At 72.9% G+C, this 57,671-nt stretch carries 46 protein-coding genes (1 of these 46 only partly in view); 25 read left to right on the forward strand and 21 right to left on the reverse strand.

Annotation, left to right across the window (positions count from 1 at the left end; all coding sequences use genetic code 11):
* Positions 1-46: 46 nt before the first annotated feature.
* The 8 genes from WME98_RS09480 to WME98_RS09515 form a co-directional block, all read right to left on the reverse strand.
* The gene (locus WME98_RS09480) at positions 47-1,108 is read right to left on the reverse strand and encodes a hypothetical protein (RefSeq protein ID WP_437950986.1); all 1,062 of its coding nucleotides are present in this window, start codon (positions 1,106-1,108) and stop codon (positions 47-49) included.
* A 29-nt stretch (positions 1,109-1,137) separates the two neighbouring features.
* On the reverse strand, positions 1,138-2,088 hold the full coding sequence (locus tag WME98_RS09485; RefSeq protein WP_437950987.1) for a hypothetical protein: 951 nt from the start codon (positions 2,086-2,088) through the stop codon (positions 1,138-1,140).
* 98 nt (positions 2,089-2,186) lie between these two features.
* On the reverse strand, positions 2,187-4,382 hold the full coding sequence (locus WME98_RS09490) for a hypothetical protein (RefSeq protein ID WP_437950988.1): 2,196 nt from the start codon (positions 4,380-4,382) through the stop codon (positions 2,187-2,189).
* Positions 4,379-5,797 carry a hypothetical protein gene (locus tag WME98_RS09495; protein ID WP_437950989.1) on the reverse strand — a complete coding sequence of 473 codons (1,419 nt, stop codon included), beginning with the start codon at positions 5,795-5,797 and terminating at the stop codon, positions 4,379-4,381. The genes WME98_RS09490 and WME98_RS09495 overlap by 4 nt, the downstream gene beginning before the upstream one ends.
* Before the next feature lie 552 nt (positions 5,798-6,349).
* Positions 6,350-6,745, reverse strand: coding sequence for a hypothetical protein (locus tag WME98_RS09500; RefSeq protein WP_437950990.1), 396 nt, complete (start codon positions 6,743-6,745; stop codon positions 6,350-6,352).
* A 238-nt stretch (positions 6,746-6,983) separates the two neighbouring features.
* Positions 6,984-7,712, reverse strand: a complete 729-nt coding sequence (locus WME98_RS09505; RefSeq protein WP_437950991.1) for a competence/damage-inducible protein A — start codon at positions 7,710-7,712, stop codon at positions 6,984-6,986.
* Positions 7,713-7,728: 16 nt separating this feature from the next.
* Complete coding sequence (xseB, locus tag WME98_RS09510) at positions 7,729-8,121, reverse strand: exodeoxyribonuclease VII small subunit (protein WP_437950993.1); 393 nt, start codon at positions 8,119-8,121, stop codon at positions 7,729-7,731.
* Positions 8,118-10,325 carry a HEAT repeat domain-containing protein gene (locus tag WME98_RS09515; protein ID WP_437950994.1) on the reverse strand — a complete coding sequence of 736 codons (2,208 nt, stop codon included), beginning with the start codon at positions 10,323-10,325 and terminating at the stop codon, positions 8,118-8,120. Before WME98_RS09515 ends, xseB begins: the two co-directional genes overlap by 4 nt.
* 228 nt (positions 10,326-10,553) lie before the next feature.
* Here WME98_RS09515 and WME98_RS09520 point away from each other — a divergent pair, with 228 nt between their 5' ends.
* The 3 genes from WME98_RS09520 (at position 10,554) to WME98_RS09530 (ending at position 15,405) form a co-directional block, all read left to right on the forward strand.
* On the forward strand, positions 10,554-12,380 hold the full coding sequence (locus WME98_RS09520) for a radical SAM protein (protein ID WP_437950995.1): 1,827 nt from the start codon (positions 10,554-10,556) through the stop codon (positions 12,378-12,380).
* Positions 12,381-12,675: 295 nt separating this feature from the next.
* Positions 12,676-14,535, forward strand: a complete 1,860-nt coding sequence (locus WME98_RS09525; RefSeq protein WP_437950996.1) for a protein kinase domain-containing protein — start codon at positions 12,676-12,678, stop codon at positions 14,533-14,535.
* A 549-nt stretch (positions 14,536-15,084) separates the two neighbouring features.
* Entirely contained in the window at positions 15,085-15,405 is a 321-nt protein-coding gene (locus WME98_RS09530; RefSeq protein WP_061627058.1) for a hypothetical protein, read from the forward strand.
* Here the strand turns inward: WME98_RS09530 and WME98_RS09535 are convergent.
* Positions 15,372-15,842 carry a GNAT family N-acetyltransferase gene (locus WME98_RS09535; RefSeq protein WP_061627057.1) on the reverse strand — a complete coding sequence of 157 codons (471 nt, stop codon included), beginning with the start codon at positions 15,840-15,842 and terminating at the stop codon, positions 15,372-15,374. The genes WME98_RS09530 and WME98_RS09535 overlap by 34 nt on opposite strands.
* 378 nt (positions 15,843-16,220) lie before the next feature.
* Between WME98_RS09535 and WME98_RS09540 the strand changes: the two genes are divergently transcribed.
* The 3 genes from WME98_RS09540 to WME98_RS09550 are packed head-to-tail and all read left to right on the forward strand — an operon-like array spanning position 16,221 to position 19,617.
* Positions 16,221-17,078: a lysophospholipid acyltransferase family protein gene (locus tag WME98_RS09540; protein ID WP_437333075.1), complete on the forward strand. Its 858-nt coding sequence runs from the start codon at positions 16,221-16,223 to the stop codon at positions 17,076-17,078.
* Entirely contained in the window at positions 17,075-18,004 is a 930-nt protein-coding gene (locus WME98_RS09545; RefSeq protein WP_437950997.1) for an SDR family oxidoreductase, read from the forward strand. The genes WME98_RS09540 and WME98_RS09545 overlap by 4 nt, the downstream gene beginning before the upstream one ends.
* A gap of 47 nt (positions 18,005-18,051) precedes the next feature.
* Positions 18,052-19,617 (forward strand): dipeptidyl-peptidase 3 family protein, encoded by a 1,566-nt coding sequence (locus tag WME98_RS09550; RefSeq protein ID WP_437950998.1) that lies wholly within the window; start codon positions 18,052-18,054, stop codon positions 19,615-19,617.
* Between the two features lie 18 nt (positions 19,618-19,635).
* On the opposite strand, the gene WME98_RS09555 is transcribed toward WME98_RS09550, so the two are convergent.
* A complete protein-coding gene (locus WME98_RS09555; RefSeq protein WP_437950999.1) occupies positions 19,636-21,363 on the reverse strand; it encodes a hypothetical protein in 1,728 nt (575 codons plus the stop codon).
* Positions 21,360-22,517 carry a hypothetical protein gene (locus tag WME98_RS09560; protein WP_437951000.1) on the reverse strand — a complete coding sequence of 386 codons (1,158 nt, stop codon included), beginning with the start codon at positions 22,515-22,517 and terminating at the stop codon, positions 21,360-21,362. Before WME98_RS09560 ends, WME98_RS09555 begins: the two co-directional genes overlap by 4 nt.
* Positions 22,518-22,764: 247 nt before the next feature.
* Here WME98_RS09560 and WME98_RS09565 point away from each other — a divergent pair, with 247 nt between their 5' ends.
* From WME98_RS09565 to WME98_RS09610, 10 genes are all read left to right on the forward strand, one after another.
* Positions 22,765-24,117, forward strand: coding sequence for a serine/threonine-protein kinase (locus tag WME98_RS09565; RefSeq protein ID WP_437951002.1), 1,353 nt, complete (start codon positions 22,765-22,767; stop codon positions 24,115-24,117).
* Positions 24,118-24,224: 107 nt separating this feature from the next.
* Positions 24,225-25,211: an AAA family ATPase gene (locus tag WME98_RS09570; protein ID WP_020739576.1), complete on the forward strand. Its 987-nt coding sequence runs from the start codon at positions 24,225-24,227 to the stop codon at positions 25,209-25,211.
* Positions 25,208-26,116: a DUF58 domain-containing protein gene (locus WME98_RS09575; protein ID WP_437951003.1), complete on the forward strand. Its 909-nt coding sequence runs from the start codon at positions 25,208-25,210 to the stop codon at positions 26,114-26,116. The genes WME98_RS09570 and WME98_RS09575 overlap by 4 nt, the downstream gene beginning before the upstream one ends.
* Positions 26,113-27,375, forward strand: a complete 1,263-nt coding sequence (locus WME98_RS09580) for a hypothetical protein (protein ID WP_437951005.1) — start codon at positions 26,113-26,115, stop codon at positions 27,373-27,375. The genes WME98_RS09575 and WME98_RS09580 overlap by 4 nt, the downstream gene beginning before the upstream one ends.
* Positions 27,372-28,517: a vWA domain-containing protein gene (locus tag WME98_RS09585; protein ID WP_437333083.1), complete on the forward strand. Its 1,146-nt coding sequence runs from the start codon at positions 27,372-27,374 to the stop codon at positions 28,515-28,517. Before WME98_RS09580 ends, WME98_RS09585 begins: the two co-directional genes overlap by 4 nt.
* Positions 28,514-29,662: a vWA domain-containing protein gene (locus WME98_RS09590; protein WP_437951007.1), complete on the forward strand. Its 1,149-nt coding sequence runs from the start codon at positions 28,514-28,516 to the stop codon at positions 29,660-29,662. Before WME98_RS09585 ends, WME98_RS09590 begins: the two co-directional genes overlap by 4 nt.
* Positions 29,649-30,764 (forward strand): tetratricopeptide repeat protein, encoded by a 1,116-nt coding sequence (locus WME98_RS09595; RefSeq protein ID WP_437951009.1) that lies wholly within the window; start codon positions 29,649-29,651, stop codon positions 30,762-30,764. The genes WME98_RS09590 and WME98_RS09595 overlap by 14 nt, the downstream gene beginning before the upstream one ends.
* Positions 30,761-32,755 (forward strand): BatD family protein, encoded by a 1,995-nt coding sequence (locus WME98_RS09600; protein ID WP_437951010.1) that lies wholly within the window; start codon positions 30,761-30,763, stop codon positions 32,753-32,755. The genes WME98_RS09595 and WME98_RS09600 overlap by 4 nt, the downstream gene beginning before the upstream one ends.
* The gene (locus WME98_RS09605; protein WP_437951012.1) at positions 32,752-33,588 is read left to right on the forward strand and encodes a hypothetical protein; all 837 of its coding nucleotides are present in this window, start codon (positions 32,752-32,754) and stop codon (positions 33,586-33,588) included. Before WME98_RS09600 ends, WME98_RS09605 begins: the two co-directional genes overlap by 4 nt.
* A gap of 77 nt (positions 33,589-33,665) precedes the next feature.
* Positions 33,666-34,199, forward strand: a complete 534-nt coding sequence (locus WME98_RS09610; RefSeq protein ID WP_020739589.1) for a hypothetical protein — start codon at positions 33,666-33,668, stop codon at positions 34,197-34,199.
* Here the strand turns inward: WME98_RS09610 and WME98_RS09615 are convergent.
* Together WME98_RS09615 and WME98_RS09620 are read right to left on the reverse strand one after the other, a co-directional pair.
* Positions 34,189-34,347 (reverse strand): hypothetical protein, encoded by a 159-nt coding sequence (locus WME98_RS09615; RefSeq protein ID WP_437951014.1) that lies wholly within the window; start codon positions 34,345-34,347, stop codon positions 34,189-34,191. The genes WME98_RS09610 and WME98_RS09615 overlap by 11 nt on opposite strands.
* A 99-nt stretch (positions 34,348-34,446) precedes the next feature.
* On the reverse strand, positions 34,447-35,010 hold the full coding sequence (locus WME98_RS09620; RefSeq protein ID WP_437951016.1) for an ExbD/TolR family protein: 564 nt from the start codon (positions 35,008-35,010) through the stop codon (positions 34,447-34,449).
* Positions 35,011-35,582: 572 nt separating this feature from the next.
* Between WME98_RS09620 and WME98_RS09625 the strand changes: the two genes are divergently transcribed.
* Positions 35,583-35,741 carry a hypothetical protein gene (locus WME98_RS09625; RefSeq protein WP_165374388.1) on the forward strand — a complete coding sequence of 53 codons (159 nt, stop codon included), beginning with the start codon at positions 35,583-35,585 and terminating at the stop codon, positions 35,739-35,741.
* A complete protein-coding gene (locus WME98_RS09630; protein WP_437951017.1) occupies positions 35,738-36,595 on the forward strand; it encodes a helix-turn-helix domain-containing protein in 858 nt (285 codons plus the stop codon). Before WME98_RS09625 ends, WME98_RS09630 begins: the two co-directional genes overlap by 4 nt.
* Positions 36,596-36,726: 131 nt before the next feature.
* Here the strand turns inward: WME98_RS09630 and WME98_RS09635 are convergent, their stop codons facing one another.
* The 5 genes from WME98_RS09635 to WME98_RS09655 form a co-directional block, all read right to left on the reverse strand.
* Positions 36,727-37,245: a hypothetical protein gene (locus tag WME98_RS09635; protein ID WP_437951019.1), complete on the reverse strand. Its 519-nt coding sequence runs from the start codon at positions 37,243-37,245 to the stop codon at positions 36,727-36,729.
* A gap of 421 nt (positions 37,246-37,666) precedes the next feature.
* On the reverse strand, positions 37,667-39,901 hold the full coding sequence (locus WME98_RS09640; RefSeq protein WP_437951020.1) for a family 1 glycosylhydrolase: 2,235 nt from the start codon (positions 39,899-39,901) through the stop codon (positions 37,667-37,669).
* A complete protein-coding gene (gene glf / locus WME98_RS09645; protein WP_437951022.1) occupies positions 39,898-41,019 on the reverse strand; it encodes a UDP-galactopyranose mutase in 1,122 nt (373 codons plus the stop codon). Before glf ends, WME98_RS09640 begins: the two co-directional genes overlap by 4 nt.
* Positions 41,020-41,022: 3 nt before the next feature.
* Positions 41,023-42,162 (reverse strand): glycosyltransferase, encoded by a 1,140-nt coding sequence (locus tag WME98_RS09650; RefSeq protein WP_437951023.1) that lies wholly within the window; start codon positions 42,160-42,162, stop codon positions 41,023-41,025.
* A gap of 239 nt (positions 42,163-42,401) precedes the next feature.
* Positions 42,402-44,315: a glycoside hydrolase family 2 protein gene (locus WME98_RS09655; RefSeq protein WP_437951025.1), complete on the reverse strand. Its 1,914-nt coding sequence runs from the start codon at positions 44,313-44,315 to the stop codon at positions 42,402-42,404.
* 469 nt (positions 44,316-44,784) lie between these two features.
* Between WME98_RS09655 and clsB the strand changes: the two genes are divergently transcribed.
* From clsB to WME98_RS09670, 3 genes are all read left to right on the forward strand, one after another.
* The gene (gene clsB / locus WME98_RS09660; RefSeq protein WP_437951026.1) at positions 44,785-45,933 is read left to right on the forward strand and encodes a cardiolipin synthase ClsB; all 1,149 of its coding nucleotides are present in this window, start codon (positions 44,785-44,787) and stop codon (positions 45,931-45,933) included.
* A 106-nt stretch (positions 45,934-46,039) separates the two neighbouring features.
* Positions 46,040-46,879, forward strand: coding sequence for an AAA family ATPase (locus tag WME98_RS09665; RefSeq protein WP_020739599.1), 840 nt, complete (start codon positions 46,040-46,042; stop codon positions 46,877-46,879).
* Positions 46,880-46,881: 2 nt separating this feature from the next.
* Positions 46,882-48,075, forward strand: a complete 1,194-nt coding sequence (locus WME98_RS09670; RefSeq protein WP_437333096.1) for a vWA domain-containing protein — start codon at positions 46,882-46,884, stop codon at positions 48,073-48,075.
* 30 nt (positions 48,076-48,105) lie between these two features.
* On the opposite strand, the gene WME98_RS09675 is transcribed toward WME98_RS09670, so the two are convergent.
* The 3 genes from WME98_RS09675 to WME98_RS09685 all read right to left on the reverse strand — a co-directional run bounded on the left by WME98_RS09675 (position 48,106) and on the right by WME98_RS09685 (position 52,972).
* Positions 48,106-48,900 carry a Uma2 family endonuclease gene (locus WME98_RS09675; protein ID WP_437951028.1) on the reverse strand — a complete coding sequence of 265 codons (795 nt, stop codon included), beginning with the start codon at positions 48,898-48,900 and terminating at the stop codon, positions 48,106-48,108.
* Positions 48,901-49,153: 253 nt separating this feature from the next.
* A complete protein-coding gene (locus WME98_RS09680) occupies positions 49,154-49,843 on the reverse strand; it encodes a sensor histidine kinase (protein ID WP_020739602.1) in 690 nt (229 codons plus the stop codon).
* 108 nt (positions 49,844-49,951) lie between these two features.
* The gene (locus WME98_RS09685) at positions 49,952-52,972 is read right to left on the reverse strand and encodes a TIGR03960 family B12-binding radical SAM protein (protein ID WP_437951029.1); all 3,021 of its coding nucleotides are present in this window, start codon (positions 52,970-52,972) and stop codon (positions 49,952-49,954) included.
* Positions 52,973-53,120: 148 nt separating this feature from the next.
* Here WME98_RS09685 and WME98_RS09690 point away from each other — a divergent pair, with 148 nt between their 5' ends.
* The 4 genes from WME98_RS09690 to WME98_RS09705 form a co-directional block, all read left to right on the forward strand.
* The gene (locus WME98_RS09690) at positions 53,121-53,462 is read left to right on the forward strand and encodes a hypothetical protein (RefSeq protein WP_437951031.1); all 342 of its coding nucleotides are present in this window, start codon (positions 53,121-53,123) and stop codon (positions 53,460-53,462) included.
* Between the two features lie 243 nt (positions 53,463-53,705).
* A complete protein-coding gene (locus WME98_RS09695) occupies positions 53,706-54,764 on the forward strand; it encodes a YihY/virulence factor BrkB family protein (RefSeq protein WP_437951032.1) in 1,059 nt (352 codons plus the stop codon).
* Between the two features lie 193 nt (positions 54,765-54,957).
* Complete coding sequence (locus tag WME98_RS09700) at positions 54,958-56,976, forward strand: ATP-binding protein (RefSeq protein WP_437951033.1); 2,019 nt, start codon at positions 54,958-54,960, stop codon at positions 56,974-56,976.
* Positions 56,973-57,671: the 5' portion of an ATP-binding protein gene (locus WME98_RS09705; protein ID WP_437951034.1), read on the forward strand. The gene runs 1,533 nt beyond the window's last position; 699 of the gene's 2,232 nt are visible here — the first part of the coding sequence; its start codon is at positions 56,973-56,975; its stop codon lies beyond the right edge, outside the window. Before WME98_RS09700 ends, WME98_RS09705 begins: the two co-directional genes overlap by 4 nt.

The following is a 57,671-nucleotide window of genomic DNA, read 5'->3' on the forward strand; positions in this document are numbered from 1 at the left end:
TTTCCAGGTGCGGAACCTGCCAGGGAGAGTAGGCGGGCGCCCTGCGTCATGACGTGATGCCCAGCAAGAAGAGGGCGTCGGCCCAGAGCGGCCACACCGTGCGGTACGGGTGGGTCGCCAGCACCACGCCGCCGCTCGGCAGGCGGCGCACGTGGAACGGGGCGTGGTCGACGAGGAAGTAGACGTGCTCGCCCGTCAATTTCACCCAGGTGAGGGGCCCGCCGCCGCGGGTGAACGACTCGCCGCGCGCCCCGGCCTGCGCCGTCAGGTTGTGGATCTCCTCGGCGCGCGGCGCCGCGGCGCGCCACGCCTCGTCGGGCACGTCCGCCGCGGCGATGAGCGCCTCGATCAGGGCGGAGCCCGGCAGGCCCAGCGCCTTGAGGACGGTCTCGCGGGAGAGCGGGATCGAGCGCCCGCTCTTGTCCGTCGGAACCACGCGCGCCCCGGCCGGCGCGGCTTCCACCCGCGCGCGGAGCGCCTCCAGCGACATGCCCGCGATCAGCGAGACCTTTTCCTTGTCGTGGAGGCTGACCCACGACAGGGCCAGATCGCGCGCGATGTCGCCGGCGTTCGCGTGGTACGTCGCGCACATCGAGACCGGCGCGAGCCAGGTCCACGCGCTGGTGCAGCCGCCGGTCGAGACGCGCCTGCTCGCGTCGGGCGCGCAGAGGCGGAGCAGCAGGTCCTCGAGGTCGTCCAGAACGCTGTGCCACGTGAGCTCGGCTTCCGCCTCGACGGAGCGCGGTCCGCTGCCCAGGGCGAGGTACAAATCGAGCGGGAGAATGTCCGCCGCGCTGGCAGGGACCATGTGGATGGGGCCCCGTGGCTTGAGACGTTCGCTCTTGTCGGTGAAGCAGCGATAGTGGCCACAGAGTATGCGTCGGTCGTCGAGCTCCATGTCGAAGTAGGTTTCGGCATCGGTGCGTCCGAAGCGGGCGCGCATCATCGCGACCGCCTCGTCCACGAAGTTCACCGTGCGATCCACGTCGGAGCCCATCCTCACGCTGATAGAACTCCCGCGCGCGACGAGAGCCGGCAGCGCCCCCGCGAACGCGTCGACCCGCTCTGCCTCGTCGCACCAGGCGAAGAAGTACGGCCCTGGTTTCATCCTTGGTTCACCCTCATGAGGTTGCTGGGTCAGGGCATCAGGCCGAGCGAGAAGAGCGCGTCGACCCAGAGCGGCCAGAGCGAGCGGAACGGGTGGGTCGCCAGGATCACGCCGCCGCCCGCGAGGCGGCGCACGTGAAAAGGCGCGTGCTTTCGGAGGAAGCGGACGTGGGCGCGCGTGTCCGTGTGCACCGCCCACGTGGGCGGGCCTTCGCCGGTCTCCGCGATCTGGCTCGTCAGCGCCAGGATCTCTCGCGCGCGCGGCTCTGCGGCGCGCCACGCCTCGTCGGGCGCCGCCGCGGCCTCGAGCGCCTCCAGCAACGCGGAGGGCGGCGTCGCCAGCGCCTTGAGGACGGTCTCGCGGGAGAGCGCGTGCGCGCGCTCGCTGCCACCCTTGAGCGGAACGCGCGCCCCGGCCGGCGCGGCTTCCACCCGCGCGCGGAGCGCTTCCAGCGACAGGCCCGCGTTGCGCGATACCATCTCCTTGTCGTGGCGCTGTAGCCACGAGAGGGCGAGGTCGCGCGCGATCTCCCGCGAGTCCGCGTTGTACGTCGCGCACATGCGGACGGGTGCGATCCAGTCTCCCCCGTTCGTGCACGCGCCGGTGCGGACGCGCCCGCTCGCGTCCGGCGCGCAGAGGCGGAGCAGAAGGTCCTCGAGATCGTCCCGGAGCAGGTGCCACGCGACCGCTGCCTCGGCCTCGATCGAGCGCGGGCCCCTGCCCCAGGCGAGTTCGAGATAAGAGCAGAGAAACCTACGCTGGTCGCACGTGGACATGAAGATGGGGCCGGCCGAGATGTCACCGGCGGCCTCTTCGGTGTAGCAGTCACTGCTGCAACCGAAGAGGCGCTTGGTGCCGCTCAGCATGACGTCGAAGAGTGCTCCACCGGAAGGACCTTCGGCGAACTCGGCGCGGATCATCGCGACCGCCTCGTCCATGGACGTCGTGTCGGTGAGGTTACCGTCATTCATTACGGTCATCTGAGTTCCTGGGTGCACCAGCGCCGACAACGTTGCGAGATACACGTCGAGTGTCTGTGCGCCATCACACCAGGCGAAGAACCACGGTCCTGAGTCGCTCATAGCTGGATCACCCGGATGGGTCTGTTGAACCCGTTCAGGGGCTCCCTCTTGCCCCTCTTCACATTGAAGAGGTACCCATCCTTGACGGTATAGGTATTTTCCGGGCTGAACTTGCCACCCCGCGCCATGATGAGCTCGACCTGCTCGACATCTCCGACGACCCCTTTCTGTCGCAGCCCCTCCATCCCGCTTGACAACTGCTTGACCACTTCCTTGACCTTGATTTCATTTCCCCCCTTCACCTCGCTCACGATCAGCTTCTGCCCCCGGGACACCGTCACGAAGTCTGGAGCCTTCACGCTCGCTGGCATCTTAAGCATCTCGCGCACGCCTTCGTCGCCGACGCCGAGGAGCGCCCGCCCTTCGCGGGTCATGTGACTGATCGCCGCCTTCTCGAAGGGGTTGAACCCGGCTTCCGCGACGTGCCCTTTCAGCGTCTTGAACCCGCGGAGCCTCCATACCTCGAACCCCTTGACAACGACCTTATCGACCGCCGCGATCTCCCCGGCGATCCGGATCCCACGCGGCGGTAGCGCGCCGGCGGCGGCGATGCCGTGCCAGACGTGCCCGACCGCCCCGAGCCCGAAGCCCAGCCCCGAGAAGATCCGCTCCTCGTCGCTGAGCTCTCGCCCGGCCGGCAGGCACCACTCCTTGCCCGTCACCGCCTCGCACAGGTCGAGCGTCGGCCCCACCACCGGCACGAACCCCACCCCGATGCGCGTCGTCGCGTGCACCAGCGTCTGCATCACCTCCGCGTACGCCTCGACCCCCTCGCCGACCGTCGACATCGCGCCCGCGAACGCGCTGATCGTCTGGTAGAGCTGCGTCTGCTCCAGGTCGAGCCCGTCTCCGGTCCACTGGTTCAGGCTGTCCTTCATCTGGTCCGCCAGCGCATCGAACCGCGGCTTGAGCACCGTGTCCACCTGCGCCCGCAGGTCCGCCGGCACCGGCGTGTCCACGAACCAGTCCGACGCATCCATGAACCGCCGCACGACCGCCGTGATCCGGTTCTGCGCCTTCAGGAACGCGTTCGTCTCCGAAAGCGACACGCCCATCCGGTCGCGCAGCGCGATCTCCAGCGCCGCGCTGTTCTCTCGCCACGCCCGCACGTTCGCCACGAAGTCCGCCCGCGCGACCACGACCCCGCCGCTCACGTCGGCCTCCAGCGCCGCGATCACCGCGTCCGCGTACCCCGCATAAGGATCCCTCCCCTCCTCGAACGCCCCGTCCACGTCCGCGATGTCCGGCACCTCGACCCACGGCACCTCGCTCTCCCCGAGCGCGTAGTTCCACGGGTCGTCCGGGTCCCACCCCTCGGCATGCGCGTCCTGCGTCGCGAGGTCCGCGACCTCATCGGCCTGCGCGCCGAACTCGTCGAGCAGCCGCGCGAGCTCGCTCTCCAGGTCGCTGACGCTCTTCTTCAGGTCGTCGACGAGCTGCTCCATCGCCGCCCGCGTCTCCGCGTCGACAACGTCCTTGTACCGGTCGAGGATCGCGTCGAGGTCGGTCCGCGAGATCTCGTCCAGCGGCCGGCTCGCCAGGTCGTGCAGCTCCGTGTCGAGCTGCCGCAAGAGGTCCATCCGCGCCCGGAGGTCCGCGACCCTCGCGGCGTTGCGGAGGAGCTCCGTCATCAGCCGGGCGATCCTGACCTCCAGCTCCGCGATGTCGCGCGCGAGCGCCGGGTTGATCTCCGAAAGGCTCAGGTCGACCTCGGTACTTCCCTCGAACCCGATCCCATCGCGGCGGATGTCGAAGAGCGGTTTGTTCAGCCCGAGCGGCTCCGAGACGAGGTGCACCACCTCGCGCGCGTGGGTACACCAGTCGTTGCCGTTGACGGTGTGGACCCCGAAGTGGAACTCGTTTCTGCCCGTGCGCAGCAGCACCGAGTCGAACTCCGCCTCGAGCGTGTTGCTCCGCGAGCCGTCGGCTTCGATCTGCAGCGCGCCCGGCACCCCGTAGGTGGGCAGCGGCGTCCGGTTCGCCTCGAAGATGGCATCGCCCTCGGTCTCGAGCTCGGTAGAACCGCACGAATCGGCATCACCGTAGCTCCTCCAGTGCACGGTGTACGGCGTGCGGGTGCGCGCCCACGTCGACGACGGCGCCAGCACCGAAAGCGCCGTCATCAGCGCGATGAGCTTCTGGAACACCGCGGCGCAGAAGCCGCGCCGCGCGACGTCCTTCGAGCCTCTCATGTCCCCTCCGCCCCGCGCACCGCCGCGTCATACGCGATCGCGGCGCCCTTCACGTCGCCCGCGTCGAGCCTCGCCTGCACCGCATCGAGCGCCGCCGCGGCCATCCCCTTCTCCCGCAGCGCCGCGAGGCCCGCTGCGATCTTCCGCGGCAGGCCCGTCCTGAGCTCCGCCTCCGCGGCGTCGAACCGCCCGCGGAGCACCGCGCACCCGGCCTCGCGCCACGACGCCCCCGCCGCCTCGCAGAGCGGCCGCATCTGCATCAGCGCCACGAGCGCCCCGCACCGTTCGGCCAGCAGCGGCAGCCCCAGTTTCTCGCTGACCGGCGGCGCCGCCGACAGCGCCTCCACCCGCGCGCGCGCCCCCTCACCGAACACCTCCGACGCCCTCTCCATCCGCGACCGCGCGATCGCCTCGCGCGCCCCCTCGTCCGCCTGCAGCACGTGGAGCGCCTGCCGCCGCAGCGCGATGCCGCCGATCAGCGCCGTCGCCGTCGCATCGCTCCGGGCGACCCGCCGCTGCGCGTAGCCCAGCATCGCGCTCAGTGAGCGCAGCGCCCCCGAGGTCATGTCCGGCACGACCGCGCCGTGCGTCGCGAGCACCTCCTTGTGCGGCGCGATCGCCTCCTCGAACGAGACCGCGAGCGCCCGGAGCTCCGCCGACAGCGTCATGATCTCCGTAGCGAGCTCGTTCGGCGCCCGGCTCGCCTCGCGCGCCGCCGCGAGCACCGCCTGCTCCGCGCCGTCGAGGCCGTCGATGTCCGACCGCGATGCCTGCTTCGACAGCGCCGCGTACGCCGCCGTCTCCACCGCCTCGGTCGCGCGGTACGCGGCGAACCGCGCCGCGACACCCGCGTACCTGGATTGCAGCGGCGCGGCGTCGCTCCGGGCCTGCTCGAAGATAGCCTGCACGACCGCCATCGCCTGCTTGTCGGCCGCGAGCGCGGCGACGAGCGGTTCCTCCTCGGCGCTCGCCTTGTCGGTCATCGCCTGCTGGAAGTTGTCGGCCGCGCGGACCGGCTCCTCCTTCAAGATCGCCTCCTGGCGCTGCCTGGACTGCAAGAGCAGCCCGAGGAGCCTGCCGTGCAGGGTCGCCCGGAGCGACTCGGCGTTCTTCTCCTCGTCGCGTACGTAGGCCACCGCCCGATCGATGTTGTCGAACCAGGCCCGGAGCTCCGCCTCGTTCGCGGCGAAATCGTCGAGCATCGCGCCGCTCGGCTCGACCGCCCACATCTGGATCGGCAGCTCGCCGTCCGCCTCGGCCTCGCTCCACGCGCTGCCCGGGCCCTCGCTCGCGTCCACGCAGTGCTCGTTCACGCTGGTGTTCGCTTGCGCGCAGAACCGGCCGGGCGCGTGCTCCTCGCTCCCCCACAAACACCCTGCCGCCATCACGCCCAGCGCCAGCGCGGTGACAGCCACAGCGAGAATCGTCCTCCGCCGTCTCGCTTTGGATCGCTCCCTCATACTCATTGCCTCCACCCCGCGATTTTTCTCGCCGGCGTACGCTCGCCCGCCCGTTCTCCAGGTACAAGCGTCCTCACAAAATCGGTAGGACATTGCTCGGCCGAGGAGCGTGTCCCCGATCTCCCTTCCTCCGCCCTCGGCATCTCGGCCGTGGCCGTGTGCCTCGGCCGCACAGCAGGTCCTCACCTCCGATTTACAGCGCGCTGCGCAGTCAACCGGAAGAGCTCGTGACGTCCCGCACGCGAAGCCGATACGCCTCGCGCCGGTGGCGTCCCCCACGCGCGCTGGTTGCCGAATCAGCGGTAGAAAACCACTTATGCTGGGCAGGTGTTCGCCCACTGCAGGTGGCCACGCAGATCCACGGGAATGGGAAATGGATGCGAGATGGCCGCCGGCGAGGGTCCGCCCGAAAGTCGCCGGCAAGGGCGTGACAGAACAAAGGAAGAGGGCCCAGGTTGCAGCCTGAGCCCTCGGTCGACGCTCGGATCCGCGTAGAGCGCTCTTGGCTCAGACCGGCGCGTCGTCGCCTTCGAGCGGATCCTCCTCGTCCGGCGGCGCGCCGCCGGCGCTGCCGCTTCCAGCGCTGCCGCTGCCAGCCGCGCCAGCCGCGCCGCCAGGCGTCTCGCTCGCCTTCTTCCTGGTGCTCCGGCTGAAGAGCCGCCGCGTCGCGATGGGCACGAGCCGCGGGATGGTCGGATCCTGCTCGTTGGCGCGCTCGAACACCCGCACGATCTGCTCGAGCAGGATCAGGTTGATGCCGTCGGCCCGGTCGAGATCGCCGCTCGTGACCTTCTGGCCCGCGGGGCGCGCGGCCGCGGTCTTCGCGGCCTGGGTCAGCTCCTTGGCGGCCTCTTCGAGGCGCTCGACGTAGTCCTGGTCGAGCCGCATCAGCTTGGCGCGCACGGCGAGGGGGCCCTTCTTCTGCGCGAGGTAGCGCTTGCCGAGCGCGGCGAGCCGGGTGAGCCCGCGCGCGAGCGCGCCAGGATCTTCCGCGGTGCCGGCCGCCTGCGCGAGCTCTTCGCGCGCCTCCTTGCCCGAGCCGGCGACGCCGCGCAGGACCTCGTAGGCCTGGTCGCGCAGGAGCAGCGCGCGCGAGAGCCCCTCGCGCAGCGCCGCGTCCGAGGAGCGAGGGCGGCGCGCGTCACTCGACGCGGACGACCGTCCCCGCGGGCAGGCTCTCGGCGAAGGCGTCGCGCGCCGCGCGCACCTTCGCCTCGACGAGGCCGTCGAACGTGAGCTTCGTGCGGTACTCGACGCCGGACCACCGGGGGTAGGAGCCGATGTCGACGTCGCGGTGCGCCTCGACCACGCGGTCGAGCATCGGCTTGAGCTGCCCCTCGTCGAGCGTCGTGAACACCGCGAGCGAGACGAACGGCGTGCCGCCCGAGAGCTCGGCCTGGATGAGCGCCTGCTTGGCCCGGAAGATCTGCGGCACGCCGGGCAGCATCCACACGTTGCGCATCACGACGGCCGGCCACGCGGCGCTGCCGCCGGTCACGAGCCGCGCGCCCTCCGGGATGCGCGCCATCAGCAGGTGCCCCTCGGTGAGCCGCTCGCCGTAGTACTCGCGCAGCATGCTCTCCATGTCGGGCGCGCCGACCACCGGCACGCCGAAGGCGCGCGCGACGCCCGCGATCGTCAGATCGTCGTGCGTCGGGCCCACGCCGCCGCTCGTGAAGAGCCAGTCGTGCGACGCCGAGAGCGCCCGCACCTCCGCGGCGATCACCTCGAGGTCGTCGAGCACCATCACCGCGCGCTCCAGCTTGACGCCGAGCGCGCGCAGGGTGCCGGCGAGCACGAACAGGTTCTCGTCAGCGATCTTCCCGCTGAGCAGCTCGTTGCCGATGATCAGCGCCGCGGCCGTCCTCATCTCACCCTTGCTCCGCTCAGCCCTCGAACTCGCGCGTCACCGGGCGCCCGTCGGCGTCCATCCCGAGCAGCTCCTCGACGCGCTTCTCCGCGCGGTCGAGCCGCTCCTGCGCCGACCGCGACAGCCGGATGCCCTCCTCGAAGAGCGACAGCGCGCGCTCGAGCGGCAGATCGCCGCCCTCGAGCTCCGCCACGATCTTCGCGAGGCGGCGCGTCGACTCCTCGAACGACATCGCGCCCGCGGCCTTGTCGCCGCTCGCGGGAGCGCGGTCGCCCTCGGCCAGAGACGCCGCGGCGCGGGGCTCCGCGCGCGATCCCACGCCGGAGTCCACGCCGGCTTCCACGCCGGGTCCCTCGCCCGGCCCCTCGCCCGTGCGGCTCTCGTCCGTCGCGTTGCTCATCGTCGTCATGAGCCAGCGTCCCCCGGGGGTGCGGCCGGCGCAAGCAGGACGGAGCTCACCCCGGGCGGCACCGCCGGCACGAGGAGCACGCCGTCGGGATCGGCCACGACCGGGACCGCCAGCCCATCCGGGCGGACGAGCCGCGCCGGACGCGACGACGCGCCCGCGGCCGCGCCCTGGTCGTTCGGGACGATCGCGATCCACACCACCCCCGTGGCCAGCGCGGCGCGCGGCGGATCGAGCGCCGGCGCGCCGGCGCCGGAGAGCGCGGCCCGCGCGAGCGCGCGCACCCCCTCGTCGGGATCGAGATCCCGCGCCGCGAGCAGGACGCGCCGGCGCTGCACCTCGGTGCGCCGAGACAGCCCGCGGACGATCGCGCGGCGCACCGCGGGGTCGTCCTCGAAGCGGTAGGCGCGCGCGAGGAGCGACACGCTGTCGGGCAACGGGTCGCTCCCGAGGCCGAGCGCGACGTGCGCGCGCACGACCGGATCGCTCCCCTCGAGCAGCCGCTTGAGCCTGCCGCGGACCACCTCGTCGTCGCGGGCCGCGAGCGCGCGCGCCGCGAGCGGCGACAGCGGGCCGCCCGCCTCCGCGAGCGCGGCGAGCCGCGAGGTCGCGACCGCGCCGCCCCGAGGCTCCGCGAGCAGCGCGACGCCGGCGGAGATCGCCGCCGCGTCGGGCGCGGCGTCGTCGCCGCCAGGCGCGGCGCCGCCGCCCGGCGCGGCGCCGCCGCCGCCCGGCGCGGCGAGCTCCGCGAACAGCGGCGCCAGCGCGGCGAGGGCGCGCTCGCCCCGCGCGAGCGCGCCGCGCGCCGCCGCGTGGACCGCCGCGCGATCGCACGAGGCCGGAGAGCACCCGCCGACGGCCTCGAGCGGGTCGCGGAGGCCGAGCGCCACGGCCCCGAACACCCCGACGGCGCGATCGCTCGACCCCTTCGGCGCCGCGAGCGCGGCGAGGAGCCGCCCCTCGAGCGACCCGGGCGCGTCGCGCAGCGCGAGCCCGCGCACCACGCCCGCGCGCAGGCCGAGCCTGCGGAGCTCCGCGTCCTTCGCGGCGCGCGGCCCGTCGACGAGCTCCGCGACGGCGGCCCGCGCCTCGGCCCCGGGCATCGTCGCGAGCGCGAACGCCGCGGCCGTCGCGAGCTCGGGGCGCTCGAGCGTCAGCCGGCGCAGCTGCCGCGCCGCCTCCGCGCCGCCCGCGCGGCCGATCGCCGCGACGGCGCGCGGCCGCGCGTCCTCCGGGAGCAGCGGGAGCGCGCGCGCGAGCGCCGGCACGAGCCGCTCCGCCGGCGCGAGCTCGGCCAGCCTGAGCCCCTCGAGCCGGCCCAGCTCGGACCCGAGCAGCGAGGCCACCGCGTCCGGCGCCTCCGGCGCGCCGAGGTGGACGAGGATCTCGACGGTCGCCTCGAAGAGCCCCGGCTCCGGCTTGCTCAGCCACGCGCGCGCCTTGGCCAGCGCCGCCTCGTCGCCGAGCCGCGCGAGGGCGCGCGCCGCGGCCACCTGCGCCGCCCGGTCGCCGCCCTCGAGCATCGGCCGCAGCGCCGCGATCGCCCGGAGATCGCCGAGCTCGCCGAGGAAGCTCACGAGCGCGGGCTCGAGCCGCTTGCGGCTCCCGAGCAGGAGCTGGAGCGACTCGGGCGGGTACGCCTTGAGGGCGAGCGCGGCGGCCTCCCCCGCGGCCCCGCCCTGCACGATCGCGTTCACGAGCGCGCCGAGCGCGCGCCGCTCCCCGGCGCGCGCGAGCGCGAGGGCGGCGGTGCCGCGCAGCACCTCGCCGAGCGGGGAGGCGGCGCCGCGCGCGGGGCCGCCGCCCTCCGAGAGCTCGCGCGAGAGGAGCTGGCGCACGCTGTCGCGCTGCGCGTGCGGGGCGAGCGCCCGCGCCGCCGCGAGGCGCGCCCTGGGATCCCGCGCCGCCGGGCCCCCCTGATCGACCGCGGCGAGCAGCGCGGTCACCGCCTCCTCGGTGCCGATCGCGCCGAGCCGCTCGATGCCGCGCAGCCGCGCCTCCGGGTCGCTCGACGCGAGCAGCCGCTCGGCGACGGGCACGCCGAGGCTGCCGCGCAGCGGCGCCGCGCCGGCCTCGGCCCTGCCGCTGTCCTCCGCGGGCCGGGGCGCCCGCGCGACCGGCTGCGCCACGGCCGCGCCCGCCGCCGCCGCGACCGCGAGCGCCGCGGCGAGGCCCAGGGCGCGGTGGGTTCCAGGGAGGAATCGCATACGCGCCCCGTACTATCCCGCGATCGACGGCCCGCTGTCACTCCCCGGGCTGAGCCGCGGAGGGCGCGCCAACGCGGCGTGACGAGCCTGGAATTTGATGGAAGCACGCGCTAGGTCGACCTACGGTGCGGCCGCGAAATGCGCCTGTGAGCGAGGTGACGCTTGATCGACCTGGTACGGACACTGGAAAAGGCCATCACGGTATCGGCCAACAAGGCGTGGCCACTCTTGCAGCATCTGAGCCGGCTCGGCGGCGAGCCCAAGCCGTTCCACCCGAAGTGGAGCGACAAGCCGATCCCGCGGGGCGGCGAGCGCTCGAAGCCCCCGCTCGGCTGGCCTCGCGAGACGGACAGCCTGTGCCCGCGCTGCGTCAAGGAGGCGCGCGCCGAGATCCTGAGTGGCAGGGCGGACTGGACCAAGCTCATCCATGACAAGCCCGGGGAGATCCGCGCCCGGATCGTCGCGCGCGACGGCCGCGTCGTCATGGAGAAGACGTGCCCGAAGCACGGCTCCTTCTCGGACACGATCTCGATCGACCCGGATTTCCTCGCCCGGATCGAGCGCCTGTTCGGCGGCCGCGACGTCGAGATGACGCCGGACAGGATCCACAACCACGGCTCGAGCACCATCCGGTACGGCCGCGGCTCGGTGCTCACGGTCGATCTGACGAACCGCTGCAACATGATGTGCGACCCGTGCTTCATGGATGCCAATCAGGTCGGCTACGTGCACGAGCTCTCGTGGGAGGAGATCACGCGCATCCTGGACGACGCGGCGGAGGTGCGCCCGCGCCGCCAGATGTCGATCCAGTTCTCCGGCGGCGAGCCGACGCTGAGCCCGCATTTCCTCGACGCGATCCGGTACGCGCGCAAGAAGGGGTACTTCGCGGTGCAGTGCGCGACGAACGGGCTCCGCTTCGCGGAGGAGCCGGGCTTCGCCAGGAAGGCCAAGGAGGCGGGCCTCCGGATGGCGTACCTGCAGTTCGACGGGGTGACGAACGCCGCGAACGGCCACCGGAAGATCGCGAACCTCTATGACGTGAAGCTGCGGGCGATCGAGGAGCTCTCGGCCGCCGGGATCGACGTCATCCTGGTCGTGACGATCGTCAACGGCGTGAACAACGACCAGGTGGGCCCGATCATCGACTTCGCGGTCCAGAACGCCGACAAGATCACGGTCGTCAGCTTCCAGCCGGTCAGCTTCACCGGCCGCGACGAGGACATCTCCGACGAGCTGCGCGAGAAGCAGCGCTACACGCTGAGCCACCTCGCGCACGACGTCGCCCGGCAGACCGGCGTGACCGACCCGCTCCGCGACTGGTTCCCCCTGTCGGCGCTCAGCCCCTTCGGCAACGTGACCGATCTGCTCGACGGCCCCGACAAGGACTGGGGCCAGCTCAACTGCGGGTGCCACCCGAACTGCGGGATCGGGACCGCGCTGTTCGTCCACAAGAAGACGAAGCAGGTGGTCCCGCTGCTCGATTTCATCGACGTCGAGGGGCTGCTCGCCGACCTGCGCGCCATCTTCGACGCCGGGCGCGGCCGCGCGCTCACGAAGGCGCAGGTCGTCGCCGCGCTCTTGCGCCGCTACCGGCCCGAGAAGGCGCCGCCGAACTTCCACCTCGCGACCCTGGTGAAGCAGTTCATGAGCCAGACGGGCGCCGCGCACGCCGGGGAGGGCGACGCCCGCGACTACGAGTGGCGGGTCCTGTTCGTGGCGGGCATGTGGTTCCAGGACCTGTTCAACTACGATTTCCGCCGCACCGAGATGTGCATCATTCCGTACGGAACGCAGCTCGGCGAGATCAGCTTCTGCGCGTACAACACCGGCGCCGGGTGGCGGAACATCCTCGAGAAGATGAAGGCCAATGCCACGGTAGCCGAATGGTACAAGAAGCACGGCCGGCACCCCGTGTACGCAAAGAATAAGGATCTCCCTCTACCGACCTACGAAAATCCCCTAACGATCATCGAGCACGATCTCGCATTGCGCGAGCGCGAGCAGGGCGGCCCGCGCGCGCGACCGGCGGCCAGGCGGCTGCCGATCGTGAGCTGATCGCGCGGCCTCCTCCGCGCCCGCGCGCGAGCCTGCCACGCGCCCCCGCGCCCCGCGCGCATGCGCCATCGCCGCCGATCGCCGACCGAAGGATCACGTGAGCCTAGGCTGTCGGCGATCGGTCGCAGCGCGCCTCACATCGGGAGGAAATCGGGTTTTCGTCGTGGCCGTGTGCGTGCTCGCGCGCGCACGCGCAGGCACACTCACGTGGAGATGCGGCGCATGACTCGTGGAGAACGCACCACGCATGGTGTAGCCTGGTCGTGTGACCTTGCACGCTGGCCGCTATGAGAGCTTGCGCGCCATTGCGTCGGGCGGCATGGCCACCGTGTACCTCGGGCGCGCGATCGGCGCCGGCGGGTTCGAGCGCCTCGTCGCCCTGAAGATGATGCACCCGCACATCGCGTCGGAGCCCGAGTTCGTCGCGATGTTCCTCGACGAGGCGCGCCTCGCGGCGCGGGTCCGCCACCCCAACGTCGTCGCCACGTTCGATCTCGTCGAGGACCCGCTGTTCCTCGTCATGGAGTACATCGAGGGCCCGTCGCTGCACCTCTTGCTCCGCACGTGCGCGCGGGCGAAGCGGCGGGTCCCCATCGGGATCGTGCTCCGCATCTTCCTCGACATGCTCGCGGGCCTGCACGCGGCGCACGAGCTCGCCGGCTCCGAGGGCGAGCCGCTCAACCTCGTGCACCGCGACGTCTCGCCGCAGAACGTGATCGTCGGCATCGACGGCGTCTCGCGCATCACCGACTTCGGCGTGGCGCGCGCCGAGACGCGGCTCATGTCGACGCAGGGGAACGCGCTCAAGGGCAAGCTCTCGTACATGGCGCCCGAGCAGATCCAGGGCGAGCAGGTCGACCGCCGCAGCGACGTGTACTCGGCCGGCGTGGTGCTCTGGGAGATGCTCACGGAGGAGCGCCTGTTCAAGGCCGACAACGACGGCGCGCTGATCGCGCAGATCTTGAAGGGCCCGCCCGCTGGTCCGCGCGCGGTGGTGCCGTCGGTCCCCGCCGCGCTCGACACGATCTGCATGCGCGCGCTGCGCGCCGACCCGGACGACCGGTTCCCGACCGCGGCGGCGTTCGCCGAGACGCTGGAAGAGGCGGCCGCGCAGACGCCGGGCCTCGCCGTGTCGTCGCCCCGGGCGGTGGAGGCGCTCATCAAGGAGGTCGGCCTGCGCGACCTCACCGCGCCCATCAGCGTGCGGAGCGGCCCCGCGTCGGGCCCGAGGTCCGGGCCGATGTCGGCGCGCTCGCCGCTCAGCCAGCGCTCCCCTCGGAGCGAGCCCTTGCCCCTGAGCCAGCGCTCTCCGCGGAGCGAGCCGCTCAGCCAGCGCTCTCCCCTGGGCGAGCCGCTCAGCCAGCGCGCTCCCCTGGGCGAGCCGCTGACCCAGCGCGCTCCCCTGGGCGACCCGCTGAGCCAGAGCGCTCCCTTGAGCGACCGCTCTCCGCTCGGCCTGCAGATCCTCGGGCCGACGCCGGACCTCTCGAGCGCCGAGGGCAGCGCGCCGGGGCTCGGCGCCGTCGTCTCGGAGCCCGTGTTCCGCCGGCAGCACCTCGTGCGCCGCAGCGTGATCGCCAGCGTCTGCGCGGTCGCGCTCGCGGCCGGCGTGGGCGCCTTCTTCGCCTTCGGCGCGCGCGAGCCCGCCGCTCGAGAAGCGGCGGAGAGCGCCCCGGTCCTCCCGAGCTCGCCGCACCTGCCCGCGACCGTGGCCGACGGCGCGACGGTCCACGCCGCCGCGCCAGGGCAGCCCGCCGGGGCCGTCGAGGCTCTCGCCCCCGGCGGCGCCGGTCAGGTCCCCGCCCCCGGCCGAGCCGCGCACAGCCCTTCCCCCGTCGGTTCCGCCCATGCCCCCGCTCCCGGCCGCGCCGTCCAGGGCTCCGCGCTGGGCAGATCCGCGCATGGCCCTGCTCCCACCGCCAACCGCGCGACGAACGCCGTCTCGCGGCCGGCGCCCAGAGCGACCCCGCCCGTGGCCGTCAAGCCCAGGACGGGTCGGCCGGACACGCGCACAGCGGGCGGATCCACCGCCTCGACGGCGAAGCCTGCCCCCCGCTCGCCGGCCGTCCGCACCGCGGCGCCGAAGGCGACGGAGCCGAAGCGGAGCGCTCCGCGGGCGACCTCCCGGACCCCCTTCAAACCCTCGGGGCTGTGACACGCCCACGAGCGGGCGGTGACGCGCCGACCAGCGGGGCGGTGACGCGCCCGCCAGCGGGGCGGTGATGCGTCAAACAGCGCATGCGCCGGCCAGCGAGGTGATCACGCGCCGGCCAGCGACGAGGTAACGCGCGATGTCACGAGGCGTCGCGAGACGCCATCGGCGCACCTGCGTCCCCGGACGTCAACGCTGGACAGACGCGGCGCGCTGCGCCTGCGCGCCGGCGCAGCGATCCTCACGCGCGCGGCCCGCCCGGCGATGATCCTTTTTGCCGACCCGTCCAACACTCCGGCCATGGAGGCCCGTCCAATGCTCCGGCGGCCGCCATCGCCCTCCGCCTCGCGCAGGCCGCGCGAGCCGAGGTCGCGCTGTCAGCCATGGAACGCGTCGCTGTCGCACCTACATCGCCGCGAAAACCAGCAGAACGTCAGTCGCCGTCTCACGAGCGCGACATAGGAGGTAGGCTATTCTTGTCGTGGGGCGGTATGTGCTCGCCCAAGTGAAAGACGCGCCGCGCGTCAGACGTTACCCCGGGGGAACCAGCTCATGCGCTCGCTTTTCGAGCAGGTGGTCGAGTGCTGCGGCCTCGCGCCCGCGTTCGCCAGGAAGATCATCCAGGAGGCCTGCGAGCGGAGCGGCGTGTCGCCGCCCGACGCGATGACGCCTGCCGATCTCATCCGGTCCCTCCCCCAGATCCGCCAGGCCCTCGGCGTCTTCCTCGACCCCTCGGAGGTCGCGCTGAAGACGGCCGCGATGCGCGCCCTCGTCAAGGGCTCCTGGCCGTCGATGCCCGCGGTCGTACCCCCCGCCCAGAACCAGGACGGCCGGACACCTCAGGACGAGCCGAAGTCCAAATCGAGCTCGTAGAGCTCGTAGTGCGACCGCTTCATTCCGAGCGCGACATAGGTCGACTGCGCACGCGCGTTCGCGGTCTCCACGTAGAGGCGGATGCCGCATACGTCCCCCGCGTCCGCCGCCATCTCGTGGACTCGCCGGTACAGCGCCCGGAAGACCCCGCTGCGCCGCGCCGCGGGCGACACGTAGACGGACTGGATCCACCAGAAAGTGCCGTTTCTCCAGTCACTCCATTCGTAGGTCACCATCAGCTGCCCAGCCACCTCGGAGGCGCGCTCGGCGACCAGATAGAACCCTTTGGTCTCATCCGCGATCAGCGCGGCGGCGCCGCGGAGGGTGGTGGCGGTGTCCAGCACCTTGCCCTCCGTCTCGAGCGCCATGGCCCGGTTGTTCGCCGCGATGATCTCCACGTCGGCGGGCGCCGCCCGGCGGATCACGAGCGCTGTCACAGGGCGACCCCCCGGGGTTCGCGGCGGCGCCCTCCCGGCGCGGGGGCGGAGGGCGGCCTGCCCGGGAGCTCGGGTGCGCGGCGTCGGCTCGACATGGCCGACCCCATACCGCGGACCGCGCGGCTGCTCAACCGCCTCGCCCCGATCCCGCGGCGAGCGCTCAGAAACGCCGCGGCCACGGCGCCGCCGCGGCGCGTTATGTTTCGAAATGGGATCCTCCACGTGAACGGCGAGCGCTCGGGCGCACAGCGCGTGATCCATGGGCGCCTCGCGCCGGCGCGGCGCAGCCCGGCCGCCTCCTGCGCCGGCCGGCGGAGGTTGTGCTTCCCGCCCGATCGCGCGTACCCTCCGGGCGCCGCAGCCTCCGGAGGGTGCCCCTTGACACTGCTCGTCAGCGACTCGATTGCCCAGCGCGTCCAGCGGCTGGAGATCCCTTTCAACAGCTTCGGGGTCGATCCTTACGGCATCTCCCGGAAGCACCTGGGCCTCTTCTTCTCTCTCCTCGACTTCTTCTATCATCATTATTTCTCGGTGGGCGTGACAGGCATCGAGAACGTCCCCGCGCGCGGGCGCGCGATGCTCGTCGGCAACCACTCGGGCGGCGTCGCCATCGACGGGGCGATGGTGGTCGCGTCGATGTTCTTCGCGATGGATCCGCCGCGGCTGGCCGAGGGGATGGCGGAGAAATTCATCAATCGCCTCCCGTTCACCTCGCTCTGGTCGAGCCGCACAGGGCACTTCACCGGGCTCCCCGAGCACGCGAGCCGCCTGCTCGAGGACGAGCGGCTGCTCATGGTGTTCCCCGAGGGGGCGCGCGGCACCGCCAAGCTCTACAGCGAGCGCAACTCGCTCGTGCACTTCGGGTCGGGCTTCGTCCGGCTCGCGATGAAGACGGGCACGCCCATCATCCCGTTCGGCTTCGTCGGCGGCGGCGAGGCGGTGCCCACCGTCGCCAACTCGTACACGATCGGCCGGCTGTTCGGGGTGCCGTATATCCCGATCACGCCGTACCTCGTGCCGGCCCCGCTGCCGGTCCAGCTGGAGATCACCTATGGCGAGCCGATGACGTTCGCCGGCACCGGCGCGGAGGAAGACGAGGTGATCGCCGGCCACGTGGAGCAGGTGAAGGCGCGGATCGCCGAGCTCATCGAGGCGGGTCGGCGGCGCCGCCGCAGCAAGCTCGCGCTGGATCAGCGCGGCGCCGCGCTGCCCGCGTCGTCGAAGGAGGGCGCATGAGGGTCCTCATCCCTGGAATCACCGGCCAGCTCGGCCGCATGGTCGCGGCGCGCCTCCTCGAGGAGGGGCACGAGGTGATCGGCATCGACCGCCGGCCCTGGCCGGACGCCCCGGCCGGCGTCGAGATGCACAACGTGGATCTGCAGAAGCGCGCCGCCGAGGACGTGTTCCGCAAGAGCCGGCCCCAGGCCGTGATCCACATGGCGACCGTGACGCACCTCGTGGAGCAGACCGAGGAACGGTATCGGATCAACCTCGGCGGCACGCGCGTCGTCTTCGACAACAGCCGCGCCTGCGGCGTCGAGCACGTGATCTTCGTCGGACGACACACGTATTACGGCGCTGGCCCCGAGTCGCCGCTCTACCACAAGGAAGAGGATCCGCCGATGGCGGTGTCCACCTTTCCCGAGCTCGCCGACCTCGTGGCCGCCGATCTGTACGCCTGCACGGCGCTCTGGCGCGCTCCCGAGCTCTGCACGACCGTGCTCCGCATGTGCTACACGCTCGGCCCGACCGGCCACGGCACGCTGGCGAGCTTCCTCCGCGGGCCCCACGTCCCGTACGTCCTCGGGTTCGACCCGCTGTTCCAGTTCATGCACGAGCAGGACGTCGTGACCGCCATCTGCCTGTCCCTCGAGAAGCGCATCCGCGGCGTCTACAACGTCTCGGGTCCGCAGCCCGTGCCCCTGTCGCTCATCATCCGGGCGGCGGGACGGGTGGCGGTCCCCCTGCCCGAGTTCGTGCTGCGCAACGCGCTCGGCCGCTTCGGCCTGCCGAAGCTCCCGCGCGCGGCGCTGACCCACATCAAGTACCCCGTCGTCGTGGACAGCGCCGCCTTCCGCGCCGCCACCGGGTTCAAGCACGCCGTCGACGAGGCCCAGGCCGTCCGCGAGTACCGCGACGCGCACCCGGTCCCGGGGGGCTGACCCTGAACCGTCCGGAGATCGCCGGAGTTCGCCCCTAGGAGGTCCCGATGTCGTCCGACAAGGTCAAGCAGTTCGCGCCGGCCACGCTCACCGCGGACGTCAGCGCGCTCCCCGAGCCCGAGCGGAGGGCGCTCGACAAGCTCATCGAGGCCTCGCGACGGCTCGATCCCGTGTTCGATCGCCAGGCCTACGCCGGGAACCCCGAGCTCCGCGAGCGGCTCGCCTCGGACGCCACCCCGGAAGGCCGGGACAGGCTCGCCTATTTCGACATCATGCGGGGCCCGTGGGACAGGCAGGATCATCACCGCCCCTTCGCCATCGACAGGCCTCGTCCGCCCGGCGCCGGCTTCTACCCGGAAGATCTCTCGGCCGACGAGCTCCGCGCGTGGATCGACCGGCACCCGGGCGACAAGGAGGCCTTCGAGGGCCTGTTCACGCTCATCCGCCGCGCCCAGGGCGGGCTCGTCGCGGTGCCGTACAGCCAGGCCTACGCGGCGTGGCTCGGCCCCGCCGGCGCGCTCCTCGAGGAGGCCGCGGCGCTCACGGCCAACGAGAGCCTGCGCAGGTTCCTGAGGTCCCGGGCCGCGGCGTTCCGGTCGGACGACTACTACGCCTCCGACAAGGACTGGATGGACCTCGACAGCCCGGTCGAGGTGACCATCGGCCCCTACGAGACCTACGAGGACGAGCTCCTCGGCCTCAAGGCGTCGTTCGAGGCGTTCGTCACGGTGAGCGACCCGGAGGCCTCCCGGAGGCTCTCCAAGTACAAGGAGCTCCTCCCGGAGATGGAGCGCAACCTGCCCATCCCCGACGAGGTGAAGACCCAGCGCGGCGGAGAGAGCCCCATCCAGGTGGTGGACCTGGTCTTCAGCGCCGGCGACGCCCGCAAATCGGTCCAGACGATCGCGTTCAACCTGCCGAACGACGAGCGCGTCCGCGCCGAGAAGGGCGCCAAGAAGGTCCTGCTCCGCAACGTCATCGAGACGAAGTTCGAGCTGATCATGCGGCCCATCGCCGAGCGCATCCTCGACCCGGCGCAGCTCGCGCACCTGTCCGCCGACGCGTTCTTCAACGAGACGCTCTTCCACGAGCTCTCGCACAGCCTGGGCCCGGCGTTCACGCGGGCCTCCGGAGAGCGGGTCGAGGTGCGGCTCGCGCTCGGCGCGGCCTACTCGGCCATCGAGGAGGCCAAGGCCGACGTGATGGGCGCCTACAACGTCCTCTTCATGATCCAGCGAGGCCACTTCGCCGGAGACTTCCGGGAGAAGCTCCTCGTCTCCTACTTCGCGGGGCTCTTCCGGAGCACCCGCTTCGGCGTGGCCGAGGCGCACGGCAAGGGCGCCGCGCTCCAGATCAACCGCTTCCTCGAGGAGGGCGCCGCCCGCTTCGACCCGGCGACCCGGCGCTTCACGGTCGACGCCGGGGAGCTCGAGGCCGCCATCGCCCGCCTCGTCCGCGATCTCTGCCTCGTGCAGCACCGCGGCGACAAGCAGGCCGCCGGCGAGCTCCTCGCGCGGTACGGCGAGGTCTCGGAGCCCATGCGGCAGGCGCTCGGCGGCCTCGAGGGGATCCCGATCGACATCCGGCCGATCTACCCGCTCGCCGGCGAGTGAGCCGCCGGCGCGCGGCGCTCACGGCCCGAGCTGGACCAGGAACGCGTCGGCGCCGCCGCCGCTCGCGATCGCGCCGATCCCGAGATCGAGGACGCCGTCGAAGCGGCCGGTCACCCAGCTGTGGCCGAGGCGATCGACGGCGACGGAGGCGCCCTGCTGCTCGCTCGAGTCGCCGAACGAGCGCAGCCACATCGGGTCGCTGGCCGGGGCGAGCTTCATCACGAACGCGTCGGAGGCGCCCGTGGCCGAGCGCACCCTGTCGCCGAGCTCGATGGTCCCCCTGAACCAGCCGGTCACGACGATGTTGCCGGCCAGATCGGTCGCGACCGAGGCGCCCTCCTGGTCGGCGTCGTCGCCGAAGTCCTCGCACCACTGGAGGACGCCGTTCTCGTCGAGCCGGATGACGAGGATGTCCTTGTCGCCCGCGCTCGTGCGCACCGACTCGCCGACGGTGACCGACGAGCGGAACGAGCCGGTCACGACGACGTTGCCCGCGCCGTCGACCGCGACGCCGAGCGCCTCGGCGGCGTTGGTCGCGTTGGCCGACTTGCTCCAGACGTGGTCGCCCGACGGGTCGAGCTTCGCGATGAACAGGTCGTTCTTGGCGTCGGTGGAGAGCCCGTTCCCGTAGCCCCCGAAGTCGACGCTCCCGGCGAAGCGGCCGACGAGGACGATGTTGCCATGGCCATCGACGGCGACGCCGGTGCCGGCCTGCTCCGCGGCGTCGCCGAACTGCCTGGCCCAGCAGACGTTGCCGGCGGCGTCGAGCTTGGCGAGGAACACGTCGCTCTTGCCCTGGCTCTTCAGGAGAAAGCGCTCGCCGTGGCTGTTCTCGCCGAAGTCGAGCGTGCTCCGGAACTCGCCGGTGACGTACGCGTTCCCCGCCTCGTCCACGGCGACGGCCGTCGCGCGCTGGGTGTCGTTGTCGCCGAAGCGCCGGCTGAACTGGTGCGCCCCGGAGGCGTCGAACCGCGCCACGACGACGTCGGGGCGGCGGCCGTGGCCCTCGCGCAGGCCGCCGCCGAAATTGACGTCGCCCGACGCGCTGCCCGCGAGCACCACGTCGCCGCCCGGGGCGAGCGCGACCCCTTGCGCGACGGTGTCCGCGAAGCGGCGGCCGAACCGGAAGCGCCCTTCGCGCGTGGAGACGTCGCGGGAGAACGTGACGAGGAAGGCGTCCGGCTCGGCGAGCGAGCCGAGCTCGTCCGACGGGCCCGCGCCGAGATCGGTGCCGCCGGAGGCCGACCCGACCACCACGACGGCGTCCTCGCCGACGGCGACGCCGAGGCCTTGCTGCGCGCCGGTGCCGCCCAGCGCGACGCTCTGCACGGGATCGCCGGTGCACGCCCGCCCGTCGCAGTTCTCGTCCGCGCCCGTGCAGCTCTCGAACGCGGGCAGCACCTGGCCGACGCAGGCGCCGGCGTCCGTCCCGTCGTCGTTGCACGTGGCGACGCCGGCCGCGCAGGGGCCGACGCCCTCGGTGCCCCGCGGCCCCGCGTAGCAGGCCGTCGCGACGCCGGGGGTGCAGACCTCCGCGCTCGAGCCGCCCCCGCCGGCCCCGCCGGGGCCGGACCCGCCGGGGCCGGACCCGCCGACGCCGAACCCGCCGGCGCCGCCTCCCCCCTCGCCGACCGGGTCCACCGCGACTTCGGGGAACGGCGCGATGAAGGCGCACGCGCCCACCCCGGTGCAGGCCAGGGCGAGCGCCGCGACGGCGCCCCTTCCGAGGCGGCGCGCGCGGCTCACAGCGCTCCCTGCACGGCGACGCCGGCGCCGTCCGCGCCGACCCACGGCGAGAGGGCCGTCAGGCCGGGGGCGCGCGGCGCGGGCGAAGGCCGCGGACCTGCGGCGCGCTCGGGCGCCGCGCGCGGCGACGGGGAGGGCCAGAAGAGGTACGCGGCGAAGCCGCCCGCGACGAGGGCCGCCCCGGTGAGCGCCGTGCTCGTGACGGCGAGCGCCTGCCCGCGGTCGCGCAGCGCCTGCCGCTCGGCCATCGAGCCCGGGGCGGGGTTCGCGTTCTTCTTCAGGAAGGTGTGCCGCACGTCGTAGGCCATCACGCCCGTGACCACGGCGGCGGCGCCGAGCGCGGCCGCCCCCCCCAGGACGGCCACCGGCGGGACGCCCGCGTCCGGCGCAGGCGCGCGGGTCGGCGCAGGGCGAGCCGGCGCGATCGGCCGCAAGGCCGCGAGCGCTCGCTTGCGGCCGAGCTCGGCCTGCAGCTCGACGACGGCGCCCGTCTCGGCCTGCACCGTGGCCTCGAAGCGCGCTGCGTAATTTTCGGCGCTCACCGCGATCCGCCGCGCCCCGGGGCTCACGAGGATGGCCGCGCCGACGAGCGCCGGATGGATCGGCTCGCCGTCGATCTCGACGCGCACGCCGGTCGCGTCCTCGGGCAGCCGGAGGACGATCTGCGACGTCTTCGCGCGGAGCTTCTCGATGCGTGACCGCGACTCCCTGGCGAGCGCGAGCTCCTTCCGCGCGGTCGCGCCGGACGTGGCGAGCTCAAACGCGTTGAGCGCCTCGACGACGTGGCCGAGCGCCTCGTGACAGACGCCGAGGTGGTACCAGAGCGGCGGTGACACGACGATCTTGCTGATGCGCTCGTAGATCTCGAGCGCTTCCGCCCATCGTCCCTGGTCCTCCGCGGCGAGGCCGAGCGAGAAGAGGTGCCGCGCGGACGCGAGCTCCGCGGCGCTCGGCTGCCGCGGCGCGGCGGAAGCCGAGGTGTCTCCCGCGACCGCGCCCGGCTGCCGCGGCGCGGCGGAAACCGCCGTGTCTCCCGCGACCGCGCCGGGCGCAACGCGCTCGGCCCCCTCGGGGGAAGGATCGGCGAACGCAGCCGGACCGACGCCGACCACGGCGAAGAATACCACTCCGCCGATGGTGATCCGATGCTCCACCCACGCCTCCTTCCTCAACGAAGCGATAGAGGCAATCTAACCGTACTCATGCTGGCCGATTCTCGACAACTGGAAAATTGTTTGAGATTGGTTCCCGATCCTGGAACGCTCTGCATCGCCCGAGGCATCGCCCAAGGCATCGCCCGGAGGCATCGCCCGAGGCATCGCCCGTGAGAGCTTCAGCGTGGTCGGATTCACGACGACACAGGAGTCGCAGGTACGAGCTGTGATAGCGCCCGTCGATCTTGTGCCAGGCCAACTCCTCGGCCGCTATGAGCTGCTGATCGCCATCGCGCAGGGCGGAATGGGCACCGTGTGGGCGGCCCGGGAGCGCGACGGGGCGGCGGGCGACAAGATCGTGGCAGTCAAGACGATGCTGCCGGCGCTCTCCAGCGATCCGCGCTGCAAGCGCATGTTCCTCACGGAATCGCGCATCGCGGCCCGGATCAAGCACCCGAATGTGTGCGCGATCCTGGATCAAGGTGAGCAGAGCGGGGTGCTCTACTTCGTGATGGAGTGGATCGACGGCGACGCCCTCGTGGCGCTGCAGGGCGGCAGCACCCGCAAGCAGGGCCGGCCGCTCCCCCTGCCCGTCGCGGTGCGGATCGCGATCGAGGCGGCGCGCGGGCTGCACGCGGCCCACGAGCTCCGGGACGAGGACGGCGCGCTGGTCGGGCTCGTGCACCGGGACGTCTCTCCGCACAACATCCTGATCACGCGGGACGGCTCGGTCAAAATCGCCGATTTCGGCGTGGCGAAGGCCGTGGCGCAGGCGGACAACCCGACGACCAACACCGGGCACATGAAGGGCAAGATCCTCTTCATGGCCCCCGAGCAGGTCTACAGCGAGCAGCTGGACCGGCGGTCCGACATCTTCGCGCTCGGGATCGTGCTCTATCAGCTGACGACGGGCACGCACCCCTTCGCCGCGAGCCACGACCTCGCGACGATGGCGCGCATCGCGCGGCCCGAGCCGGTCGATCCGCCGAGCTCGCTCGACCCCGGCTACCCGCCCGCGCTCGAGGCCGCGGTGATGCGCGCGCTCGCCAAGGATCCCGCCGAGCGGTTCGCCACGATGGCCGAGCTCGCGGACGCGCTGGAGGCGGTGAACGCGACGCTCGGCGGCCGCCCCGAGGAGGTGACGGGGTACATCCGCGACGCGCTCGCCGCGCGCACGTCCCGGCGCGCGGCGGTGATCAAGGACGCGCTGCGCGCCGCGGACGGCAGGTCGCGGGGGCGGCCGTCCTCCCGGCTCGATCCGCGCCGCCGCGCCCGCACGATCGCCACCGCGGCGGCGCTCGTCGCGTCGGGCGCGCTGCTCGGGGCGGCGACGCTCCTGTGGATCGGCCTCGGGGAGGGCCCCGCCGCGCAGCAGATCGTGGAGGTGCCCGCGGCGCCGCCCCTCGCGGAGGAGCCGGGCCCGCGGGCCGCGACCGCCGAGCCGCGCGCGCCGGAGCCGCCGCCCGCGCCGGCGCCCTCGACCGCGCCCGCGACGCCGCCGTCCTCCGCCCCCGCGGCGACCGCGAGCCCGGGCCCTCCGCGCCTGCCGCGCGCGCCCGCCGAGGCCGGGCGCGCCAGGTTCCGCGAGCCCGGCTTCTAGCGCCGCGCGCCGCGCGCCGCGCCGCGATGCCCGGCGCCCGCCGAGGAATATTCGGGCGGCGCCGGTTGTCCTCGGGCGGCCGGGCTTGCTATGAGCTCCCACCCGTTATGCACGACGTACGCGCCCTGAACGAGCTGGTCGCCAAAGAGAGCGCCTTCATCGACACCCTGCTGAACGAGGTTGGCAAGGTCATCGTCGGCCAGACGTACATGATCGAGCGCATCCTCATCGGGCTGCTCACCGGAGGGCACGTGCTCCTCGAGGGCGTCCCGGGCCTCGCCAAGACGCTCACCGTGCGGACGCTCTGCGACGCGATCGACGCGAAGTTCTCCCGGATCCAGTTCACGCCGGATCTCCTGCCCGCCGACCTCATCGGCACCGTCATCTACAACCACCAGAAGGGCGACTTCACCTCGAAGCTCGGCCCGATCTTCGCGAACCTCGTGCTCGCCGACGAGATCAACCGCGCCCCGGCCAAGGTGCAGAGCGCGCTGCTCGAGGCGATGCAGGAGCGGCAGGTCACCATCGGGGACACGACCTACCCGCTGCCGAGCCCGTTCGTGGTCATGGCGACGCAGAACCCGATCGAGCAGGAGGGGACCTACCGGCTCCCGGAGGCGCAGGTCGACCGGTTCATGCTCATGGTCAAGGTCGGGTACCCCGCGCGCGCCGAGGAGCGGCAGATCATCGACCGCACGACCGCGGTGATCGAGGGCAAGGCCGCGAAGGTGACGACGCCCGACGAGCTGGTCTCCGCGCGCAAGGTCGTGCGCGACGTGTACATGGACGATCGCGTGAAGGACTACATCGTCGACGTGGTCTTCGCGACCCGCGAGCCCGGGCAGAAGGGGATGCGGGAGCTGAGCAGCCTCATCGAGTACGGGGCGAGCCCGCGCGCCTCGATCGCGCTGGCGCTCGCGGCGCGCGCGCACGCGTTCCTGCGCCACCGCGGCTACGTGACGCCGGAGGACGTGAAGGCGATCGGCCCGGACGTGCTCCGGCACCGGGTCGTCCTGACCTACGAGGCGGAGGCCGAGGAGGTGACGTCCGAGCAGATCGTCCGGCGCGTGTTCGAGGTGGTCGAGGTGCCGTGATCAAGGCCTCCGGCTCGAAGAACCCGCTGCCGCCGGAGCTCCTCAAGCAGCTCCGGCGCATCGAGATCCGGACGCAACGGCTCGCCAACGAGCAGCTCTCCGGCACGTACTCGTCCGTCTTCAAGGGGCAGGGCCTCTCGTTCCGCGAGGTCCGCGCCTACATGCCCGGCGACGACGTGCGCTGGATCGACTGGAACGTCTCGGCCCGCATGAGCGAGCCGTTCGTGAAGGTGTTCGTCGAGGAGCGCGAGATGACCGTCATGCTGGTCGTCGACGCCTCGCAGAGCGAGCAGTTCGGCACGCGGCGCGCGTCGAAGGCGCGCGTCGCCGCCGAGATCGCGGCGCTCTGCTCGTTCAGCGCCATCAAGAACAACGATCGCGTGGGCCTCGTGCTCGCGACCGAGGCCGTCGAGAAGCTCGTGCCGCCCAAGAAGGGGGACAAGCACGTGATGCGCGTCATCCGGGAGATCCTCGGGCACGAGCCGAAGTACACGGGGACGAACCTGAAGCTCGCGCTCGAGACGCTGGTGAAGGTGGCGAAGCGGCGGAGCGTCGCCTTCGTGATCAGCGATTTCTTCGCCACCGGCTTCGAGCGCTCGCTCTCGCTCGCGAGCGCGAAGCACGACGTGATCCCGGTGATGCTGGTCGATCCGCGCGACGAGGAGCTGCCCGACGTGGGGCTGGCGACGTTCGAGGACCTGGAGACCGGCGAGGAGGTCGTGGTGGACACCGGCGACCGGGCGGTGCGCGACCACTACCGCACCGCCATGCGCAAGCTCCGGAGCGACCGGGACAAGCTCTTCAAGAAGCTCGCGCTCGACGCCGTGGTCGTGAAGACGGGGGAGAGCTTCGTGACGCCGCTGCGCGACCTGTTCGCCAAGCGGGCGCGGAGGATCAGGCGATGAGGCCGCGGCCCCCCTCGGCCCTCGGCGCGGGCGCCGCCCGCCTGCCCGCGTGGTCCGCGCTGGCGGCGGCCCTCGCGTGCGCGGCGCCGGCGCTCGCGCAGCCGGACGCGGGCGCCGCCGGCGGGCCCGCCGCGCGGGACGACGACGCGCCGCCCGCGCCGCCGCCGCTGCCCGCGCCGGCGCCCGCGGCGACGGAGCGCGGCGGGAGCGTGTGGGCCTCGTGCGCGGAGCACGTGCCGCCCGGCGCGACGCGGCCGACGCTGAAGGAGACGTTCCCCAGGAACGGGTTCAGCGGGTACGCGGCGCACCTCGAGATCACGATCGCGCACGGCAAGGGCGAGACGGTGCTGCCGGAGGGCTTCAAGGTCCAGGGCGACAGCGACGCCGCGCGCGCGCTGGAAAAGGCGGGGTTCATCCTGCCCGAGGCCGACGCGGGCGCGGGGCCGACCAGCGAGACCACGGCGACCGAGGCCGGCGCGACGACCAGGCTGGTCATCCCGTTCGTCCCGCTGCCCAAGGAGCCCGGGAGGAGCGCGCTGCAGCTGCCGCCGGTGCCGATCGCCGTGTCCCGCGCGAGCGGGGAGCTCGTCACCGTCTGCACCCGGCCGCACGAGATCGTGGTCGAGGACCCGATCGCCAACGAGCGGGATCCCAAGGTCAAGCCGAACCCGCCGCCGCGGCCGCAGCGGGAGGAGTGGGTGCTCGCGAAGCAGCTCGCGGCGGGCATCCTCATCGGCGCGGCGCTCGGGCTCATCGTGGCCTGGCTGGTCCGGCGCTGGATGCGCCGGCCCCGCGTGGTAGCCGCCCCGCCGCCCAAGCTGCCGTGGGTCGCCGCGCTCGAGGAGCTCGAGGCGCTCCGGCGATCGAGCCTGCTCAGCGAGGGCCGGACCGACGAGTACTTCGACCGCGTGAGCGACTGCGTGCGCAAGTACCTCGGCGCGCGCTACGGCTTCGACGGCCTCGAGACGACCAGCGACGAGATGCGCGCGCTGCTCGCGCGGGTGCGCCCGCCGGTGCCGGTGCTGCCGCAGATCGCGCGCTTCCTCGCCGACTGCGACCTCGTGAAGTTCGCGCGCCTCCAGCCGAGCGAGGCCGACTGCCTCGAGGCGATCGAGCGCGGCGAGGTCATCGTGCACCGCACGACCCCGCCGGCGGTGCGGCCCGAAGGGGGCGCCGGGGCCGCCGGGGCCGGAGGATCGCCCGCCGGCAAGCAGCCGCCGCCCGCTCGCCCGTCCGGGGTGGAAGGGGAGGCGCCGTGAGCCGCGCGAAGCGCGCCGCGCTCGCGATCGGGGCGACGCTGGTCGTCGCCGCGCTCGCCTGCGTCTATCCCTACCTCGCCCGCCGCGACGCGTGGGTCGGCGCGAGCTGGCAGGCGCCGTGGTTCTTGCTCGCGCTCCTCGCGGTGCCGGTCGTCTGGTACTGGGGCATCTTCGCGGAGGACGCGCGCAGGCCCCGGCTCCGGCTCGGCACGGTCGCGCCGCTCGCGCGCGGGCCGCGCGGCCTGCGCAGCCACCTGCGCGACCTGCCGGGCGTGCTCCGCGCCGTGGCGCTCGCGCTCCTCGTCCTGTCGATGGGTCGGCCGGTCAGCGTGCTCCGCGAGCAGCGCACGGACGACAAGGGCATCGACATCGTCGTCGCGCTCGATCTGTCGGGCTCGATGCGCGCGATCCTCGACGCGCGGGCGAGCGATCTGCCCGGCCAGCCGAGGCTGCCGCGCGGCAAGCGGCTGACCCGGCTCGACACGGCCAAGCTCGTCCTCCAGGACTTCATCGGCCGCAGGAAGACCGATCGCCTCGGCGTCGTCGTCTTCGGCAAGGCCGCGTACGTGCTGTCGCCGCCGACGCTCGACTACCACCTGCTCACGCAGATGGTGTCGCAGATGACGCTCAACGTGATCGACGGCAGCGCGACGGCGATCGGCGACGCGCTGGGCACCGCGGTCGCCCGCCTGCGCCGGAGCGACGCGCAGTCGAAGGTCGTCATCCTCCTGACCGACGGCGACTCGAACGCCGGGGCGATCGCGCCCGAGTACGCGACCCACCTCGCGACGTCGCTCGGCGTGAAGGTCTACACGATCCAGATCGGCACCGACGACGAGGTCGAGGTCGAGGACGGCGTCGATCTCTTCGGGCAGCCGCGCTATGTGCGCCACCGCTTCCCGGTGAACCCCGCGCTGCTCCAGGAGATCGCGCAGAAGACCGGCGGCGAGTCGTACGTGGCGACCGACGCGAAGGCGCTGGCGGACAGCATGCACGACGTGCTCGATCGGCTGGAGAAGACCCGCTTCGAGGCGTCGAGCGCCGCGTACGAGGATCTCTTCCCGTTCCTGCTCCTGCCCGGCGTGTTCCTGATCGGGCTCGACGCGCTCCTGCGCGCCTGGCTGCTCCGGAGGTTCCCGTGAACTTTGCGGCCCCGTGGTTCCTGCTCGGGACGGCGTTCGCCGCGCTGATCGGCCTCCTGCTCATCCTCGGCGGCTTCGGCGTGGCGCGCGCGATCAAGCGCTTCGGCGACGAGGATCGCGTGAAGGCGCTCACCACCGCCGACCCGGCGAAGCGCCGCGCGTGGAAGGGCGTCCTCCTCGTGCTCGCGACGGCGCTCGCGTTCGTGGCCGCGGCGCGGCCCCAGTACGGCAAGGGCACGCGGCTCGTGCCGGCGACGAACGTCGACGTGGTGGTCGTGCTCGACTACTCGAAGAGCATGTACGCGCGCGACGTCGAGCCCTCGCGCATCTTCCGGGCGAAGGTCGAGGTCGCCCGCCTCATCAAGGATCTCGAGGGCGCGCGCTTCGGCGCGGTGGCGTTCGCCGGCGAGCCGATGGGCTTCCCGCTCACGGCCGACGGCGCCGCGATCGCTCAGTTCTTCCGCCAGCTCGACCCGAACGACATGCCGATCGGCGGCACCGCGATCGCGCGCGCGCTCGACCAGGCGAACGACCTCCTGAAGCGGGATCCGAAATCCGCCGAGCACAAGCGGATCATCCTGCTCGTCACCGACGGCGAGGACCTCGAGGGTTACCCGCTGAGCGTCGCCCAGGCGATCGGCGCCCAGGGCACGACGATCCACGTCGTGCAGATCGGCGGGCGCACGCCGGAGCCGATCCCGGAGATCGGCCCGGACGGCCGCATCGTCGGGTGGCGGACCGATCGCCAGGGCAAGCCGCTCACGACCGAGCTGTCGCTGTCGGGCGAGCAGCAGCTCGCGTCGATCGCGCAGGCGACGCCGGGCGGGCAGATCATCCGCGCGGAGAAGGGGACCACGGGCATCGAGACGATCGCCGCGGAGCTCAGGCGGCAGATGAAGAGCGAGTTCTCGGAGCGGGTCGAGACGGTCTATGCGGACGTCTACTTCTACCCCCTCGGCCTCGCGATCTTGCTCCTCATCGCCGAGGTGTTCCTCAAGGACGCTCCGCGCCGGCGCTTCGTCGCGACGCGGCCCGAGGTCGCGCCGAAGCGCGCCGCGCTGCTGAAGGCGCGCCCGGGCGGCGCGGACCTCGCGGCGGGGGCGGCGGCGGAGGGCAGCGCGGGAGGGCAGCATGCCGCGTCGTGATCGCAAGCGGGCCGATGCGCCGCGCCGGGATCGCCGGCGGGCGGAGCTCTCCGGGTTCTTCGCGCGCCACGGGCGCGCCATCGCGATCGGGCTCGCCGCCGCGTGCGTCACCGGCGCCGCGTTCTCGGCGGCGACGGGCTGCAGCGGGTGGGATCCGACGTCCCCGTTCGAGCGGAACGCGCCCGCGGTCGATCAGGCGATCCGCGAGCTCGACGCGGGCAACTTCGAGTCCGCCGAGCAGGCGCTCGCGAGCTACCTCGGGACGGGCCCGTGCACCGACGCCGGCATCGGGCTGCCCGACGCCGTCCGCCAGAAGCCGAACGGCTCGTTCGATCTCGGGCTGACGCTGTTCCACCTGGCCGAGCGCTTCGGCCACCGGTTCGGCGACGAGGAGCTCGCGGACGGCGGGCCGGAGCAGGAGCAGAACGACGCGCTGCGCGGGATCGAGATCGACTGCGCGCTGATCCTGGTGAAGGCGATCGGCGCCGACCCGAGCGTGCCGGCCGACCTGCGGGCGCGCGCCCGCTACCTCGCGGGCAACCTCGAGTTCTTGCGGCGCAAGTACGAGGACGCCGTGACGTATTACGACCAGGCGCTGGCCATCATCCCCGGCATCTTCGAGGAGGCGGGGGGCGACGGCATCGGCCGGGACGCGGCCTGGAACCGGGCCATCGCCCTGCGGCGGATCCAGGAGCAGCAGGACGCCGCGCCGCCGGACGCCGAGCCCGACGCGCCGCCGGACGCCGAGCCCGACGCGGGCGACGACGGCGGCGACCAGGACGCAGGCGACGACGGCGGCGACCAGGATGCGGGCGACGACGGCGGCGACCAGGACGCGGGCGACGACGGCGGCGGCGAGGACGCGGGCGACGACGGCGGCGACCAGGACCAGAGCCCGGACGCCGGCCCGCAGGATCAGCCGCCCGACGCGGGCCCGCAGGATCAGCCCGAGCCGCCGCGCGAGCAGCCCCAGGAGCAGCCGCCCACCGGGCGGCAGGACGATCGCATCCTCGACCAGCTCGAGGAGGCGCCGACGTACCAGGAGCAGGAAGCGAAGAGCAAGGCCGGGATGCGGCGCGGCCGCGCGATGGAGGACAAGTGACGCGCCCGCCGCGCTCCCCTGCCCCGCTCGCGCTCGCCGCGCGCTTCCCCGCCCCGCTCGCGCTCGCCGCCCCGCGCCTCGCGCCGCTCGCGACGGCGCTGCTCTTCGCGCTGCTCGCGCTGCTCGCCCCGCTCCGCGCGCGCGCCCAGCAGCCCGAGCTCTCGTCGCGCGCGAGCTCCACCGAGGTCGAGGTCGGCGAGCCGTTCACGGTCGAGGTGAAGGCGCTCGTGGAGCGCGGCGGCGGCATGCCGTCCGATCCGGAGCTGCGCGTCCCGCCCGACCTCTCCATCGTCTCCGGCCCGAGCATCGGGACGCAGATGAAGACGCAGCTCAGCGGCGGCGTCATGACCACGCAGCTCGGGATCAGCGCGACGTGGCAGATCGTCGCGGACAAGCCCGGCCGCTATACGGTCCCGGGGCCGACGATCGGCTGGAACGGCAAGCGGCTGACGGCGGCGCCGATCCTGATCAAGGTCGTGCCCGCGAGCGGGCGGCCGCGCCGGCCGAACAACCCGTTCCTGTTGCCCGGCGGCCCGATGCAGGGCTTTCCCTGGCCGTTCGGCGGTCCGGGGAGCCTCCTGGACGACGACGAGGTCGAGGACGAGCCCGAGGACCAGGCGCCGGAGCTCGCGATGCCGAGCGAGCCCGACCCGATCGTGTTCCTCCGCGCCATCCCCGACAAGACGACCGCCGTGGTCGGCGAGCAGGTCACCGTCTCGTTCTACCTCTACTTCCGCGAGAACGCGGAGATGAGCGAGCCCCGCGCCGCGCCCGCCGCGGACTTCCTCCGCCACCCGCTCCTCGAGGACCCGCGCCACGAGCGGCCCGTGTACACGCGGGTCGGCGGGCACCGCTACGCGGCCCGCCTCATCGACAAGCTCGCGCTGTTCCCGCTGAAGGCGGGCGAGCTGCACACCGGCAGCATGCAGGCGCGCATCACGGGGCGGCGGATCGGCGCGCGCGTGCTGCGCGAGTCGAACGACGTGGTCGTCCGCGTCACGGAGCCGCCGCTCTCCGGCCGCCCGTCCGGCTACGTCCTCGGCGACGTCGGCCAGTTCACGCTCAAGGCGACGGTGCAGCCGCGCCAGATCGAGCAGGGCGGCTCGGTGGCCGTCACCGTGCAGGTCGCGGGCACCGGCAACTTCCCGCAGTCGCTCCGGGTGCCGGAGCGGACCGGCCTCGAGTGGCTCGATCCGGAGAAGCGCGAGTCGCTCGAGCCGCGCGGCGGCGCGATCGGCGGCTCCCGGACGTTCGGCTACGTCGTCCGCATCCAGGAGAGCGGCGCGGTGGATCTCGGGAAGATCGAGCTCCCCTACTGGGATCCGGCGCAGAAGCGCTACGTGGTCGAGGGCGCCGAGCTCGGCGTCGTCCAGGTGACCCCGGTCGCGCCGCCGGCGGCGTCCGCGCCGTCGTCCGGGGCGCCCGGCGCCGCGGACGGCGCCGCAGGCCGCGCCGAGCCGTTCGCCGGGATGCCCGGGCTCCGCACGTCGCTCGGCCCGTACGCCCCGCCCGCGACGCTGCCCCTCGACGGGGCGCCGTTCTGGCTGCTCCTCGCCGCGCCGCCGCTCGCCGTCACGCTGTTCGGCGCGGGATCTCGCCTCGCGCGCCGGGCGCGCGAGCGCCGCGCGGCCGGCGCCACCTCGCCCGCCCGGCTCGCGGCGGTCGCGCTGGGCGAGGCGGAGGAGGCCGCCGCGCAGGGCGACCTCGGGGCGACGGCCGCGGCGATCGAGCGCGCCGTGCACCGCGCGATCGAGTCCGCGACGGGCCTCCGCTCCCGCGGCGTCCTGCTCGCCGCGCTGCCGGACGAGCTCGGCCAGCGCGGCGTCCCCGACGCGCTCTCTGCGCGCGCCTGCGAGACGCTGGCCGCGTGCGAGGCGATCCGGTTCGAGCCGGCCGCGCGCGGCGGCAGCGCCGGCGCGGCGGCCGCCGCGGCGCTCGTCGAGCAGGGCCGCGCCGTCCTCACCGAGCTCGCCCGATGGAAGCCGACGTGAACCTCCGGAAGAGGCGCCCCCTCGCGGCCGCGCTCGTCCTCGCCGCGTGCCTCGCGCCGGCGCTGCCGCTGCGCGCGGCGCGCGCGCAGCCGGCGGAGCCGCCCGAGGCGCTGTTCCAGCAGGGCACGGCGGCGCTCGGCCGCGGGGAGTACGGCGCGGCGATCGACACGTTCGAGCTGCTCGCCGACCGCGGCTTCGTGCACCCGGACGCGAGCTACAACCGCGGCCTCGCGTACGTCACCCGCGTGCGCGAGGGCGCCGACCGCCCCGGCGATCTGGGCCGGGCGGCGGCCGCCTTCGAGGAGGCGCTGCGGCTCCGCCCGGGCGACGCGGACGCGGATCGCGCGCTCGACCTGGTGCGCGCCGAGATCACGCGCCGGCGCTCGCGCCGCGCCGCGGACGCGGTCGACGCGCGCCCCACCCTCGACCGGGTCGTCGTCGGCCTCGCCTCGGAGCGCACCTGGGCGGCGGCGGCGCTCCTCGCGTCGCTCTTGCTGTCGCTTGGCGTGGTCCTGCGGCGCCGCCCGGCCGGCCCCGCGCACGTCGCGGGCAGCGTCCTCGCGCCGACCGCGCTCGTCGCGCTGCTCGCGCTGGTGCCGCTCACCTATGCGGCGCGGCACCTCCGCCTCACGACCCGGGCGGGCGTCGTGGTCGCGCCCGAGGTGCGGCTCCTCGACGAGGGCGGGCGCGCGCTGGCCGCCGCGGCGCAGAGCCCGATCCCGGAGGGCGCGTCGGTCGAGGTCGGCAGGAGATCGGGCGGGCTGGCGGAGGTCCGCTGGGGCGCGGCGGAGGGGTGGGTTCCTGCGTCGAGCATCCGGCTCCTCGCTCCATGAGCCGCGCCATCGTGTGCTAGGTTGTCCGCGTGTGGGTACGCCGCGCAGCCATTCGCCCCGTCCCCTCGTACGCTCAGGTGCCTGCGCGCGTCCTGTCCGAGATCGAGGATCAGCTCGCCGAGGATGACGACGACTCGCGCAAGCAGCTCGACGACGCGTTCACGCGCTTCGAGCAGACGCAGCCCGCGCTGGCCGACCGGATCTCCTCGGTGCTCTCCGGCCCGCTCGACGAGACGGCGCTCGCCCTCGGCTACTTCCTGACGCTGGCGATCTGGCTCGCCTTCGACGAGCTGTTCGGGCAGGACCTCGAGGAGGTCACCGAGACGGCGCTCACCGGCGTCGAGGAGTCGCTGAACCTGGACGAGCAGATCCGCCTCCACGACCCCGCGGAGGCGGTCGACTCGGACGACGTGATCGCGATGGAGCAGCCGGACGTCCTCGCGTTCGTGCAGGAGCACCTCGACGCGGCCCTCGAGGCGAACGCGCACGAGGTCGACGTCGACGACGTCCACGCGATCTACCGGGTGGTGCTGATCGAGGTGCTGGCGCTGAGCTACGCGGTGCGGCCGCCCTCGAACTGGGTGGCGCTCACGACGGAGTTCACGGCGTAGCGCCACCTGCCCGGCCCCCGGCGAGGGTGTCCTCGGCCCGGCGCGGGGTGGGGGTCCCGCCGAACTCGATGGCCCGGCCCCCGGCGAGGGTGTCCTCGGCGCGGCGCGGGGTGGGGGCCCCGCCGAACTCGCCTGAGAGTTGAGCCATCCGGCAAGCCGGATGGCTCAACTCTCAGGCTCAAACATCGGCCCATCCCCCACCCCGCGCCGCGCCGAGGACACCCTCGCCGGGGGCCTACGGTGGGGGTTAGCGCGCGGAGAAGGTGGCGAGGAACGCGGGCATCTCGATGCTGCGGCCGTCGTCGAGGAGGACCGTGCGGCGCGGGGCGTTGATGGCGTCGAGCACGGCGACGAGCTCGCGGAACGGCGTCTTGTCGTCGCTGTGGAGCACGGCCTGATCGGCGCGGCGGTCGCTCGGGGCGCGGTGCTCGCCGCTCCGCTGCCACTCGCGCTGGATGGCGTCGCTGAGCTCTCGATAACGGATCGCGCTGGCCCCCGCCGCGCCGATCTCGACAGCGTGCTTGGGGACGCTCACCTCGCTCAGGACGGTCGCGCCCTGCTTCCACACGAGGTTGAACCTGTCCTCGCCGACGTGGACGTGCATCGTCTTGAGAGGCTCCTTCTGACACTCCTCACCGCACCCGGCGGCGGCCGGGGCCTCTGCGCTGGTCTTGAGGCGCGAGCTCGAGACCCACACCGCGGTGATCAGGAGAAAGGCGATGGTCACCATCAGGAGATCGATGAACGGAATCATGTTGATATCGCTGTTCCGCGCCCGCCTCTCGCCACCACCCACGTCGACGCCCGCCATGGCTGCCTCCTTGTGTGTTCGTGCTGTCGCGATGTGCGCTCGTGAGCCGCGAAGCGCCCCGGCTCCGCAACCGCGCCGCGACGTGGTGAACAGAGGACGGCGCGCCCCGAATGTTCCAGGAACGCACCGGGCCGAGCGGCGCACCCGCGCGGGGACGGCAACGGACAAACGCGGAGAGGCACAGACACGCCAGGCCACCCCGCATCGCCCGCGACAGGTGTCCGTGGAGGGCGGACGACTCCGGGCGCGCGCGCGCCCGGCGCCGTCCACTATTTCGGAGGCGTATCATTTTGATGTCGCTGCAAGAACAGCGCGACGCATCAAGCGTGGACAGTCGAGCGAGGTGGCGCCTCAGAAGATTTTACAGCGAAGACGTAACAAATTGCTGAATCCGAGGCATTTTCGCCGAAACAACCGGCTACGGATGAGACTGCCCGATGGTGTCATCGCGATGACGCATCGTGCCGTCGCCGATGCGTCATGACCGAGCTGTCCCTTGACAGACAATCCGTTATAACGGATGATAGGTCTACGGGTTGGAGGTAAGTCGGATGCGCCCCCAGAGTGCTCAAGTGATCGACTTGGAAGAGTACCGGCAGCAGCGGCGGGTCGCTCGGAGCGAACGCGCGCTCGAGAACGACACGATGGCGTCGGGTAGCTCGTTGACCATGCCGGTCGCCCTCTGGTGGTTCCCCGTGTGGACGTGGATGCCGGTCTGGCAGCTGCGATGAAATCGGTCCGCCAGAACACGCCGCGCGCCCCCCTCGGGCTGATCGCCGGCGAGCGGTTCGAAGCCTCGTCGTCCGGGGCGGGCTTCAAGAACGGGGTCGGAGCGCCCGCCGAGCTCGCGGAGAGCTCCTCACCGCTCGCCGGGGCGCTCTCGCATCGCGGGCCGGAAGGCGCCGCCGACCTCGCGAGCCGCGCGAGGGGGAACGGGGCGCACAAGGAGCCGCCGCGGCGGGACGTGGACGAGACGTCCGATGAGGCCTGGGGCTACGAGATGGCCCCGCAGGACTCGTCCCCGGCGCTCACCGGCATCGTCGGCGCCAACCTGCGCCGCCTCCGGACCAAGCGCGGGCTCTCCCTCGAGCGGCTGGCGAAGGCGTCCAGCGTGAGCCGGGCGATGCTCAGCCAGATCGAGCTCGGCCAGAGCACGCCGACGATCAACGTGCTCTGGAAGATCGCCCGGGCGCTGGGCGTGCCGTTCTCGGCGCTGATCAGCGACCAGTCGATCGGCGGCACGGCGCTCATCCCGGCCGCGCGCGCCAAGGTGCTCACGTCGCACGACGGCTCGTTCACCTCGCGCGCGCTGTTCCCGTTCGACGTGCCGAGGACCGTCGAGTTCTACGAGCTCAAGCTCGCTCCCCTCGCCACCGAGCAGGCGGATCCACACCCGCCGGGCACGCTCGAGAACCTCGTGGTGACGACGGGAACGCTGGAGATGATCGTCGGCGCCGAGCGCCACCTGCTCGCGACGGGCGACGCGATCCTGTTCGAGGCCGACGTGCCCCACCAGTACAGGAACCCCACCAAGCAGGAAGTCATCATGTACCTGGTGATGACGTACGTCGAAAAGACCGGCTGACCAGAGCGAGCCGCCAGGGTGCCTGGAGCGCCGGGAGAAGAAGGATCTCCTGGCGCTCCAGGCGCCCTGTCCATCGGCTCGTGCTTTCCCGGCGCCGGCGAGCCATCAGGCGCTGCGCCAGGGGCGCGCGATCATCGGTTCATGCTGGCGACGTTCGAGCCGCCCATGTTGCTCGTGCCGCTCGCGCCAGAGCCCATGCCCATGCCCATGCCGGTGCCCATGCACATCATCATCGGCATGCTGCCGCACATCAGCATCATCGGCATGCCCATGCCCATCATCTTCATCATGGCATCACAGCGCTGGCGCAGCATGTCCATGTTCATGCCCTCCATGGGCATCATCTTGCAGACCATCCCCTCCTTATCCATCTCACAGGTCATCCGCGCCATCATCGGCATCTGACCCATCATCTGGGGCATCATCCCCATCATCTGGGGCATCATCCCCATCATCTGGGGCATCATCCCCATCATCTGGGGCATCATCCCCATCATCTGGGGCATCATCCCCATCATCTGGGGCATCATCCCCATCATCTGAGGCATCATCCCCATCATCTGGGGCATCATCATCTGAGGCATCATCCCCATCATCTGAGGCATCATCCCCATCGAGCCCGTCATCGGCATGCTCATCATCGGCATCATGGCGTTTCCTCCGCGATTTCGTGGTTACGTCTGCGTTCTAGGCTAAGCGCCCGCGAAGGTGGGAGCAAGCAACGCCACCGGGCCGCTCCACTTTTCCTCCGGTGGAGCAGACGTGTCGACGCCCTCGACAGACGCCGCGCCAATGAAGCAGAGAGTCGTCTGCCATCACGAGACGCCCGGCACACGAGCGCCACCGAGAGCTGAAGGCGATCGTGGCGGCAGAGCAAGCTCATCCGTGACGCCGCGCACCGATCGATGGCTGTCGAGCGCTGGACACGCGCTCACCGCGCGGGAGGACGCGGAAAGCCCATTACCGGCTTCTCACGATCCGACCCAGGGTGGTCGTGGACACGATTCCGAATTCTCCCGACGACCGACGGCGCCTGTCACCGACCGCGGGATCCCGATCATTCGCCCCGGCTCAAGCGGCCTGGCGGCCGAGCTGGGCTTCGGCCACGGTCGACAGGTATCGCGCGAGCGCGTCGTCGAGCGCAGGGAGCAGGAGCCCCCGCTGGCTGCCCAGGGCGCTGTACCGCGGGCGCGGCGCGACGAAGCCGAGCGCGCTGCCCGGGCAGCGGACGAGGAGCGCCGCGGTAAGGCGCGCCAGCGCGGCGCTCCGAGCGGCGAGCTCAGCCCAGGTCACCGCGTCGCGGTTCGCCAGATGCCAGAGGCCGCCCTCGCCGTCGATCAGGAGATCCAGGGTCGCGTCGACGAGGTCGGGTGTGTAGGTCGGCGTCACGATCAGGTCCTCGGCCGCGCTGAACGGGCGGCCGTCGCGGAACGCGCGCAGGGCGGCGGCGACGAAATGAGCCTCGTCCCACGGGTCGATGAAGGCCGCCGTGCGCACCACCAGCGCCGTCGGAAGGATAGAGAGCACCTGTCGCTCGGCAGCGGCCTTGCTCCGCCCGTACGCGCTCAGCGGCCGCGCCGGGTCGGTCTCCACATAGGGTGTCGTGCCCGTGCCGTCGAAGACCTGATCGGAGGAGAACGTGACGAGCCGGACGCCGCGCTCGCGGCACACCGCCGCGAGCACCGCGGGCCCGGAGGCGTTCTCGCGCGCGCAGCGGTGAGGCTCGAGCTCGGCGTCGTCCACGCGCGCATAGCCCGCGGTGTTGACGACCGCCCACGGCGCGTAGCGCTCGAGGGCGCGCTCGACCGAGGCGGGATCGGCGATGTCCATCTCGGCGCGGCTCAGCATGCGGTGCGGCAGCCCGCGGCGGGCGCACAGGCGCGCAAACGCCCTGCCGAGCATGCCCGCGGCGCCGGCGATCACGATCGGCGGCCCCTCGGGCTGCGCCGCGGGGCCGCCGGTCGGCTCGACGCGCCCCGCGACGTCGCGCCCCTCCACGCCGACCGCCGGATAGAGCAGCCGCTCCGGGCGGCGCCACCACCCGGGCGTCGAGAGCACCGGGTGGAAGAAGGGCTCCTCGCGCGCAAGCGCCCGGACGAGCCCGGCGAGCGCGGTCGGACGCGGCGCCTCGCCGCGGACGTCGAAGACGCCCGGCTCGTAGCGCCCGCGCGCGCTCACCACGAGGCTGTCCCAGTCGAACGAGCCGAGCAGCGCCCATGCGGTCACCGCCCGCACGTCCGCGCCCGCCCCGCGCGCGGCCACCGCCGCGCGGTACGCCTCGGCCAGCCAGCGGAGCTGCTCCTCGCGCGAGCCGCCCAGGTGCGCCTCCGTGATCGCGACGGGCCGGCGGTAACGCTCCCAGACCTCCAGGAGGCGCGGGAGATGCCCGCCCACGCCTCCGGCGAGCACGCGGACGGCCTCGACGTCGGCGTAGGCGTGCCGGCCGTTGCCGCCGTGCGCCCACGGCGGATAGCGCTCGAGGCGCTCGTCGATGAACCGCTCGCTCGTGATGTAGTAATTGACGCCGAGGATGTCCGGCGGACACGGCGACGCGACGAGCGCCTCGAGCTCGCCTTCGGGCACGCCCCACTCGAGGAGCTGGGGATAGAACGGGTGATCCCGGTCCACCCGCCCCATGAGCAAATCGAGGCTCAACCACCTGCGGTGATTCTCGTGCTGCGCCTGGTACGCGAGCGGCGGCGTGCTGAACGTCCGCCCGAGATCCTCGGTCTGCACGAGGCGCGCGCGCGGGTTGACCTCGCGGACGGCGCGCATGGCCGCGGCGACCGCGCGGCACTGCGTGAGGAGCGCGCGGATGAAGGCGCGGCCGTCCTGCCCGTGCGGGTACCAGTGGCCATAGAGGCCGGAGAAGCGCGCCGTGGTGAGCGGCTCGTTCACCGGCGTGTAGTCCTCGACCCACGGGTAGCGCTCGGCCACCGCGCGCGCGAAGCGCGCGAGCCCCTCGACGAAGCTCGGGTCGAGGAGGCTCGTCCGGGGAGGCCCGCTGCCATGGTGGACGAGCCCCACGATCGGACGCACGCCGAGGTCGCGCAGCCTCCCGAGGCGCGCGTCGGCCCACGCGAAGCGCGCGAGGCCGTCCGGCGCCGTGCGCTCCCAGAGCACGGGATACCGCAGCGCCCGGATCCCGAGCTCGGCGAAGCGGTCGAGGTCGTCGAGCCGGTGCGCGTGGCCGTTCCGATCGAGCTGATCGTGGTACGCGTCGCGGACACGGTTCACCGTGCACTCGACGCCGCCCCAGACCTCGATCGCCGGCTCGCCGCCATCGTTGGCGCCCGGCCCGATCACGCCGCCTCCGCGAGGGGCCGAGTGCCAGGCGCGCCCGTCAGCTTCGCGTAGAGGGTGAGGGCCTGGGCGACGACCTGATCCATGTTGTAGTAGCGGTACGTGCCGAGCCGGCCGGCGAAGTGGACGCCGCACGTCGACCGGGCGAGCTCCTCGTACTTCCGGTAGAGCGCCGCGTTCTCCGGCCGCGGCACGGGGTAGTACGGGTCGCCGTCGCCCTTCGGGAACTCGTAGACGATCGTGGTCCTCGGGTGCGATTGGCCGGTGAGGTACTTGAACTCGGTGACCCGGGTGTAGCTGTACTCGTTCGGGTAGTTGATGACCGGCGCCGCCTGGTACACCTCCTGATCCTTGGTCTCGAACTTGAATTCGAGCGAGCGGTAGGGGAGCTTCCCGAAGCGGTAGTCGAAATAGGCGTCGACCGGGCCTGTATAGATGACCTCGCGGTGCGGGACGACAGCGCAGATCTCGCGGTAATCCGTGTTGAGCAGGATCTTGATGCCCGGGTGGTCGACCATCCGCTCGAACATCCGCGTGAACCCGTGGAGCGGCATCGCCTGGTAGGTGTCGGCGAAGTAGCGGTCGTCCCGGTTCGTTCGCACGGGGACGCGCGCCGTCACCGAGGCGTCGAGCTCCGACGGGTCGAGCCCCCATTGCTTGCGCGTGTAGCTGCGGAAGAATTTCTCGTAGAGCTCGCGCCCCACCTTGCTGACGATCACGTCCTCCGAGGTGCGGATGCGCTCGCGCCGCTCGGCCCTCGAGGCGAGGAAGCCCTCGACCTCCAGCGCGTTGAGGCTCAGGCCGTAGAGGCCGTTGATCGTGTCGAGGTTGATCGGGATGGGCAGGAGCTGCCCGTCGACCCACGCGCGCACGCGGTGCTGGTAAGGGCGCCACTCGGTGAACCGCGACAGGTAATCGAAGACCTCCCGCGAGTTCGTGTGGAAGATGTGCGGTCCGTACCTGTGCACGAGGATGCCGGCGGCGTCGTAATGGTCATACGCATTCCCGCCGATATGCATGCGCACGTCGCAGAGCAGCACCTTCTTGCCCGCGCCGCGGGCGAGCCGCTCGGCGAGGACGCACCCGGCGAAGCCCGCGCCGACGATGAGGTAATCGAACATGGCTCACCTCGCCGCCGCGGCGAGGCCGCGGCGCTCCAGGGCGCCCTCGAGGAGCCGCTCCATCCTGGCCCAGGTGGCGTCCCACGAGCGCTGCCCGAGGACGTCGTCCACGCGCGCGAGCATCGCGCCGCGCTCCTCGGCGAGGGCCGCCTCCACGGCGGCGACGAAGTCGCTGGGCGCGTCGGCGATGCGCACCAGCCCGAGCTCGCCGTAGGGCTGCACCACGTCGCGGATCGACGTCGAGACGACGGGCCTGCCGCCGGCCAGGTACTCCGGCGTCTTCGTGGGGCTGATGAACCGCGTGGCCTCGTTCCGGGCGAAGGGCAGGAGCGCCACGTCCCAGCCCCCGAGATACGCGGGCAGGTCTTCATACCGCTTCTGCCCGAGGACATGGATGTTCGGCGCGCGGGGCAGCGTCGCCGGGTCGATCTTGACCACGGGCCCCACAAGCACGATCTGCCAGGCCGGCCGCAGCGCGGCCACGGCGGCGAGGAGCTCGAGGTCCATGCGCTCGTCGATGACGCCGAAGAAGCCCAGGCGCGGCCTCGGGATCGCGGCCTGGTCCTCGGGATCGGCGCGGGAAGCGGCCCGCGCGCGGGCGAAGTGCGCGACGTCGACGCTGCTCGGGAACGCGTGCACGCGCGGGTGCAGCGCGCGCTTCGCCTCGTAGAGGCTCGCGCCGCCGGCGAAGACCAGATCGGCGCGGCGCAGGAGCTCGGCCTCGCGCTCCTTGAGCGCCGGGGGCGCCCCGGCGAACGCCGAGAGCTCGTCCATGCAATCGTAGACGGTCGCCGCGGGCGCGAGGTGCCGAGAGAACGACAGCGCCACCGGCGTGTAATACCAGAGCACGCAGTCGCTGATCGCGTGGCGCCTCATCATGCCGTCGAGGAGCTCGCGTTGCATGGCAGAGGCCCGGGAGGGCTCGGCGCCGGAGGGCAGGTGCGGAGTCGCGACGCAGAGGCCCTGGTGCTGGGTCGCCGCCTCCTCGAGGCGCGGGGGCCCGCCGTCGAACAACGGCTCTTCGAAGAAGAAGACCCTGCGCCGCCGCGCGCAGCGCGTGAGCAGGTGCTGCGGCCTCTGAAACACGAAGCTGAAGCGCAGGTGCGAAAAGCAGATCACGTCCGGCTGCGGTCTCGCGCTCATCGATCCCTCCCGCTCGATCTCGCTGTGCACCTGGGTCGCATCCCGGGCTTCGGACAAGCGCTATTCAAGGAGCATGCCCGGAATCGCGCCGCGGCGCGGCGTCAGCGCTCCTCGCGCGAAGCCGCCGCGCGAGGGCGTGTCCATGTCGAGGAACAGGCTCGGAAACCCAATGCATCTGGACGAGACCGGAGTCGGCTGACGCGCGGCAGCGCTCCAGGCCGGCCGGCGCCCCGGCGCGGCTAACCGCCGTCCTCGACCAGGGGATCGACCACGCCCTCTCGCCGAGGTCCCTCGCGTCCTCGGAGCTCCAGGCAATCGGGCTGCAGGTGCCCGGCGACGCGGCCGCGCGTCGCGGCGGCGATCTCGTGGAGCGGGAACTTCGGGGTTCGATCCGCGTAGAGAAGCCCGTTCGCCTCCTGGTACGTGTCGGCGAACTGCGTATAACAGAAGCCGCTGAGCAGCTCGACCGAGCGCACGGCCGCGAGCAAGCTCTCGTAGGCCCGGGCGAACGACCTCGGCTCGTTGTAGAGCGAATAGCCCCAGATACCCGAGGTGCCCTGCCGGAGCGCGATCCCGCCGAACTCCGACAGGACGATCGGGAGGTCGCTCGCCCCGCGGTGGCCGTCGAGCACGAGGAGGCGCCCGCCGGGGCGCTCGCGCTGGAACAGCCGGGGCCGGACCTCCTCGGCGTGGTAGCGCCGCGCGATCCGCTCCGCGTCGGCGTCGTAGTCGTGGATCCCGATGATGTCGGTCGCGACGCTCTCCCAGCCGTCGTTGCCGACCACGGGGCGGGTCGAGTCGAGCGTCTTGGTGAGGTGGTAGAGCGCCTCGACCCAGTGGCGCTCCCGGGCGTTGTCCGGCAGGTTCGGCACGCCCCAGGACTCATTGAACGGCACCCACGCCATGACGCAGGGGTGGCTGTAATCGCGCTCGATCACGTCGGCCCACTCCCGCGTGAGGCGCTCGACCGACTGCGAGGTGAAGCGGTAGGCGCTCGGCATCTCCTCCCAGACCAGGAGGCCGAGCGTATCCGCCCAGTAGAGGTAGCGCGGGTCCTCGATCTTCTGGTGCTTGCGCACGCCGTTGAAGCCCATGGCGCGCGCGAGCTCCACGTCGCGCCGGAGCGCGTGGTCGTCCGGCGGCGTCATCCCGGTCCCGGGCCAGTAGCCCTGATCCAGCACCATCCGGAGCGGGAGCGGCCTCCCGTTGAGCACGACGCGATCGCCCTGGATCGCGATCGAGCGCAGCGCCGTGTAGCTCCGGACGCGGTCGAGCACCTCTCCGTCGTGGCCGAGGAGCTCGATCTCGGCCTGGATCAGGATGGGGCACTCGGGGCTCCACAGGAGGTGGTTCCGGAAGTCGTCGATGCCCGGATCGGAGAGCGCGATGCGCCGGTGCGCCTCGCCGGCGACGACGGCGTAGGTGTCGTCGGCGAGCAGCGCGTCGTCGCTGTGGAGCCGAACCCTGAGGCGCAGGTCGTCGCGCCGCTCGCCAGCGATCCTCACGTAGCAGTCGAGCTCCCATCGGGTGAGGCTCGACGCCCAGCGCACCGCCCCGATCGACGTCCTCGGCACGCGCTCCATCCAGACGGTCTGCCAGATGCCGGTCGTGCGCGGATACCAGATCGAGTGCGGCTCGCGCTGCCAGTCCTGCTTGCCGCGCGGCTTCGCCAGGTCGGCGGGGTCGTCCTCGGCGCGGACGACGATCTCCTTTGCCCCTGGCCCGCCGAGGACGTCGGTGATGTCGACGCTGAACGGCGTGTAACCGCCGACGTGGCGCGCGACCACGCACCCTTCTACCCAGACGGTGGCCTCGTAATCGACGGCGCCGAAGTGCAGGACCAGCCGCTCGCCGTCGCGGAGGTCGGGCGCCTCGAACGTCCGCCGGTAGAAGCAGGCGCAATAGAACCCCGTCTCCCCGACCCCGCTCTGCTCCGTCTCCGGCGAGAACGGGACGTCGATGACGCGATCCCAGACGACCTCGGCGGGCCTCCTCCACCTCGCCTGCGGATCGAGCGCGAACGCCCATGTCCCGTTCAGGGAGGTCCACCCGGCGCGCCGGAGCTGCGGCCTCGGATATCCGTGCTCGCGGCCGCCCGCGCTCGACAGCTCGTCCTCCGCGGCGTGTCGCCCCTTCGCTCGCCTCGGTGTCATCGCGTGACGTCCCCTCCCAGCGCGCGAGCCGCCGGACCGAACCGCGGAGTCTCAGCGCTCCTCGCCAGGCGCTGGATGATGCCCGTACGCCCGGCGCAAGTCCAACCGCTCCTCTCAAATAAGCCCGTTCCACCGCCCGGCCCATCGCCCCCATTCGACCGGACATCAAAGCAAACTCCACATTTCCCGTTCACGCCAACCTCCCTTCTCTCAACACGCTCACTCGGCCCGCTCGTCACCTCGCCAGCTCCACCCACCTGGAGTCCTGGCCAGGGATCCGGAGAGAGAGAGTTCAACGCAAAGGCGCAAAGGGCGCAAAGTCGCAAAAACAGCAAATATTCATGTATTTTTGCGTCTTTGCGCCCTTTGCGCCTTTGCGTTAAAATTCTCTTTGCTGGCGTGGCACATCCCTGGCCCGCCCGCGCTACCCTCCAGCCGCCTCACCCCGAGCAGCCCGGCCCATCGCTGCATGTCCTCACCCCCTCCCGCGTCCACCGCGCCCGCCTTCGCCGAGATGACCGTCGGCGCCCACCGGCTCGCGCTCCTCAAGGACGGCGCCCAGACCTACCCGGCCATGCTCGAGGCCATCGCCCGAGCCCAGCGCACGATCTGCCTCGAGACGTACATCCTGCGGGACGATCGCACCGGCCGGCGCTTCGCCGAGGCGCTCATGGAGCGGGCGGCGGCGGGCGTCGAGGTGAGCGTGCTCTTCGATGCCTGGGGCTCGTCCGTCTCGTCGTCGTTCCTCGACGGGCTCCGCCGCGCCGGCGTCCGTCCCCTCGCCTTCCGCCCCCTCGAGCTCTCCGCCCCCTTCGGGAAGGTGGCCCGCCGCGACCACCGCAAGGCGCTCATCGTCGACGGCACCGTCGCCTTCACCGGCGGCCTCAACATCTCCGACGACTACGCCGCCCCGGAGGACGGCGGCGCCGGCTGGCGCGACACCCACCTCCGCATCGAGGGCCCCGCCGCGGCCGAGCTCCAGTACTTCTTCCTGCGCACCTGGCAGCGCGCCGGCGGCGGCCCCATCGACGATCAGCGCTACGGCTACGCCGAGCGCAGGCCCGACCCCGCCGTCCAGATCATCAGCAACGACCTCCCCCGCCGCAGGCACCGCCACGGCATCCGCGAGGCCTACCGGCACGCCATCGAGCGCGCCCGACGCCGGATCTTCATCACCAACGCTTACTTCCTGCCGCCGCTCCGGGTCATCCACGCGCTCTCCGCCGCCGCGCGCCGCGGGGTCGACGTCAGGATCATGGTCGCCGGCACCACCGACGTGCCCGCGGTCCTGCTCGCGTCGCGCACCATCTACGGCCACCTCCTCGACGCCGGCGCCCGCATGCTCGAGTGGCGCGGCCGCGTCCTGCACGCCAAGACCGCGGTCATCGACGGCGTCTGGTCCACCGTCGGCTCCACGAACCTCGACAGCCAGTCGCTCCGCATGAACCTCGAGGCGAACGCCGTCATCTCGCACCGCGGGTTCGCCGGCGCCCTGGAGCGGATGTTCGTCGACGACCTCGCCCACTGCCGCGAGATCACCGTCGCGCACTGGGCCCGGCGCCCGCTCTGGGAGCGGGCGGCCTCGTGGACAGCCTACCTCGCGCGCGACTGGCTCTGACCCCGGCGCGCTCGAACGACGTCGCTCGACGTCGCTCGGCGTCGTTCGACGTTTCGCCCGAGCCCGCGCGCACCGCCGCGCTCGCCGGCGGGTGCTACCGTTCGGTATGTCCGACTTCCGCCGCTTCCGCGGCACCGAACGCTACCTCACCAACGAAGCGCTCGAGGCCGCCGTCAACTGCGCGCTGGTCCTGGAGCGGCCGCTCCTCGTCAAGGGAGAGCCCGGCACCGGCAAGACGCTGCTCGCCGAGGCCATCGCGCAGAGCCTGTCCGCCGAGCTCATCCCCTGGCACGTCAAGAGCACCACGCGGGCGCAGGACGGGCTCTACGTCTACGACACCGTGCAGCGGCTCTACGACGCGCGCTTCGGCGACGGCGACGTGCGCGACATCCGCCGCTACATCAAGCTCGGCCCCCTCGGGAGGGCGTTCAGCGCCGACAGGCGCGTCGTGCTCCTCATCGACGAGGTCGACAAGGCCGATCTCGAGTTCCCGAACGACCTCCTCCACGAGCTCGATCGGATGCGCTTCCGCGTCGCCGAGACCGGGGACGAGATCGTCGCCCGCGAGCGGCCCGTCGTGATCATCACCAGCAACAACGAGAAGGAGCTGCCGGACGCCTTCCTGCGCCGCTGCGTCTTCCACTTCATCGATTTCCCGGAGCCGGAGCTCATGCGGGACATCGTCCGCGTCCACCACCCCGAGCTCGATCGGACGCTGGCCGATCAGGCGATGCAGGTCTTCTACGAGATCCGGAAGAACACCCGGATCCGGAAGCGGCCCTCGACGAGCGAGCTCATCGACTGGATCGCCGTGCTGCGCAAGGCGGGCGTGGGCGAGGTGAAGCTCGACAAGACGCTGCCGTTCCTCGGCGCGCTGCTCAAGAAGGAGCAGGACCTCGCGGCCCTGGCCGATCAGCTGGCCGGCGGCAGGCGGTACCGGTCGTAGCGATGTTCGTCGAGTTCCTCTACGAGCTCCGGGCCCGCAAGGTCCCGGTCGGCGCCCAGGAGGCGATCGGCCTCGCGCGCGCGCTCGCCGCGGGCCTCCACGAGAGCTCGCTCGACGGCTTCTACCACGTCGCGCGGGCGCTCCTTGTCCACTCCGAGGCGCACCTCGACGACTTCGACCTCGCGTTCGCCCAGCACTTCCGCGGCGTGCACGTCGAGGCCAAGGCGATCGCGGAGGAGCTCCTCTCGTGGCTCCGGGATCCGGTGAAGATGCGCGCCCTCTCCGAGGAGGAGAAGGCGACGATCGAGGAGCTCGACCTCGAGGAGGTGCTCCGGCGCTTCGAGGAGCGCCTCCGCGAGCAGCGGGAGCGCCACGACGGGGGGAACCGGTGGATCGGGACCGGCGGCACGTCGCCGTTCGGCCGCGGCGGGTTCAACCCGAGCGGCATCCAGGTCGGCGGCTCCGCGGGCGGGCGGAGCGGCGCGATGCAGAACGCCGACGCGCGCCGCTACCGGCCTTACCGCAGCGACGTCACGCTCGACGTGCGCCAGATCGAGGTGGCGCTGCGCAAGCTGCGCGCCTTCGCGCGCGAGGGCGGCGAGCGCGAGCTCGACGTCGAGGCGACGATCGACGCGACGGCCAGGAACGCGGGCGAGATCGAGATCGTCACGCGGCCCCCGCGCCGGCCGAACACGCGCGTGATCCTGATGATGGACGTGGGCGGCTCGATGGATCCCAACGCCGCGCTCGTGTCGCAGCTGTTCAGCGCGGCGAAGCGCGCGACGCACTGGAAGGAGCTGCGGAGCTACTACTTCCACAACTGCGTCTACGAGAAGGTCTACAAGACCGAGGGGCTGCAGGAGCCCGTGCCGGTGCGCGAGCTCCTCCGCGAGTGCGGCAAGCAGCACAAGCTCGTGATGGTCGGGGACGCGTCGATGGCGCCGTACGAGCTGCTCGGCTCGTCGGGCTACGGCGGCACATCGCCCGACGCCGACGCGCGGCTGCCCGGCGTCGCCTGGCTGATGATGCTCCGCGAGCATTTCGACCGCGCCGTGTGGCTGAACCCCGACGGGATCGGCCCGTACCCCCACCCGACCGTCGACGCGATCAAGGGCATCTTCCCGATGTTCGCGCTCACGCTCGAGGGCCTGGGAGAGGCCGTCTCCGAGCTCGTCCGCGGCCGCGGCCGCGGTTGAGCCGGCGCGGCGCGCGGTCGACGGGGCGCGTCAGCGGGCCGCGCGCCTGAACACCTCCGCCGTGGTCGACGCGACGAGGGCGCGGTCGAGCCAGCCATCGAGCTCGCGCTCGCTCCTGCACGACGCGATCTTCGCCGCCGCCGACTTCGTGAGCCGCAGCCCTCGCCGATCGAGGACGCGCCGCAGCGCATCGCGCTTGCCCTCGAGGATCCCTTCCTCGCGCCCCTCTTCGCGTCCCTCTTCGCGCCCCTCTTCACGCCCCTCTTCGCGCCCCTCTTCGCGCCCCTCTTCACGCCCCGCTTCGCGCCCCTCTTCGCGCCCTGCGGCGAGCACGGCGTCGAGGTCCTCGTAGCCGCGCCGCTGGAGCAGGTTGGTCAGCGTGGCCTTCTCCGCCTCGCTGCGATCGTAGAGCGCCTCGACCGGGAACGAGTTCTTCAGGATGCCCGGCGCGCTCAGCGTCTGCCCGGGGAGCACGACTCGCACCTTCCGTCGGGGCTCATGCACCTCGACCCGCCGTGGGCCGTTGAGGCGCACCACCCACACGAGCTTCGTGCCGGCCGCGAGCAGGTCGTCGATCTTCTCCGTGAGCTCCGCCTCGTCCTGCCCCACGTCGGCGTACTCGATGGCGAGCTCCGGTACTCCCTTCACCCAGCCGGGCCGGTCGGGCACGTTCCCCACCGCCACGTCCGGCGCCCGGAGGGTGCCCGGCCCCAGGGCATAACCCGTGTCCACGCCAGCCTCCTTGACCGCCGGGTCCCACCCGACGACCGAGCTGCCCAGGTGGTTCGGCCCGGAGCCTCGCCCGCCCGTGGGGGCGCAGTACACAGGGTGGCCATTCGACAGCTCGTACGGTGCGCCCGAGCGGAGGTGCTCCGGCCGAAACGGGCCGCGTTCCGCCGGACGGCGCTTGGCCTGCATGGACATGAGAGGACGATAGCATGCGGGCGGCGCGACCCGGCGGGCGGCGCGACCCGGCGGGCGGCGCGACCCGGCGGGCGGCGCGACCCGGCGGGCGGCGCGACCCGGCGTCGGCGCTCCCGGCCATGGGTCCAGCGACGGGCCCGGCCGGCGCGCCCGGCTACTGGCTCGGCAGCCACATGCGGAACGCCGTGCCCGTGCACCGGCCCGTCGTCGCCGTGATCTCGCCGCCGTGCGCCTCGATGATGACCCGGCTCAGCGCGAGCCCGAGGCCGGTCCCCTTCACCTTGGCGGTCACGAGCGGCTCGAACAGGTGGTCGACCACGCAGGGGTGGACGCCAGGGCCGTTGTCCTCGACCTCGAGGTACGTGCGCTCGTCGCCTCGCCACGCGCGCGTGACGATCGAGCCGCCAGGGGCGTTGTCGAGCGCCTCGATGGCGTTGAGGTAGAGGTTCGAGAAGACGCGCTCGAGCAGGATGGGGTCGCACAGGAGCGTGAGGTCGGCCGGCGCGACGGCGACCTCGAAGCGGACCGCCGTGGGCAGCACCAGCGCGTGCCGGGCGCTCTCGATGAGCTTGCCGACGTGCGCCGGCTCGCGCCGCAGCGGCTCGCCGCGCGCCAGCCCGAGGACGCTGCCGATGACCTCGTGCGCCTTGCGGATCTCGCACGTCACCCGGTCGAGGTGGCGCAGCAGGCGGGGCCGATCGTCGAGGTCGCGCTGCGCCAGGTAGAGCGACGACTCCGCGACCGCGAGGGCGTTGCGCAGCTCATGGGCGACGCTCGCACCAACCGCTCCCGCCGCGGCGAGGCGCGCGGCGCAGCATTCGGTCTCGTGACCCTCTTTTGCCATAAAGCGGACCGCAGCGTAGCCGATCCGCGGGCGATCGCCCGCGCGCTCCGCGGGCGACGCGATGACATCACCCGGAGGATCTTTGCGGTGCGACCGTCCCGGGCTGGCTCACTCGGCGTCCGCGGCGAGCGCGAGGGACGGCGCCGGCTCCGGGGCCGACTTGACGCGGCGCGCCCGCTCGAGGTCGAAGAGCGAGAAGCGCTCGCCCGCGGCGGAGCCCGACGGCGCGGCGCGGCCGAACAGCTGAAGCCGCACGGCGCGGTGCGGCGGCGGCGCGATCGCGCCCGGCGCCCCCCCGGGCTCGCCCGCGATCACCGCCGCGACCTCGGAGGATTTCACCGCGCCCGAGCCGCGGATGTCGACCTCGACCTCCAGGGCGACGAGATCGCCGACGAGCCCCGCGCGCGCGAGCGCCGAGAGCACGTCGGGCCCGCCCACCTCGGCCCGCACGAGGTACTGGCGCACGTCGACCATCTTCGCGATCCGCTCGATCTCCCGGCGGATCGGGAGCGACGCGGCCGAGAGGGCGGCGCTGCAGCGGGCCGCGAGGACCGCCTCGGCGTCGGCGCCGATCGCCGAGCGCGCGAACGCGAGCGCGTAGCGCGCGCCGGCGATCAGCTTGCTCAGGGCGGGGTCTTCCGGGCCGAGCTTCACGGCGCCGCGGAACGCGAGCCCGCGGGGGCTCGCGGCCGACATCGAGGCGACGAGCGCCTCGAGCGCGGCCGGGTCGAGGTCGCGCTCGAGGCGGAGGTCGACGTACTCGTCGAGGCTGATGACGCCGAGCGAGAGCGCCGGCGAGAACGTCATGTCGGGCTTCGGGTGGAAGCCCGCGGTGTAGGTCATCGGCGCGCCGACGCGCCTGAGCACGCGCGGCAGCTCGCGCACGACGTCCAGGTGGCCGAGCAGCGCCATCGGGCCGGTCTTCTCGAAGCGGAAGCGGTAACGGAAGCCGCCGCGCCCCTTCGGCGCGGGCGCGCGCGGCTTCGCGCGCGGGGGCGCCGCGGCCTCGGCGCGGGACGGATCCTCGGCGCTTTCGCGCGGGAGCTCCGCCGCGCCGGCGGGCGGGGACTCCGCGCCGCCGAGGTGCGCCGGCTCGGCGGGCGAGCTGGCGGCGGCGGGCGACGGCGCGGCGTCCGCCGGGGGCGAGGCGGCCGCGCCGGTGAGCACCGGCAGCGAGCGCTTGTGGGCGCCGAGCCGGTCGAGGAAGGTCAGCCGCTCCTCGCGCATCTGCGTCATGTCGCAGGCGACGCCGCAGTCGTAGCAGACGAGCCGCCGCGTATCGGCCCTGGCGTCCTCGAGGTTCGTGTGATGCACGAACGTGCCGGCGACCTTGCCGCACGGCGGGCTGAGGCGGCTCTGGAGCGCCTTTCTGTACTCCTTCGCGAGGAAGCCCTCCTCGAGGCCGACGTCGATGTGATCCCAGGGCAGCCGCGCCGTCACCGGGAGGGTGCCGAGGTACCTCGACCGGTCGACGCCGAAGTGCGCGAACGCCTCCTCCCACACGGACAGCTTGAGCTGATCGTCCCACGAGTCGAAGCGGGCGCCGCTCCGCCACGCCCGCTCGAGGACGTCGGCGAGGGGGCGGTCGCCGCGGGCGAAGATCCCCTCGAGGACGCTGGCGTGGGCCTCGTGCGTCTTCAGCGTGACGGCGCGGTAGGGCCGCACCGTGTCCTTGAGCAGTTGCTGCTTGCGCCCGACCTCGGCGAGCGTGTCCATCGCCGCCCACTGGAACGGGGTGTGCGGCTTCGGCACGTGGGTCGAGACGCTGACGGTCACGTCGACCGGCTTGCCCTTGCCGGCCGCCCTCCGCCCGGCGCCGGCCGCGCGGGCGCCCGTCTCGACGATGCCGCGCACGTCCTCGTCGGTCTCGGTCGGGAGGCCGATCATGAAGTAGAGCTTCATCTTGCCCCAGCCGCGGCTGAACACGCGCTCGGCCGTCTCGAGGAGCTGCTCCTCCGTGACGTTCTTGTTCACGACGTCGCGCATCCTCTGGGTCCCCGCCTCGGGCGCGAAGGTGAGGCCCGTGGCGCGCACGCGCTTGAGCTCGTCGAGGAGGTCGGGCTCGAGCCCGTAGGCGCGCAGCGACGAGACGCCGAGCGAGATGCGCTCCTTCGTGAGGCGATCGGTGACCTTCTTGACGAGCGGCGAGATGCACGAGACGTCGGCCGTCGACAGCGCCGTGAGCGAGACCTCGTCCTGGCCGGACTTCTGCACCGCGCGCATCACGGTGTCGACGATCTGCTCGGGATCGCGCTCGCGGACCGGGCGGTAGATCATGCCGGCCTGGCAGAAGCGGCACCCCTCGGTGCAGCCGCGCGCGATCTCGATCGACATGCGGTCGAAGATGGCCTCGGGGCCGCCGGTGGGGCTCTCGTCGGGGAACGGGTACTGGTTCAGGTCGACGAGGGCGCGCTCGACGGGGAACGGGATGCCGTCGACGAGCGGGCGGTCGACGACGACAAGGCCGGTGTCGGGGTCGAGCCGGGTCGCGTAGAGCGAGGGCACGTACACCGCGCCGAGGCGCGCGATCGCGATGAGCCGCTCGCGCCGCGGCACGCCCTCTCGCTTGAGCCGGGTCCACGTGAGGGCGACCTCGGTCGCCTTCTCCTCGCCGTCGCCGATGACGAGGGCGTCGAGGAAGGGGGCGATCGGCTCCGGGTGGGTCGCCGTCGGGCCGCCCGCGATGACGATCGGGTCGTCCTCGCCGCGGTCCTCCGCGCGCAGGGGGACGCCGCCGAGGTGCAGCATCGTGAGGATGTTGGAGTAGGTGAGCTCGAACTGCAGGGAGAAGCCCACCACGTCGAAGTCCCGGAGCGGCCGCGCGGACTCGAGCGAGACGAGCGGCAGCCCGCGCTTCACGAGCTGCGCCTCCATGTCGACCCACGGCGCATAGCAGCGCTCGGCGAGCGTGCGCGGGTCGTCGTTCAGGAGCTTGTAGAGGATCTTGAAGCCGAGGTGGCTCATCCCGATGTCGTAGACGTCGGGGAAGGCGAGGCAGACGCGCGCCTCGACCGACGCCCAGTCCTTCACGACCGAGCCGACCTCGCCGCCCGCGTAGCGCGCGGGCTTCTCGACCTGATCGAGGAAGGAGGCGTACGGGTGGTCGGCGAGCAGGGGGAGGCTGTCCATGGCGCCCCGGCGCGTAGCATGGCCGGCGCGTGGCGGCACCCGCGGGGCCCGGGCTCCGGGCGCCCGCCCGCTGTCGCGGCCGGCAGCGGCGCCGGGGTCGCCGCGGGCCTGGAGCGGCGCGGCGGCCGGCTTGGGCTATGCTCACCCCGTGCGCGAGCGGGATGCCCACCACGTGGAGATCGATCGGCAGCGGCTCGTCGAGTACCGCGATCCCAGCGAGTTCGACCGGATCGCCTTCGCGATGCGCGCGCTGGACCGCCTCCGGCCGAAGCGGATGACCGTCGCCGTCTACCCGGCCATCGCCGCGCTCCGCGTCGAGCGCGGGAGCAACCTGCAGCGCGGCGAGGGGGGCTCGTGGGCGATCGTCGGCATCCCGCCGCACGCGAGCCGCGAGCACATCGCCTACGCCCTCGCCGAGCTCGCCGGCGTCGAGTCGGTGCCCTACGCGGTGCAGAGCCTCCTCGCGGCCGACAGGAACGCCGACGCCTAGGCGCGCCGACACGATCGCCGAGGCCTGAACGCGGCCCGCGTCTGCGCTCGCGCCGCGCGATCGTGACGCGCCCGTCACCCGATCCAGCGTGTGGGACTGCCCCGCACGGACACCGCCGCCCTGCGTCCTCGACGCGCGCCTCCGGCTGCGCCGCCGGAAGTTGCCGCTGTCCCGAGATCGCCGCGCCTCTCCCGCGCGGCGGATGGTATTGCGCCCCGCACCCGGGAGAGCGACGCTGCGCCCGTGCCATCTGCGATCCGGCGACACATCGAGCGCCACCGCGCCGCGAAGGCGGTGTGGAGCGTCATCGTCAGCCTGGACCGCCACAACGGGCCGCGGGCCGCGAGCGCGATGGCCTTCGACGCGTTCCTCAGCCTGATCCCCCTCGCCGCCTTCGCCGGCTACGTGCTCAGCCGGACCAAGGAGTGGTCGGACCTCGTGGTGCAGCCGCTCCTCAAGGCCGCGCCCCCGGAGGTCGCGAACCTCGTCTCGGAGGAGCTCTTCCGGCTCTCGCAGTCGTCGGCGGTCGCCCCCATCAGCATCACCGGCTTCCTCTGGATCACGTCCTCCGGGCTCTCGACCGCCATGGGCGTGTTCGACACCATCTACAACACGCGCGAGCGCCCCTGGTACGTCCGCAGGGCGCTCGCGGCGGCGTGCGTCATGGCCAGCCTGGCCGTGGTGCCCGTGGTCGCCGGCGTCGGCGTGCTGATCGGCTCGCTCTCCGGCTCGATCGGCGCCCGCATCGTCGCCTTCGCCCTCCCGGCCGGGCTCGTCACCTGCATGGTGGCCGCGTTCTTCAGGCTCTCGATCCAGCGCCCGAACATCGAGCGGCGCCGGGTCTTCCCGGGCGCGGTGCTCACCGTGGTGCTCTGGTCGGTCGTGTCGACCCTGTTCTCGCTCTACGTCGCCACGCTCGGCCGCTACGCCACGTTCTACGGGAGCCTCGCGACCGTCGCGATCTTCCTGTTCTGGCTGTGGCTCCTGGCCCTGGCGCTGCTCATCGGCGGCGAGCTGAACGCGCGCCTGGAGCGCGAGCGCGCCGGGGTGCAGTCGATCCCGCCCCCCGGCAAGTGGAGCGCGCTGCAGCTCTCCGAGCTGGCCCAGCTCTCCGACCCTGCCCAGAGCCCCACCCCGCTGCCCCAGAGCGCCACGCCGCTGCCCCAGAGCGCGACGCTGCCCCAGAGCGCGGCGCTCCCCCGCGGCGCCGCGGCGCAGCGCCGCGACGCCCAGGGCGAGGCGGACGAAGGCGAAGAGCGCGGCGCCCCGAGCTCGCCGCCCGCGCGGCGGGCCGCGGGGTAGCGGGCCCGCCGCCCCCGGCGGCCGCGCGCTGAAGGACGGACGGCCGCCGCCCGACGGCTCGGCTCGGCACGGGCGGTGAAAGCTCCGCCGATCGTTCGCCGCTCGGCGCTCACTCGGCGCGCATTCGCACGGTGGGTGCGCGCACTTCGCGCAGGGGGATGTCGAGGGCGGGCGTGAGGGGGAGCAGTCGAGCGTGCACGCGCACTACGGAGCGGGGGGTGACGGGGGCGGCAGCCGGCGCCCCGCGCCTCCCAAAGGGGACGCCGGGCTGTACTTTCTGGGAGCGCTGCACGAGCTCGTCGCCATCGGCCTGCACCGACCGGCCCTCGACGCGCTCTGCGCAGGGCAGCGCGACATCGCCGATCCCCCCATCGACCGCGCCTACCTGATCAAGATCCTCGACGAGGAGATCTCCCGGCAGTTCGGGCACCCGCTCCGGCCGCTCATCGAGCTCGTGCTCAACGCCGCCGACGCGGCCCGCGCGCCGCAGCCGCTCGTCGACGTCGCCGTCATCGACGGGCGCGTCGACGTCAGCGACACCGGCGCCGGCATGGGGCTCCGGGCAATCCTCTCACGGCTGCTCATCCCGTTCGCGACAGACAAGCGGCCCGGCATCGATCTGGGCCGGTTCGGGGTCGGGTTCTTCTCGGTGCTCGGCCTCGGGCTGTCGGACCCGGAGGGCTTCAGCCTGCACCTCACCACCGGCGACGGCATCGAGGGGTGGGCGATCCGCGTCGTGGCCTGGCCCAGCCTGGGCGACGCGGGCGTCGCGCCCGAGCTCGCCCCCGACGAGCCCGAGCGCGCCCGCGGCCGCGCGTCGCCCGAGCTCACCGCCGCGCTGATGTGCTCGGTGCGCCGGATCGCGCCGCTGCTCGGCACGCGCGTGCGCGTCACGTCGTCGCTGCTCGAGGCGGGCGCGGTCCGCGCTTACCTGCGCGACGCGCTCCACTTCTTCCCCGCGAGCCGCGCCCTCGTGCTGCTCGACGGCGCGGCCGTGAACGACGGCCGGCTGATCTCGGGCGGGCGGCTCGTCGAGGAGCGCATCGCGGCCGCGCCGGCCGACGGCGCGGACGACCCCCCCGCGGCGAGCGGCCCGCGCCCCGCCGCGGCGAGCGGCCCGCGCCCCGCCGCGGCGAGCGGCCCGCGCCCCGCCGCGGCGAGCGGCCCGCCCGCAGAGGAGGCGCGCGCCCGCCTCGCGGAGGGGCGCGACGGCGCGCTCGTCGCGCGCTTCCACGTCGGCGGGCGGGCGCTGCTCCCGAGCATCTCGGCGGCCACCTTCCACGCCGGGGTCAAGGTCGAGGCGTGCCTGGCCCTGGCCGAGCTCGCGCTCATCGACTTTCCGGCCGCCGTGGAGCTGACCGAGGGGCGCGACGCGCTCAAGGTCGGGCCGGCGTTCACCGCGGCCGCGACGGCGTTCTACCGGCGGCTCATCCAGATCGCCGCGGAGGGCGGTGAGGGCCGGCGCGCGCGCGACCGGCTCGCCGAGATGGCCGCGCAGATCAGCGCGCTCATGCTGCAGTCCGCGGGCTGGGACGAGGTGGCCCTCGAGCTCGCGCGCGCCCTGCTCGGCCCGGGGCGCTGCATGGTGAACCCCGAACGGCGCGAGGCGCTGCTCGGGTTCCTCGGGCCGAGCGTGGCCGATCGGCTCTTCGTGCCCGAGAGCTTCTGGGCCGAGCGCGAGTGGCAGCCCCACCTGCCCGGCGAGCGCGAGCTCCTCGAGGACGAGCTCGAGTTCGACCCGCCGGAGACGCTCGCGGCCCTGGCGCGGCGCCGCGGCGATCTCGCCGGGCTGCCGCTGCTCGTCGCGCGCGCGGTGAGCCCGCACACGACCATGGTCGCCCTCTGCCGGGGCCGGCTCCAGGCGGGCGGCGGCGGGGGCGCCGCGGCGCGTCGGGCGCCGGGCGCGCTCCCGTCCCCGGGCGCGCTCCCGTCCCCGGGCGCGCTCCCGTCCCCGGACGCGCCGTCGCGGCGCCCGGCGGGCCCGCTGCCGTGCCTCGGCACGCGCCGGCTCCTGCTCATCCGCGACGACAGCGCGGCGGTGCGGCGGCCCGCGGGCTGGTGCGACCGGTACGCGCTGCGGGCCGCTTTCGACCGGGCGTCCGGGGTGCGCGAGGCCGATCTCGAGCGCGATCTCATCGTCGGCGAACCCGTGGACGGGGCGGCCTGCGCCGCGCTCCGGCCCGGCGAAAGGACGTCCGGAGGCGATCCATGACCCAGATCTCGTACGGGCTTTTCTCGGAGCTGCTCCTCGTGCGGATCCACGGGCGCGCGGAGGCGTACCTCCAGGCGAGCAGCGCGGAGCGCCTCGCGCTCGTCGCCGCCTGCCGCGGCGAGGCCACGGTGCCCGACCTCGCGCAGCGCATCCTCTCGCGCACCATCTACGCGCAGGCGTCGTCGCGGATCGGCCCGCTCCGCGAGCTGCTCCAGAACGCGCTCGACGCCTCGCCGCCCGGCGCCCGCATCGACGTCCGCTCGACCGAGGACGGGCGCGAGATCTCGGTCGCCGACCAGGGCCGCGGCATGAGCCGGACCGAGCTCCTCGCCGACCTGCTCGTCCCCTTCCGGAGCGGCAAGGCGGGCGAGCCCGACGCGATCGGCGAGCACGGGATCGGCTTCTTCTCGGCGCTGGAGATCGCGCCCTGGATCGAGGTGGTCACGGCGACGCCCTCGGGCGGGCACCGGCTGCTCGTGGCGCCGCTCGGCGCGGGGCCGCCCTACGACGACTTCTCGTGGACGCTCCTGTCCTTGCCCCGCTCCTCGGCCGCGCCGCCGCCCGGCCTCGCGGGCGCCGCCGCGCCGCCGCGCCGGTCGACGACGGGCACCTCGGTGCGGCTCTCGCTCGCGCAGCCGATCTCGCGGCCGGCGCTCGCCGCCGAGGTGGCCTCGGCGGTGGGGCTCGTCGACCCG

The organism is Sorangium sp. So ce296 (assembly GCF_051529605.1).
Classification (GTDB): domain Bacteria; phylum Myxococcota_A; class Polyangia; order Polyangiales; family Polyangiaceae; genus Sorangium; species Sorangium cellulosum_D.

Coding starts and splice junctions, on each gene's coding strand:
- WME98_RS09480 (WP_437950986.1), bottom strand. CDS start 1,108: ATGAAACCAGGGCCGTACTTCTTCGCCTGGTGCGACGAGGCAGAGCGG.
- WME98_RS09485 (WP_437950987.1), bottom strand. CDS start 2,088: ATGACCGTAATGAATGACGGTAACCTCACCGACACGACGTCCATGGAC.
- WME98_RS09490 (WP_437950988.1), bottom strand. CDS start 4,382: ATGAGAGGCTCGAAGGACGTCGCGCGGCGCGGCTTCTGCGCCGCGGTG.
- WME98_RS09505 (WP_437950991.1), bottom strand. CDS start 7,712: ATGAGGACGGCCGCGGCGCTGATCATCGGCAACGAGCTGCTCAGCGGG.
- xseB (WP_437950993.1), bottom strand. CDS start 8,121: ATGACGACGATGAGCAACGCGACGGACGAGAGCCGCACGGGCGAGGGG.
- WME98_RS09515 (WP_437950994.1), bottom strand. CDS start 10,325: ATGCGATTCCTCCCTGGAACCCACCGCGCCCTGGGCCTCGCCGCGGCG.
- WME98_RS09530 (WP_061627058.1), top strand. CDS start 15,085: ATGCGCTCGCTTTTCGAGCAGGTGGTCGAGTGCTGCGGCCTCGCGCCC.
- WME98_RS09545 (WP_437950997.1), top strand. CDS start 17,075: ATGAGGGTCCTCATCCCTGGAATCACCGGCCAGCTCGGCCGCATGGTC.
- WME98_RS09550 (WP_437950998.1), top strand. CDS start 18,052: ATGTCGTCCGACAAGGTCAAGCAGTTCGCGCCGGCCACGCTCACCGCG.
- WME98_RS09570 (WP_020739576.1), top strand. CDS start 24,225: ATGCACGACGTACGCGCCCTGAACGAGCTGGTCGCCAAAGAGAGCGCC.
- WME98_RS09580 (WP_437951005.1), top strand. CDS start 26,113: ATGAGGCCGCGGCCCCCCTCGGCCCTCGGCGCGGGCGCCGCCCGCCTG.
- WME98_RS09595 (WP_437951009.1), top strand. CDS start 29,649: ATGCCGCGTCGTGATCGCAAGCGGGCCGATGCGCCGCGCCGGGATCGC.
- WME98_RS09615 (WP_437951014.1), bottom strand. CDS start 34,347: ATGGCTCAACTCTCAGGCGAGTTCGGCGGGGCCCCCACCCCGCGCCGC.
- WME98_RS09620 (WP_437951016.1), bottom strand. CDS start 35,010: ATGGCGGGCGTCGACGTGGGTGGTGGCGAGAGGCGGGCGCGGAACAGC.
- WME98_RS09630 (WP_437951017.1), top strand. CDS start 35,738: ATGAAATCGGTCCGCCAGAACACGCCGCGCGCCCCCCTCGGGCTGATC.
- WME98_RS09635 (WP_437951019.1), bottom strand. CDS start 37,245: ATGATGCCGATGATGAGCATGCCGATGACGGGCTCGATGGGGATGATG.
- glf (WP_437951022.1), bottom strand. CDS start 41,019: ATGTTCGATTACCTCATCGTCGGCGCGGGCTTCGCCGGGTGCGTCCTC.
- WME98_RS09650 (WP_437951023.1), bottom strand. CDS start 42,162: ATGAGCGCGAGACCGCAGCCGGACGTGATCTGCTTTTCGCACCTGCGC.
- WME98_RS09655 (WP_437951025.1), bottom strand. CDS start 44,315: ATGACACCGAGGCGAGCGAAGGGGCGACACGCCGCGGAGGACGAGCTG.
- clsB (WP_437951026.1), top strand. CDS start 44,785: ATGTCCTCACCCCCTCCCGCGTCCACCGCGCCCGCCTTCGCCGAGATG.
- WME98_RS09665 (WP_020739599.1), top strand. CDS start 46,040: ATGTCCGACTTCCGCCGCTTCCGCGGCACCGAACGCTACCTCACCAAC.
- WME98_RS09670 (WP_437333096.1), top strand. CDS start 46,882: ATGTTCGTCGAGTTCCTCTACGAGCTCCGGGCCCGCAAGGTCCCGGTC.
- WME98_RS09680 (WP_020739602.1), bottom strand. CDS start 49,843: ATGGCAAAAGAGGGTCACGAGACCGAATGCTGCGCCGCGCGCCTCGCC.
- WME98_RS09685 (WP_437951029.1), bottom strand. CDS start 52,972: ATGGACAGCCTCCCCCTGCTCGCCGACCACCCGTACGCCTCCTTCCTC.